This is a genomic window from Pseudomonas sp. NPDC087639 (assembly GCF_044743385.1).
GTDB lineage: Bacteria > Pseudomonadota > Gammaproteobacteria > Pseudomonadales > Pseudomonadaceae > Aquipseudomonas.
Genome location: NZ_JBIUWI010000012.1, coordinates 48429 through 100949 on the forward strand (window position 1 = coordinate 48429; position 52521 = coordinate 100949).

The window sequence follows — 52521 nt, forward strand, 5'->3', positions numbered from 1 at the left end:
CTGCTGAGTGAATTTTCCTTATCGTGTGAAGGATTGGTAAAGGTCTGTACCCGTGGCGAGGGGATTTATCCCCGATGGGCTGCGAAGCAGCCCCACAACCTCAGGTTTCATATATTCAGGCACACCGCATTCTCTGGATTTGGGCCTGCTGCGCAGGCCATCGGGGATAAATCCCCTCGCCACACAGGGACCCCGGACAGATCCGCGGGGTAGAGCCATTGCCAGAGCAATACCACCAAACCCCAGGGCATGACGATGCACCAATGCTGTGCAATACTCGGCGCCTTTTTCTGTGGCGAGTATTCCTACGTAAACCAGCTAATGCCTCTCCGAAAACCCCACTTTTACCGAGAGTTGTCGCTGAATGTTGTGGTTTATAGAGTGAAAACGCCTGCAGAAGGCTTTTTATACTGCACGCCCCGCTGATCTTGAAGGTTTGTCCTGCAAGACGCGTCTGCCCACGAAGCAGGCGCGGTTTCCTGCCAGCCAAGGCCTATCGGCCGACGCTTCGATACTCGGTGGTCATATCCAATAACAAGACGAGGTTGTATCCCTATGCCAGTTGGCAATCACCTGCCTCACGGCGAAACCGCTCAGGGCGGTCCGCTCAAACGCGAACTCGGCGAACGGCATATTCGCCTGATGGCACTCGGTGCCTGTATCGGCGTCGGTCTGTTTTTAGGTTCGGCCAAGGCCATCGAAATGGCTGGCCCGGCGATCATGCTCTCCTACATTCTTGGCGGGCTGGCGATCCTGGTGATCATGCGCGCCCTCGGCGAGATGGCTGTGCATAACCCGGTGGCCGGTTCGTTCAGTCGCTACGCACAAGACTACCTCGGCCCATTGGCGGGCTTTCTCACCGGCTGGAACTATTGGTTCCTGTGGCTGGTGACCTGCGTGGCGGAAATCACCGCCGTGGCCGTGTACATGGGCGTCTGGTTCCCCGACGTACCGCGCTGGATCTGGGCGCTAGCGGCGCTGGTCAGCATGGGCTCGATCAACCTGATCGCAGTGAAAGCCTTCGGTGAGTTCGAGTTCTGGTTCGCCCTGATCAAGATCGTCACCATCATTGCCATGGTGATTGGTGGCGTCGGCATTATCGCTTTCGGTTTCGGCAACGATGGCGTGGCACTGGGGATTTCCAACCTGTGGGCCCACGGCGGGTTCATGCCCAACGGCATTCAGGGCGTGTTGATGTCCCTGCAAATGGTCATGTTCGCCTACCTCGGCGTCGAAATGATCGGCCTGACCGCCGGTGAGGCGAAGAACCCGCAGAAGACCATCCCCAACGCGATCGGCTCGGTGTTCTGGCGGATTCTGCTGTTTTACGTCGGCGCCTTGTTCGTGATTCTGTCGATCTACCCGTGGAATGAAATCGGCACCCAGGGCAGTCCGTTTGTGATGACCTTCGAACGTCTGGGCATCAAGACGGCCGCCGGCATCATCAACTTCGTGGTGATCACCGCTGCATTGTCGTCCTGCAACGGCGGCATTTTCAGCACCGGGCGCATGCTCTACAGCCTGGCGCAAAATGGTCAGGCCCCGGCCGGTTTCGCCAAGACGTCGAACAACGGTGTGCCGCGTCGTGCGCTGCTGCTGTCGATTTTTGCGCTGCTGCTGGGTGTGCTGCTCAACTATCTGGTGCCGGAAAAAGTCTTCGTCTGGGTAACCTCGATCGCCACCTTCGGCGCGATCTGGACCTGGGTGATGATCCTGCTGGCGCAACTGAAATTCCGCAAAGGCCTGAGTGCCAGCGAACGTGCCGGCCTCAAATACAAGATGTGGCTGTACCCGGTCAGTTCGTACTTTGCCCTGGCGTTCCTGGTGCTGGTGGTCGGCCTGATGGCGTACTTCCCGGACACGCGCATTGCCCTGTACGTGGGCCCTGTGTTCCTGGTGCTGCTGACCGTGTTGTTCTACGTGTTCAAGCTGCAACCGACCAACGCGGCGCAAGGCGCGGTGCGTTCGGTTTCGTAGTTTGCAGAGGCTGAAACAGCAAAGCCCCGGTCGAGAGATCGGGGCTTTTTTGTGGGTGATACCCGGTCGCGGGGCGGGTAAAGCAGGCATGACCGTTGGTCGGAATCACCCGCCTACCTGTAATTTCTGACAGTAGACCGGCCCATCCCCTTGGCCTAGCTTGAAAGCCCGGCAAGTGGCAACGGCAAGGAACGGGCATGAAAGGATTTTCCGCAACGAGCGTGATCGGCGTGGCCGATGCACTTATCCACTGGCAAATATTCTTCGTGCTCCGCACTGCGGTTGGCCTTGATCAGGCGGCCAGCAATTTTGCGGCGTTCTGTGTGGCCGCGGCATTCTCGTTTTACGTGAATGCGCTTTATACGTTCGAGCGAGAAACGTCGGTGTTCGTCTACCTGATGTTTATCGGCCTGATGGGGGCCGTGAGTTTCGGCGTGGGCGTGATTGCTGATGCCCGTAATCTTCCCGGGCTAGTGACCGTGGCTTCGTTTTCGTTGCTGAATATCTTGTTCGGGTACTGCTTTTTCCGTTTTGTATTGTTTCGTGAGCGTCAGACATGAACGTATCACTGACGGATTACCCCCTGACGTCCGAGTCTTGCGTGACTTCACTGCCCTTCGTAGTCGATCTGGACGGAACCCTCCTCAAGTCCGATTTGCTGTTCGAATGCGCAATGGCCTTTATCCGCAGTAAGCCGTCCCAATGTCTGAAACCTTTGGCCTGGCTCAGTCATGGCAAGGCGTATTTGAAAGAGCAATTGGCGCAATCGACGGAAATCGATGTCGCCACGCTGCCCTACGATCCCGACGTACTCTGGATGATTGAGGGGCAACGCAAAAGCGGCCGGAAAATAGTCTTGGCCACGGCCAGCCATTATTCATTGGCAGTACGCATTGCTGAACACCTGAAGGTGTTCGATGAGGTGTTGGGGACCACCCTTGAGCGCAACCTGTCGGGAATGCACAAACGTGATGTGCTGGTCACGCTGTACGGTGAAGGAGGGTTCGACTACGTCGGTAATTCGTTAGACGATCTGCCGATATGGCGCTCGGCCAGGCAAGCCTATGTGGTCAATCCGTTAGCGGGTGTCGAGCATGCCACTCGGCACTTGGGCAACGTTGTCCAGGTGATTCGCTCTGACACGACCAGCTTCAGAAGTTGGTACAAAGCCTTGCGCATTCATCAATGGGTGAAGAACGCGCTCATTTTTGTCCCTCTGCTCGCCGCCCATCAACTGGCCAACCCGCTGCCGCTGTGGCACGGCGTGCTGGCTTTCGTATTTTTCGGGTTGTGTGCATCGGGTGTGTACATCCTGAATGACCTGCTCGACCTTGCCGATGATCGCAAGCATCCGACCAAGCGCCATCGACCGTTCGCCAGTGGATCTTTGTCGATCAAGTCCGGATTGATGGTTTTTCCTTTGCTGTTGCTGGTGTCCTTTACTGGCGCCTGGTTTTGCCTGCCTCGGGCATTCGTCGCGGTGCTCGCCTGTTACTACGCACTGACGCTGGTTTATTCACTGGTGTTGAAGCGACTGATGGCGCTCGACGTGATTGCCCTGGCCCTGCTTTACACCCTGCGCGTCATTGCCGGTGGCGCCGCTTTTGAGCTCGAATTGACGGGCTGGATGCTGGCCTTCTCCATGTTCATGTTTTTGAGTCTGGCGCTGGTCAAGCGTTATGCCGAACTGTTAGTGGCGCTGCACAGCGGGATCACCGGGAAAACCGGTGGCCGCGATTACTTTCCCGCCGATCTGGCGATGCTCTCTTCATTGGGTGCAGCGTCCGGTTATCTCGCCGTCATGGTGCTGGCGCTTTACATCCATGACAGCGCGACCACTGCGCTCTATGCACATCCTCGATGGATCTGGCTGGCATGCCCCGTATTGTTGCTCTGGATCACCCGGATCTGGCTACTCACCCATCGCGGCCGAATGAATGACGACCCGGTGGTGTTCGCATTGCGCGATCGTTTGAGTCTGGCGATGGGCGCGGTGTTTACGCTGATTTTCTGGGTGGCGGCATGAAGCCGGCACTGACCTCTTGGGGAGCCTACCCCGATGCACCGCAAACCGGCCATCCCTGCCACTGGCAAACTGACGTGGAGCTGCAGTGGCAGCAGTTGATCGAGGCCCACGGCAGCACGTTGCCGTTCGGAAATGGCCGCAGCTATGGCGACAGCTGTCTGGCCGTCAGTGATCATGTGTTGCAGTTACGTCCCTTGAGTCGCTTCATCGAGGCTGACTGGGAGAACGGTGAGATCTGCGCCGAGGCCGGGGTGACCCTGGGCGAGATTCTGCAACTGGCCATCCCGCACGGCTGGTTTTTGCAAGTTACGCCCGGGACGCGGCATGTGACGCTGGGCGGAGCGGTGGCCAATGATGTGCACGGCAAAAACCATCACCGGTGCGGGACGTTTGCTCATTCGGTGGTGAGTTTCGGTCTGCACCGGTCCCAGCAATCGCCCATGGTCTGTTCGCCAACGGAGAATCCCCAATGGTACGCCGCCACAATCGGTGGACTGGGCCTGACCGGCGTCATCACTTGGGTGAACCTTCGCTTGCGCAAGGTCCAGACCAGCCTGATCGACACCACGCGGGTGCGCTTTGACGGGCTGGATGACTTTTTTGCCCTGTCGGCCGAAATGGATGCCCGGCACGAATACAGCGTTGCATGGATCGACTGTCTGGCCAGTGGCAGTGCGCAAGGGCGCGGTGTCTTTACCGCCGGGGATCATTGCGAAACGGGTGCGCTTCAGGCCGCAGTGCCGCGTTCGCTGCACATGCCGATCCGGCCTCCGGTGTCGCTGATCAATCCGCTCACTTTGAAACTGTTCAACCGTCAATACTGGAACCGGCAACCGACAACCCGACAATTTCGGACGGTCGCCTACAGCCCGTTTTTCTATCCATTGGATCGAATCGAGCACTGGAACCATATATACGGACGCAAAGGCTTCCAGCAGTTTCAGTGTGTTTTGCCGAGCGCGGTGGCGCAGGCGGCATTGGCCGAACTGCTCAAGTCCATCGCCCGCAGCGGTGCCGGCTCCTTTCTCGCGGTGCTCAAACGTTGTGGCGATATGGCTTCCCCCGGGCTGCTGTCCTTTCCAATGCCGGGCATCTCACTGGCACTGGATTTCCCGCAGAACAGTGCCCTGACAAAAAAACTTCTGCCGCGTCTCGACGCCATCGTCCGCGAAGCGCATGGCCGTTTGTACCCGGCCAAGGACGCACATATGAGCGGCAGCGATTTTCGCCAGGCCTATCCCGCCTGGGAGCAAGTGGAAGCAATGCGCGACCCGGCCCTGATTTCCCGTTTCTGGCAGCGAGTCATCCGATGAAAAAAATACTCATTGTGGGCGCTACATCGGCCATCGCCAGTGCGTGCGCACGACTTTGGGCGGCTGAATGCAGCGAGTTTTTTCTCGTCGCCAGGGATGGGCAAAAGCTGCAGCAAACCTGCGCTGACCTGCAAGCCCGAGGTGCTAGAGCGGTAACTCCCTATGAGATGGATGTCAGCGATACTGCCGGGCACGCCGTCATGTTCGAGCGCTGTATGGCAGCGTTGCAGACGGTGGATATCTGTCTGATTGCCTATGGCTCCTTGCCGAATCAACGCGAGTGCGAACAAAGCGTTGAGGTAGCCTTAAGGGAGTTCGCCAACAACGGCAGTTCGGTGATAGCCCTGTTGACGCTGTTGGCTAACCGCATGGCCGCTCAGCATCGCGGCACCCTGGCGGTGATTTCCTCGGTGGCCGGGGATCGCGGACGTCCTTCCAACTATCTGTACGGCGCAGCCAAAGCCGCAGTTACCGCATTTTGCGAAGGCTTGCGCGCGCGCTTGTTCAAATCGGGTGTGCATGTGATCACCATCAAACCCGGTTTCGTCGATACACCGATGACCCGTGGGCTGGCGCTACCGGCGTTGCTGGTGGCGCAACCGGATAGCGTCGCGCAACGCATCGTCGCGGGTATCGAGCGCAAGGCGGCGGTACTTTATGTGCCCGGATTCTGGGCGTGGATCATGGGGTTGATTCGGGCCATACCGCAGCCGATTTTCAAGAGGCTGAATCTATGAGCCAGGCGCTGATGCTCTCCGGGTGGCGCTATCGGGTTCTGATCGGTTCGGTGGTCTGTTCCGCCCTTGCATATCTGGCCGTTTCCCTGTGGGGCGGGTGGCCGGCCGTGAGCGCGGCCCTCAGTCGGGTGGGCTGGGGGGAGGGAGGGCAAATCGTCGGGCTGGTGCTACTCGGCTACGGTCTGCGTTTTTTGCGCTGGCAGGTCTACCTCAATGCCTTGCGCCATCCGCTGCCCTGGTGGCCAAGTCTGAAAATCTATCTGGCGGGATTCGCCCTGACCACCACCCCCGGCAAGGCAGGCGAGGCGTTGCGCGGAGTTTTGCTCAAGCGTTGGGATGTGCCGTATCCACACAGTTTTGCCGCACTGTTCAGTGAACGCCTGTCGGACTTGATGGCAATGGTGGCATTGGCCCTGTTCGGATTGAGCGCGCATCCCGAATGGTTTTCGATGATCTTTGCCTGTCTGGTGCTGTTGGTGTGCGGCGTATTGCTGGTATCCCGACCAGCACTTGTCGGTGCTCTTGATCGACGGGTCGATCAAAGGAACGGTTGGTTTCCCCGTTTGTTGCGTCATGTCGTTCAAGTGTTGCACCAGTCCCATAGTTGCCACACCCCACGCCGCCAGATTGGCGCGACGCTTTTGAGTGTTCTGGCCTGGGGGCTGGAAGCGCTGGCGTTTTACTGGATTCTCAATGCCATGGGTGCGGATGTGCCTCTGACGTCCGCGATGTTCATTTATGCCGTTGCCATGTTGGCCGGTGCCTTGAGTTTCATGCCTGGCGGGTTGGGCAGTGCCGAAGCGGTGATGGTGGCGTTGCTGGTATCGGGCGGCGTGGCATTGCCTGATGCGATTGCGGCGACGGTTTTGTTGCGGTTGGTGACGTTGTGGCTGGCGGTGGGGTTGGGGGCTGTGATGCTTGCCTATAGCAAGCAATGACGGTTCCACACGCGGACATTAACTATGGATAGTCGGAGCGGCCATGTTTTCAAAACGAAGTAAACAGCTATTTAACAAATACACCCTGTTGTTGCTCATTGTTGCGCTTGGCACCGTGTTGCGTAGCTATGATTTGTTTGGGAAAAGCTTGTGGTTTGACGAAGTGTTCAGCGTCAACGTAAGTGATCCGAATCACAGCCTGAGTGAAGTTTTTCATGTGACGGTCGAAGATGTTCATCCTCCCTTCTACCAGATTCTGCTTTGGCTTGTTTTTCATGTTTTCGATTACGGAGAACGTGTGGGGCGGGTACTTTCGGTTGTTTTTGGCGTGGCACTGCTTCCAGCAATATATTGCCTGGGACAAAAACTTTTCAATGAGCGCGTTGGCACAATTGCAGCGCTGTTGAGTGCGGTTAACTTTATTTTTATTGCGGCGGCTAGAGATACAAGATCCTATAGCCTATTGGTTTTTTTGGCAGTGATGTCATTTTTGTTTTTTCTCAGGCTGATCGAAAAAAAGAATGCTCCGGCAGTAGTGGTTTATGCGGTTTTTGCATCGATGCTAGTAAATACTCATTATTTTGGCTTCTTTATGGTAATGACTCAGTTTGTTCTATTGTTTTATTTTTCGATGCGGGCGGGTGTCGATAAACGCCTGCTTATTTCAGGTGGTGCTGCCGGGTTAATCATTTTGTTCTCGTTAATTCCCTTGTTTTCTTATGTGTTGATCAATCTCAGGAGGACTGACACATGGATACAAAAACCGAACGAAGATTTTCTAATAGAAATTTTTGTTCTGCTGTTCGGGGATCTGTCAGTGGTATTGCTCTGTGGGATGTTTATGGTGTTTGCACTAGCCAAACTTTTTGTGCAGGCAGACAAGAGTGATTCGTTAAAGGTGTTGATGCTCTGGTGGTTTTTAGGTTTTACAATGGCGTGGCTTCGGTCATTGTTTTATACGCCAATATTGTCACCCAGAAACATGATTGTCTTTATGCCGGTCATTATAGTGCTTGTGTCCTTTGGCTTTAATCTCGTGCGTGAGAATTTTGTTCGGTGGCTGTTGCTGGGGTTTGTTTGTGTGATGTCAGTGTCTTCTTATCTGGCGAGTCCTGAGTATAGTAAGCTGCGAATTGAGCATGATCTCCGGTCGCCAGTGAAGAAGATAATCGAGGATGCTAGAAATATCCCTGTATATGGTGATTCGGTTTATTCTGATTATTTAAAGATTCTGGGTTCGCCTGTTCGTGCTGCTCCCTATGAAAAATTGTTGGCTGAAATAAAAGAACATAGTACGCCACACTGTTTTTACATACTGGATATCGATCGGCTTCGCGATTATTCCGATCAGTTGGATGTGATGGTCGTAGAAAAGGTGGAATATCAGAAAACTTCGATTGCATTGCTCAAATCAAACGGGACGCAGGGGTGTGAGCCAGGCGCATTGACTTACAAATAAGTCAATGCGCCTGTTTACTTGTTTCTCAAAATTTGAAAGCAGGGAACTGGCGCCAAATCTGCCATCAGTGGCGCCAGTGTGCTTTCAAGCAGCCACCACTTCCTGCGGCTCAAAACTATCCGCCCGCGCCATCTGCCACATCCGCGAATAGAACTCTCCGTTCACTTCCCCGGTGAGCAATTCCCCCGGCTTCAAAAACACATGCAACTGCGAGAACAGCTTGATCTCGGTCGCCGACATGCGTCGTACCAGATGCTTGGCCGACAGTTGCGATGGATGGTCCAGCCCGGCCGCCGCGAGCATTTCAGCCAGGGCCTTCAACGTGTTGCGGTGGAAGTTGAATACCCGCTGCGCTTTGTCCGGCACGACCAGTGCGCGTTGGCGCAACGCATCCTGAGTGGCGACGCCGGTCGGGCATTTATTGGTGTGGCAGCTTTGCGACTGGATGCAGCCGATGGCGAACATGAAGCCGCGCGCGGAGTTGGCCCAGTCTGCGCCGATGGCCAGCACGCTGGCGATGTCAAAGGCGCTGACGATCTTGCCGCTGGCGCCGAGTTTGATCTTGTCGCGCAGGTTCAGGCCGACCAGGGTGTTGTGGACGAACAGCAGGCCTTCGCGCATCGGCACGCCGATGTGGTCGGTGAATTCCACCGGCGCGGCGCCGGTGCCGCCTTCCTTGCCATCGACCACGATGAAGTCCGGCAGGATACCGGTTTCCAGCATGGCTTTGGCGATGCCCATGAACTCCCACGGATGGCCGAGGCAGAACTTGAAGCCCACCGGTTTGCCGCCGGACAGTTCACGCAATTGCTGGATGAAATGCATCATCTCCAGCGGCGTGGAAAACGCGCTGTGGCGGGATGGCGAGACGCAGTCTTCGCCCATCATGATGCCGCGGGTTTCGGCGATTTCCTTGGTCACTTTGTGCTTGGGCAGAATCCCGCCATGGCCCGGTTTGGCACCTTGGCTCATCTTGATTTCGATCATGCGGACTTGCGGATTCTGCGCCTGAACGGCGAAGCGTTCCGGGTCGAAACGGCCGTCGCTGGTGCGGCAGCCGAAGTAGCCGCTGCCCAGCTCCCAGGTCAGGTCGCCGCCGTGTTCGCGGTGATACGGGCTGATGCTGCCTTCGCCGGTGTCGTGGGCAAAGTTGCCGAGTTTCGCACCCTGGTTCAACGCGCGAATGGCGTTGGCGCTGAGCGAACCGAAGCTCATCGCCGAAATATTGAACACCGAGGCCGAGTACGGCTGAGTGCACTGCGGGCCGCCGACGGTGACGCGGAAACTGCTCGGGTCGCTCAACGGCGCCGGGCGCATCGAGTGGCCGATGAATTCGAAGCCGGACTGATAGACATCGATCAGCGTGCCGAACGGCTTGTCGGCGCTTTCATTCTTCGCCCGCGAATACACCAGCGAACGCTGGGCGCGGGAGAAGGGCAGGGCGTCGCTGTCGGACTCCAGCAGGTACTGGCGGATCTCCGGGCGGATGCCTTCGACCAGATAACGGATGTTGCCGAGGATCGGGTAATTGCGCCGCACCGCGTGCGGACTTTGCAGCAGGTCGAATATACCGATCAGGCTCAATACGCCGGTCACAGCGGTGATTGGCCACAGCCAGTCGTGTTCGAGAAAAGGCAGGCTGGCGAGGGTGAAAATCACGCAGACGGCAAAGAAGGCGTAGCGGCTCAGGAGTGACAGGCTCATACGGTTTCCTTGGGTTCGGACTCGGGTTTTAAAGATCGTAGCCTGCGGCAGTCCTACAGTTAGATGCATGGCTTGCCCCTTTAGGAGCTGCCGAAGGCTGCGATCTTTTCAGGCGTTTTGTGCCTGGAGAAATATCGAAAACAACTCGGACTGGGACTTGATCCCGAGCTTGCTGTACATGTGTTTCTTATGGACTTTCACGGTTTCTACAGAGATTTCCAGCTTACGAGCGATTTCTTTGCTCGAGCAACCGCTGAGCATCAAGCGGCCGACATCCAGTTCCCGGGCGGTCAGTTGCGCGCCCTTGAGTTGTTGCACCGAAGCTTCCAGTTGCACCCGCCAATCCGCCGGAGCAGGTGAGGCCGCGAGGGACACGGTTTCATTGATTTCGTAAGGCAGACGCTGGCGCAACAAGCCTAATACCCACGGCTGAATCAGCGACAACAGCGCGATCTGTTCAACTGTAAAACGCTGTTTGCTGCCCAGCGACAGGCACAACGTGCGTTCACCCTGGAGCTGACAATTGAACTGGATTTCGTCGGCCACCACATTCAGACGAAAGTATCGCTGGTAATACTCGGTCAGCTCGAAATGCTCCGGTGCCACTTCCGAGAGGCGATACAACCCGGTGCGCGATTGCTCGCGGCAGGCGATGTAGAACGGGTCGAGCAGGTACAGACCGCGCAGATAATCCTGGAACAACTGATCAGGGCTACCGTCTTCACCAGGGCATTCGGCAAAGACTTGCGGGTGCTGATCGGCGCTGAACAGCAACGCCACCCAGCTATCGAACGGCACGTACTGATCGAGAAGACGCACCAGTTGTGCCCAGAAATTCGGCTTGTCCAGCGCATCGATCAATTGCCCGACGGCGCGGTGCCAGGTGATGTCGTCAAACGAAAGTGTCATCGATCTACCCCTATCGGGTTACCCCGGCCGCGTGATTCCCTGGCCGGTTGCTTGCTGCGCATACTGGCCCACAGACAGGCACCGGGCAATCTTTCAGCGCCCGGCACACAAAACAAGGATCACAGATGAAAGTCGAACTCGCCCAACTGGCGGGCCGTGACAATGGCACTGCCTACAACCTCCAGCGCGCCCTGGCGGCAATTGCGGCTTGTGCAGCCGACACGCAACTGATCGTGTTTCCGGAAACCCACCTGATGGGTTTCCCGACCGCCGACACCGTCGCACAAACATCTGAACCGGTGGATGGCCCGACCGTCAGCGCGGTGCTGGCCGCCGCCCGCGAACGCAACATCGCTGTGGTGATCGGCATGGCCGAGAACGACAACGGGCGCTTCTACAACACCACGCTGCTGATCACCCCTGATGGCATCGCCCTGAAATATCGCAAGACGCATCTGTGGGCGTCGGATCGCGGTGTGTTCGAGGCCGGTGACCGTTATGCGACCTGCGTGTGGAACGGTGTGCGGGTGGGGCTGCTGATCTGCTACGACATCGAATTCCCGGAAACGGCCCGGGCTCTTGCACAGCTCGGCGCTGACCTGCTGATTGTCACCAACGGCAACATGGACCCGTACGGCCCGACTCACCGCACCGCGATCATGGCACGCGCGCAGGAGAATCAGGCGTTCGCGTTGATGGTCAATCGGGTGGAAGCAGGGGATGACGGTTTGATGTTTGCCGGCGGCAGCGCGCTGGTGGATCCGCTTGGGACTTTGCTGTTTGAGGCGGGGCGTGAAGAAGGACAGTTCACGGTTGAGCTGGATTTCAGCCAGTTGCAGATTGCGCGCAGGGATTACCGCTATCTGGATGATCAGCGGTTGAAATTGCCGGGGGAGGTGGTGGTGCGGTCTTCGGGTGTTCGGGAGTTGTTGATTCCTGCCGGTTAACCGCTGCTCTCACCCTAACCCTCTCCCGGTGGGAGAGGGGACTGACCGAGTCGCTTTTTCGAAGTACACCGACCTGAGATATCCAGCCGAACTCGGGGCTTGAAAGCGACAAAAATCTGCCCCCTTTCCCCCTCGCCCCCCCTGGGGGAGAGGGCTGGGGTGAGGGGGAAAGATCTCAAGTCGTACAAATATTTCAGTCACACCAAAACAACAAAACAAACCCGCAACATTCGCCGAACTCGGCTCTGCCATAAATCCAATAATATTTCGGAGTAAGTCGCCCATGGCTCGTTTGCAACGCACCCTTTCGCTAGGGTCGGTGGTGCTGTTCGGCATCGCCTACATGACGCCGATCATCGTCCTCGGCACCTTCGGCATCCTCGCGCAATCCACCGCTGGCATGGTGCCCGCCGCGTATCTGGCGGCGCTGGTCGCCATGTTCTTCACCGCCATGAGCTACGGTCGCATGGCCGCCGCGTTCCCGGTCGCCGGCTCTGCTTATAGCTACGTGCGCAAGGCCATCAGCCCGAAACTCGGCTTTATCGCCGGTTGGGCGGTGCTGCTCGATTATCTGTTTCTGCCAATGGCAATCTGGCTGATCGGCGCCGCTTATCTGACCTCGGCATTCCCGTCGATCCCGCAATGGATCTGGGTACTGGCGTTCATCGGCATCACCAGCGCGATCAACATCGTCGGCCTGAAACTGGCCAACGGCATTAACGCCTTGCTGATGCTGGTGCAGTTTCTGGTGCTGATCGCCTTCGTCGCCCTGTGCGTGCACTACATCGGTGGCGACGCGAGTACGCCGCTTTGGTCGATCAAACCGTTCTTCAACGGCGACATGCAGATGCCACTGATCATGAGCGGCGCGGCCATCGCCTGTTATTCGTTTCTGGGCTTCGACGCGGTCAGCACCCTCACGGAAGAAACCCGCGATCCGCGCCGCACCATTCCTCGCGCGATCATGTTGATCACCCTGATCGGCGGGCTGATCTTCGTCGGTGTGTCTTACTTTGTGCAGATCGCCCACCCGTCGTTCCAGTTCGACAGCGTCGACTCGGCGGCTTATGAAATCGCGCGCAATATCGGCGGCGACCTGTTCGTCTCGATCTTCCTCATCGGCCTGATTGTCGGCCAGTTCGCCTCGGGGCTTTCGGCGCAGGCCAGTGGTTCGCGACTGCTGTTTGCCATGGGTCGCGACGGGGTGTTGCCGAAATCCTTCTTCGGCACGCTGCACGCGCGCTTTGGCACGCCGGTCAACAGCATCCTGCTCTGCGCAGTGGTGGCTTTGCTGGCGCTGAAACTCGACGTGACGACGTCCACCTCGTTCATCAACTTCGGCGCGTTTCTCGCGTTCAGTCTGGTGAATCTGTCGGTGATTTTTCACTACTGGATCGGCGGCGAAAAAAAGGGCCTGCGTGAGCTGGTGCTGTTTCTGGTTTTCCCGCTCATTGGTCTGGTCGCGGACTTGTGGTTGATGGTCAGCCTCGATCATCTGGCGGTCTGGCTCGGCCTGAGCTGGCTGGCGATTGGCGTGGTGTATCTGGCGGTGCTGACCGGTGGTTTCCGTCGCCAGCCACCGGAAATGGATTTCCAGGAAGCCAGCTGAGGCGCCTTCAGGCAGCGGGTCGGCTCTGGCGCATCGGCAGTTCGACACGAAATGTGGTGCCCACATCCAGCTCGCTGCGCACCGATATGTTTCCGCCGTGTTTTTTCACGATGCCGTAAGACAGGGATAAGCCAAGCCCGGTCCCTTCACCGACGGGTTTGGTGGTGAAGAAGGGGTCGAAGATTTTTTGCAGGGTGTCCGGCGCGATGCCCGATCCGGTGTCGGCGACTTCAACCCAGGCGGTGTCTTGCGCTTGCCCGGTGCGCAAAGTGATGGTGCCACGCTCCGGCCCCATGGCCTGGGTGGCGTTGACTATCAGGTTCATGATCACCTGATTGATTTGTGAGGGCAGACACTCGATATCCGGCAATGCCTGATACTCCTTGATCACGTCGGCCTTGTATTTGAGTTCGCTGGCGACGATGTTCAGGGTCGATTCGATGCCTTGCTGCAGATTGGCCCACTGCCACTGCTGATTGGAATCGACCCGGGAGAAATCCTTCAGATCCTTGACGATCTGCCCGACGCGACCGATGCCCTCCTTGGATTCGCGGATCAGCACGGGAATGTCTTCAAGCATAAAATCCAGTTCGACCTCTGTGCGCAATTGCGCCAGCCGTGTCACAGCTTCGCTGTCCGCGGCGTTATCGAGCGTCTGGCAGGCATCAAGCACAGTCAGCAATTGTTTGAAGTAGCCGTCCAGCGTGCCGAGGTTGGAGGAAATGAAGCCAATCGGGTTATTGATTTCATGGGCCACGCCCGCTGCCAATTGCCCGAGTGAGGCGAGTTTTTCCGACTGCACCAACTGACTTTCCAATTGCTTGCGCTCGTCGATCTCTCGCTGCAGTTCTTCGCTGGCCTGCTTGAACTGCGCGGTGCGCTGATCCACCAGATGTTCCAGTTGGTGCATTTGCAGTGAGGCTCGTTCAGTCATCTGCCATTTGGTCAGCAGGGTGTTAGCCATCTGCTGCACTTCGATGTTGTCGAACGGCTTCTTCAGGATCAGCAGCCGATCATGGGCGTGCAGACGTTCCAGCAGTTCGTCCCAGGAATAATCCGAATACGCGGTACAGACCACCACTTGCAACTGCGGATCCTGTTGCCACAGGTGCTCGATGGTTTTCGCGCCGTCCCAGCCATCGGGCATGCGCATATCGACGAAAGCCAGCGCGTAGGGACGTTGTTCCTGCATGGCCTGAACCAGTTTGCCCAGACCTTCTTCACCGCCGTAGGCAGAGTCCAGCTCGAACAAGGGGCGCAGGGGGCGGGCCTCGGTGCCGAACAGCGCGGTCTCCATTTCGTCCAGCTCCACCGAGTGTGGCGCCGCCGGAGCGAGAATCTTGCGAAAGTCCTCATGAATCGACGGCATGTCGTCGATCAGCAGAATGCGACGGTTCGAAAGCTCGCTCATGCGTTCTCCGTGACGCTGACCAGAGGAATTTGCAGGGTGAATAACGCACCCTTGCCCGGTCCGTCGCTGTGCGCGGTGAGGTGGCCGTTCATCTCGATGGCCGCCAGGGCACAGCTGTGCAGGCCGAAACCGTGGCCCTCCTTGCGAGTGGTGAAGCCATGGGCAAAGATCCGCGTCATGTTCTCCGGCGCGATGCCCTCGCCATCGTCCCTGACGCTGATTTCGAGGAAGTCTTCCTCCACGACTTTTACCCCCAGTGTCATGTTGCGTGGGCGGTTGCTGAGGTCGGACATCGCGTATTTGGCATTGCTGATGAGGTTGATCAGGATCAGCAGCAAACGGTGTTTGTCGGCCATCACCTGGGGCACGTCGGCGTATTCCTTGACCACCGTAACGTGATGTCGGGTCAGTGCCCCGGCGTTCATGCGCAGGGCATCCTCGAGCAGTTCGTTGATAAACAGCGGCTCGGTCATGCTGTTGGCCCCAGCGTAGGACTGCTGGGTGGCGACGATGTCCTTGATGTGGTCGACGCTTTTGTTCATCTGGTTCAATTCGTCGACCATTTCCTGCTGTTCCAGGGCGATCGCGCCGACCAGTTGATTGAGGTAACCGGGCAGCAATTTGCCCTTGGCATCCTCGTTGAGAAAATGGCCAAGATCGTGCGGATGCTCGTTGATCAATTGCATCGCCTTGCCCAATCCCTGCGTCTTGCTGGCACGCAGCTTTCGCGCGATCAGGTCGGAAGAAATGTTCACGCTGTTGAGCACATTGCCAACGTTGTGCAGCACATTGGTCGCGATTTCCGCCATGCCGGCCTGACGCGCAGCGTCGAGCAGTTCGCGCTGGGCATTCTTGAGTTCGCGGGTGCGTTCCTCGACCCGTTGCTCCAGTGCATCGTTAGCGGTTTGCAGAGCCGTGTTGACTCGGTTGATCTCGGCGAAGCTGCGGATGAGGCGAACGGTCAGCCAGATCAATGACAGCATCAGCAGCACGGCGAACAGCAACAGGTAAAAGTGGTATTGCCTCTCGATGACGTCGACCCGCTGCTGATCCCGGTCAAGCATGGTGGTGATGGTGTCCAGACGCTCGGCCACGGGAACGGCTTCGATGCTTTCCAGCAACTGATTGACCAGCGGCTGCTCGCGCGCAATCAGCTTGATGTGATTGCTCATGATCCTGATCGGCGCCTGAAAATCCTCGGGCAGGCGTTGTGCATTCACCGCCAGTTTGTTCAGCCCGACCTCAATGTCGGCGGCCTTTTCAGCGGAGGTGACCTGGGAGAACTCCAGAGCACTGAGCAGCAGGTCGTAGGTGTCGGTGATGATGTTCTGCAACTGAAGTTTGTCGAAATCAGACAGGTTGGCCAGTTGCGCGTGGATATCGTCTTCGGCCGTCGGCAGGAACGCCAGAGAGTTGCGCAACAAGGCGTTGTGCGATTTGAACTGTTCCACCAGCCGGATTTTTTCCTGCGTCGCTTGCCGGTAGCCCTCGTGGGCGACGCTCCATTGCGCCGAGTCATTGCGACCATGGCCGGATTCCAGAGAATCGAAGCGCTGCCACAGTCGAGTCATTTCGTTCATGGGCGAGACCAGTGGGTCGTAGTTGTACGAGATCGCCACCCTGGCTTTGAGCACCTCATTTTCCCACAGGGCGTTCTGCTGTTTGATCTGCCGGATCAAATCCCGAGACTCGGTGTAGGTCATGGTCTGTTCGGTTCTGGACTTGAGGTAAAGAAACAACAGCGTCGAGGCCAGCACGACAACCACCAGTGTGAGCAACAGCAGGCTGCCGCGACGTGAGATGGTGTTCATGGCTTGCCCTCCCATTGGCCGGTCAGGGTCTTGAGAAACAGGATGATCAGTGTTTTGTCCTCTTCGCTGGGCATGCGCCCCAACTGGTACTGGAACATCGCGTCCACGGCCCGTTCGAGGGTGGGCGCCGAGCCGTCGTGAAAGTACGGCGCAGTGAGCGCGACATTGCGCAGACTCGGCACTTTGAACACGGCACGATCGGCTTCGTCGCCGGTGACATTGAAGCGCCCCTGATCGGCTCCGGTCGGGTTGCCGCGATCGGCGATGTAGTCGCCGAACACGCCAAATTTCTGGAACATGTTGCCGCCGATGTTCACCCCTTGATGGCAGGCAATGCAGCCGTATTCCTTGAAGCGCTGGTAGCCGTACTTTTCCTCCAGGGTCAGGATGTCGGTGTTGCCCAACAGGTATTGATCGAAGCGGGAGTCGGGCGTCAGCAAGGTGCGTTCGAAGGTGGCCAGCGCTTGCTGGATATTGGCCTTGGTCACGCCGTTCGGGTAACTGGCGGCGAAGTCCCGCTGATAATCGGCGTCTTTGGCGATGCGCTCGACCACAGTGTTCCAGTCGCTACCCATCTCATGCGGGCTGGTGATGACAACGTTGGTCTGCTCCTCCAGCGTCTCGGTGCGGCCGTCCCAGAACTGGCGGAAGTTCAGGGCGGCGTTGAACACTGTCGGCGTGTTGAAGGCCACCGGTTTGCCGTCGAAACCCAGTGAAAAGGCACGGCTGTCGGCACCGTTCTTGTCCAGTTGGTGGCAACTGGCGCACGACAGCGTGTTGTTGATCGACAGTCGTGGCTCGTGGAATAACCGGCGACCGAGTTCAACCCGCCGGGCATCCTGTTGCACCACCGGCGGCAAGGGTTTGAGCGGCTCGTTCAGCGGTTCCGCATGAGGGCTGGCACAGAGTCCGCAGAGGGCCAATACGATGGCGTGGCGCAAAAAGCTCATGGGTAAACGTCTTCCAGACTTGAGGCCGGTGTCGGGCTGTTCATCACACCGTCCATGGCGCGGGGCCTGCGCCGGCGAGCAAATGTGCAAACGCATCGGGCGGCAGGGCTTTGCTGAAGTAGTAGCCCTGGCCTTCTTCGCAATGTTGGGTCTTGAGAAAAGCCAGTTGCTCGGCGGTTTCGATGCCCTCGGCGATGACGTTCAACCGCAAGCTCTTGCCCAGGCTGATAATGGCGCTAACGAGGGCGGCGTCGTTGCTGTCGTTGCTCAGGCCGCGAATGAACGACTGATCGATCTTCAGTACATCAATGGGAAACCGGCGCAGGTAGCTCAGGCTTGAATAACCGGTGCCGAAGTCATCGATGGCCAGTCGTGTCCCCAGCGACTTCAGGCGATTGAGCACGGTCATCGTCGCCTCGACGTTCTGCATCAGGACGCCTTCGGTGATTTCCAGCTCCAGCCAATCGGCGGCCAGACCGCTTTGCTCGAGTATCCGCTCGACGTTTTCGACGAAGTCACGCTGGCGAAAGTCGATGGGCGAAATGTTCACCGACATGCGGATGGTCGGCAGTCCCGCGACTTGCCACGCCCGGGTCTGGCGACAGGCCTCGCCCAGCACCCATTGGCTTAGCGGCACGATCAGCTTGCTGTCCTCGGCCACCGGAATGAAGTCCGAAGGATAGACCAGGCCGTGGCCCGGTTTCTGCCAGCGCACCAATGCCTCGGCACCCACCACTCTGGCACTGCGCAGATCGATTTTCGGTTGGTAGTGCAAGACGAATTCCTGCTGTTGCAAGGCCCGGCGAATGCCCGACTCGATGCTCTGCTGTTCGCGGGCGCGCTGGTTCATCGCATCGATGAAGAAACCGATGTTGTCGGGGCCGTTGTCCTTGAAGTTGCGCATCGCGGTTTCGGCCTTTTTGATCAACTCGATGGCCTCGAGGCCGTCATCGGGATAGACGCTGATGCCCAGGCAGGCGGTAACGCTGATGTCATGACCGGCAATCGTCTGCGGCAGGCGGATGGCGGCGAGCACTTTTTCGGCAATGCCACGGGTTTGCTGGGGATGGCTGATGTCGCTGAGAATCACCACGAACTCGTCGCCACCGTAACGAAAGACCGAGTCTGACTCACGGACGCACTGCAACAGTTGCTGGCCGACCCGTTTGAGCATCTCGTCGCCCGCCGGATGGCCCAGTGCATTGTTGATGCGCTTGAACCGATCCAGGCCGAGGAACATCACCACCAGTTGCTTGTCATGGCGCCGGCAGACGGCCATCGCATGGCTCAGGCGATCACCGAGCAGGGTGCTGTTGGGCAGACCTGTGAGGGTGTCGTATTGCAGCAGGTGCGAGACTTTCAGCAGTTCATGCACCCGCGCCTCGATGCTTTGCTCAAGGCCGAGCATCTTCAGCGCTGCGTCCTGGGCCAGTTGCCATTTCCACGTCAGGGCGCTGGCCATCTGGCGGATTTCCAGACTGTCGAACGGCTTTTTCAGGATCAGCAACTGGTCGCCGAACTCCAGGCGTTCAGCCATGGCTTCCCAGCTGTAGTCGCTATAGGCCGTGCACAAGGCAATTTGCAGGTTCGGATCGACGCGCCACAGTTGCTCGATGGTTTCCAGACCGTCCCAGCCGGGCGGCATGCGCATGTCTATGAAGGCGAGGGCGTACGGGTTGCCCTCGGCGAGCGCGCGTTGAACCAGCGCCAACCCTTCCTGACCCTGGTAGGCGGAGTCGAGCTGGAAGGTCAGATGCGTCGTCAGACGGGTGCCGAACAGCGTCTGTTCCAGCTGATTCAGATCTGCATCGTCCGGCGATTGTGGGGCGAGGATCTTGCGGAAGTCGTCGTGAATCGCCGGTGTGTCATCGATGATCAGGATGCGCCGATTGGTTTGTGCGAATGCTGCGCTCATTCTTCACCCTCCTGCGGGTCCGCCGCCTTGTATCCGTCTCTGAGCAGTTGGCCAGCCTCCTCGGCGCTGACCGCCTCGATGAAGTAGAGCCCCTGCGCACTGGGCAGGGGACTGACCGTGGACGGCGCGAAATGCTGTTCGGGCTTGGGCGGACCTTCGGCGATGATGCCAATGTCCAGATCCCGGGCGAAGTTGACGATGGCGCGCAGCGCATTGGCGCCGGCCGCATCCTGGGCTGCGCTGTCGATGAAGCGCTGGGCGAGTTTGAGGTGATTGACCCGGTAGGTTTTCAGGTAATCGAACGAGGAGTATTCGGTGCCGAAATCATCGATGGCAATGGTCACGCCCAGTTCACGCAGACGCGGCAATGCGTCGTTGTGAGTCCACTTGGTCTGGGCCAGTGTGGCCTCGGTGACATCGAAACGCAGGTCCCAGGGCGCGAGTTCCCATCGTGCGGTGGTGCGCAGAACGTCGTAGATCAGCTCGTGACCACTCTTGAGTTGGGCCAGAGAAAGCTTGATCGCAATCACCGGTGGTGCCACGCCTTCGTCGCGCCAGATCTGCATCTGGCGGCAGGCGCGATCCAGCACCCAGCGCCCCAGAGGAATGATCGCGCCGGTTCTTTCCGCTGCCGGTACGAAGGCGCTGGCCGGCAACAGGCCGAGGCGTGGGTGCTGCCAGAGGACTTGCGCCTCCATGCCCAGAATCCTGCCACTGTGCAGGTCCATCTCCGGTGCGTAATGCAGCCTCAACTCATCCCCTTCGAGGGCCGTCATCAATTCGCTGACAATGGTCATGCGTTCCGCCACTTCCCGGGAGATCTCCTCTGAGTGGAAGTGGTACTGGTTGCGGCCCATTTCCTTGGCGCGGTACAGCGCCATGTCGGCCTGCCCCAGCAGGCTGTCGGCGTCGAGGCTGACGGCGCTGTAACTGCTGATGCCGATGCTGACCGAGATGTGCAGGGCATTGCCGGCCAGGTTGTAGGGGGCCAGCAGTGTGTCGCGGATATGGGTGGCCATGGCGGCCGATTGGGTCGGGTCGCTGACGTCCAGTTGCAGAATCGCGAACTCGTCGCCGCCCAGACGCGCCACGATGTCGTTTTCGCGCACGCTGGATCTGATGCGCCGGGCGACTTCCTGCAACAGCAGATCGCCGATCGGATGCCCCAAGGTGTCATTGATGCGCTTGAAGTGATCCAGATCCAGGTAAAACACCGCGAACGGCATGGCGCCACGGCGCGCGGCGGCGAACGCCTGGTGCAGGCGCTCGATCAGCGTGGCGCGGTTGGTAAGCCCCGTCAGGCCGTCGGAGCGGGCCAGCAACGCCAGTTTGTCCTCGACCAGACGGCGCTCGGTAATGTCCAGAATGATGCCCTCGACTTCAAGCAGCCGGCCGTCATGATCGCGTACCGGTATGTAGCGGTTTTCTACCCACCGCCAGGTGCCCTGGCCGGTGCGCAGACGAAACTCGATGGTTGCGCCCGACGCGTGCCGATCCAGTACCCGGGCCATGGCCGCATCGACGTTGGCCTGATCATCAGGATGAATCAGTGCCTGCGCCCAGTTCGGTGAGCCCACCAGATCCGCCGCGACATGGCCGTAGCGAGTGATGTTGTGGGAGATATACATCAAGGCAAACGACGGGTCGCCGCGCAGTCGATACAGGATGGTCGGGCTGTTCTGCACGATCATATTGGCGTCGGACAGTTCCCGGGTGCGCGCCTGAACCGCCTGTTCCAGCAGGTTCATTTTCAGCGCGGCGTCTTCAGTCATTTGCCATTTGACCGTCAGGGCGCTGGCCATCTGGCGGATCTCGATCGCATCGAAGGGCTTTTTCAGAATCAGCAGGCGGTCGTTCAGCGCCAGGCGCCGGTCGATGTCTTCCCAGGAATAGTCGGAATAGGCCGTGCAGAGGGCGACCTGCAACTTGGGGTCGACTTGCCACAGCCGTTCGATGGTCTCAAGCCCGTCCCAGCCCGGCGGCATACGCATGTCGATAAAGGCCATGGCATAGGGGCGATTGTCGGCCAGCGCGGCTTTGAGCTTGTCCAGCGCTTCACGGCCCTGAAACGCCGAGTCCAGTTCGAAATGCGGGGTCCGTACCGCAGACGGGGTGCCAAACAGCAGGCTTTCGGTCTCACCCAGGCCGTCGTCCGCCGGGGTGGCGGGGCAGAGAATCTTGGCGAAGTCGCCATGGATCGCCGGGCTGTCATCGACGATCAGCACACGTCGATTGACGAGCGCGGGGGGCAGGTTCATGCCGCACCGACCATGGGGTCATATGGTGTTGTCATCGGGAGCATCCGTTTCCCTCGGCACAGGCCTGTTCGAAGACCGACGGAGTCGTTCAACCTATTGAGCATAGTTGGCGTCCCGTTACTTCGCATGCGCATTCGCGCCGAAGATTTGCGTGAAGGCTGCCAAAAATCATCTAGCCTTTGACTCAGGCGCGGGCCAGCGAGGCGGTCGGCCCGTTGCGTCGTTTGCCCCTGTAATGCTTGAGGTCACGCCATGGAAGAGCAAACCGCCCCGCCGCAGCCGCACCGTCCCAAAGTGTTGCTGGTCGATGACGAGGAATCGATCCTCAACAGCTTGCGCCGCCTGTTGCGGGGCCAGCCCTATGATGTCCTGCTGGCGACCAGCGGTGCCCAGGCACTGGAAATGTTGGCGCAGCAGCCGGTGGACCTGGTGATGAGCGATGCCCGCATGCCCACTATGGACGGCGCCTCGTTGCTGGCCCAAGTCCGCGAACGCCATCCGGCGACCGTGCGCATCATGCTTACCGGCTATGCCGACCCGTCCGCCATCATCAAGGCGATCAATGACGGGCAGATTCACCGTTACATCAGCAAACCGTGGAATGACGAAGAGTTGCTGCTGATCCTGCGTCAATCCCTTGAGCATCAACACTCCGAGCAGGAACGCCAGCGCCTGGAGCGCTTGACCCGGGTGCAGAACGATCAGCTCAAGCTGCTCAACAGCACCCTGGAAAAACATGTCGCCTCGCGCACCGCCGAACTGCAACAGACCGCCGACATGCTCGATCTGGCGTACGAAGAGCTCAAACACAGTTATGTCACCGGCACTGAGGTGTTTTCGCTGCTGGCCAACCTGCGCTTGCCCCCGGCCAAACAGACCAACCGGCAGATCATCGAATTGGTGCGCAGTTACTGCACACAACATGGTCTGGATGAAGCCACCAGCCGCGACCTGACCATGGCCGCGGCGCTCTACAACATCGGCAAGCTGAGCTGGACCGACGGCATGATGACGACGCCATCGGATCTGCTGCGCCATAACGATCGCGAGCGTTATCGCGCTTATCCAAAGCAGAGCGAATCACTGCTGATGACCCTGGACCCGATGAAGGATGCCGCACGGCTGATCCTGCATCACCAGGAGCGTTGGGACGGCAGCGGCTTTCCCGACCGGCTCAAGGGTGAGGCGATTCCATTCGGTTCACGCTTGCTGAAACTGGCGGTGGACTTCGTCGAGTTGCAACGCGGTTTGATCCTCGAGCGGCAGATGAACAGCGATGAAGCGCTGCTGTACCTGCGTCAGTACGCCGGGCGACTGTACGATCCGGAACTAGTCGAAGACTTCATTCAGGTGTGTGCGGCCTTCCTCAGCGACGTCACCTTGGCCGACCCTACGGTCAAAGTGCTGAGCACGCGGGATCTGGCGGCAGGGATGATTCTGGCGCGCAATCTCAATGCCGATAACGGCATGTTGTTGCTCAATGCCGGCAAGGTTCTCAGCGGCCTGTTGGTGGAAAAGCTGATTGCCTTTGAGGCCATGGAAGGCGGCCAATACAAGATTTTCGTCAAGGTGCCCGAGGAGGTTCAGGCGGCGCTCAACGCCCAGAGTGGATGATCGGTGAGGTGACGCCATGGGCGGGGCGTGGGATCCTTGGGGTTTTTCCAGGCCGGTGGCTCACCCATGACCTCTGCATCCGTTGTCTCCCCGCGCATCATTCGCATCGCCGCTGCCCTGTTGCTCAATGCCGATGGCCAGACCCTGCTGGTGCGCAAACGCGGCACCACGGCGTTCATGCAACCGGGCGGCAAGATCGAACCGCACGAGTTGCCGCTGCATGCCCTGGCCCGTGAGCTGGAGGAAGAGCTGGGATTGCTGATCGACCCGGCGCAGTCGACGTTCCTCGGCCAGTTCTCCGCACCCGCCGCCAATGAGCCGGGCTATGTCGTTCAAGCCGACATTTTTCAACTGACCATCGATGCCGAGGTCTGCCCGGCAGCCGAAATCGAAGAGGTGATCTGGGTCGATCCGGCCACTGATCCTGCTATCGACCTGGCGCCATTGACACGCGACCTGATCCTGCCGTTTTATCGCCGTTCGCTCACCGCCATCGCCTGATCATCCCCGCAAAGGACGTTGCCATGATCCCGCTTCAAGACCTGCTGATCTTCGCCGCCGCCGCGTTGCTGATGGTGCTGACGCCGGGGCCGAACATGATCTACCTGATCTCGCGTTCGATCTGTCAGGGACGCAAGGCTGGCGTGACATCGTTGCTCGGCGTGGTGGCCGGGTTCTTTGTGCATCTGTTTGCCGCCGCCGCCGGTTTGACGGCGGTGTTTCTTGCGGTGCCAATGGCCTATGAAGTGTTGAAGTGGGCCGGTGCGCTGTACCTGCTGTGGCTGGCCTGGCAAGCGGTGAAACCCGGCGCGCGTTCGCCGTTCGAAGCTCAGCAGTTACCGGCGGACTCGTCACGCAAACTGATCACCATGGGCTTTCTCACCAGCGCCCTGAACCCGAAAATCGCCGTGTTCTACCTCTCGGTGTTTCCGCAATTCATCACCCCTGAACACGGCTCGGTGTTCACCCAGAGCATCATCCTCGGCCTGACCCAGATCAGCGTCAGTTTCTGCGTCAACTTGCTGATCGCGCTGTTCGCTGCCGGCATCGCTTCGTGGTTCGTGCGCAACCCGACGTGGCTGGCGATGCAGCGTTACTTCATGGGGATGGTGCTTGGCGGGCTGGCCGTGCGGTTGATGCTTGAACAACGGCGAGGCGCTTGAGATGTGGATCGAGCGGCTGGATGCCAGCCATGCCCTGGCCTATCGCGAACTGATGCTTGAAGCCTACGACCGCCATCCACAGGCGTTCACCTCCAGCGTGCGCGAACGCGCGGCGATGCCGTTGAGCTGGTGGGAAGCGCGGCTGACCAGCAAGCTTGATGTGGTGCTGGGTGCATTCGAAGCGGGGGTGTTGGCCGGCATTGTCGGGTTGGCGTTCGAACCGCGCGAGAAGGCCCGGCACAAGACAACCCTGTTCGGCATGTACGTCTCGGCGGATTATCGCCAACACGGTCTCGGTTTCGAACTGGTGCAAGCCGCGCTGACCGAGGCACAAAACCACCCCGGGCTGAAACTCATCCAGCTCACCGTCACCGCCGGCAACGATGCGGCCTTCAAGCTGTACCAGCGCTGCGGCTTTATCCAGTTCGGTCTGGAACCGCTGGCGGTGCGAGTCGGCGAAGACTACTTCGACAAGATCCACATGTGGCGTGAACTCTGACCCTCCCACCTAAGTGAACAGCATTACCCTAAGAGAGGGGCTTTTGTGGCGAGGGGATTTATCCCCGATGGGCTGCGAAGCAGCCCCAAACCCTACAAACGCGGTCTCTCTGAAACACCGTGTGCACAGGTTTCAGGACTGCTGCGCAGCCCATCGGGGATAAATCCCCTCACCACAATGAATCTTTTTATCCGGCAAATGTTCAGGCAGGGGGATCGAGGTTGTCCAGTGCCCGGTTTACCGTCAGTTCGCCGAGCATCACTACCTGCTGAATGCCGAGCAAAGTGTTGCGATGCGGCGTGTCGAGCAGTCCGGCGAAATCACTGAGCATCACGCTCGCCGAGGCAAGGGATTCACAGGCGTGGGCGAGGAGGGTTTCGTTATCGGTGTCGGGAGTGACGTGGAACAGGGTGCTGGGGAGGCGAGGCGGGTTGGGCGTTACCTTGAACATGGTGAATCTCCGTAAAGGCTAAGCCGCCACGACTCATCGCTAAACAAGTAAAGGTGGCGGCTGTACGCAGGTTAGCGATCCGGGTTACAGAAACCCCGGGTAGACCCTAAGGTCTCCCACGCACAGCCACCATTACGCAGGATGCTGACGAAGACCGTCTGGCATCGAGATGGGGGCACTGGTGCGGCCGGATCGCTAAACCCGATCGCTGAATGTTCAGCGACCGACAAACGATAGAGGTCAGGCACAAGGCGCACAAGCCGGCGGATTCTGGCGTAGCTGTAGGCCGTGACGCAAGGATGTGTAGCCTGAGTCCGTGTCTGGACATGTCGTTTAAACAGCAGCCGTTTAAGATCTTTTGATTTTGGAGTTTCAGCGCACCGCGCTAACGCCATCCAGCGTCGAAAACGATGTGTCCTTGGCCGTCAGCAGAAAATCGCGCATGTACGGCGCATCGAGCATGTCGGCGCGTATCCCGGCGTACAGCGTGGCGAACAGACCTTTCTCGCCCAGTCGCTTGCCCTTCACGTAACCCCGCGAGCTGTACTCATGCAGCGCCCAGTGCGGCATGCCGCAGACGCCACGGCCGCTGGCGACCAGTTGCATCATCATTACCGTCAGCTCCGAAGTGCGCACCAGCGCCGGTTCGATGTCGGCCGGTTCAAGGAAGCGGGTGAAGATGTCCAGTCGGTCGCGTTCCACCGGGTAAGTGATCAGGGTTTCTGTCAACAAGTCTTCGGGGACGATGTAGGGTTTGCTCGCCAGCGGGTGCTGATTGGCCACCGCGAGCATGGCTTCGTAGGTGAACAGCGGCACATAGGTGATGCCGGCGATTTCCAGCGGATCAGAGGTCACCACCAAATCCAGATCACCTCGGGCCAGGGCCGGCAGCGGGGCGAAGGAGAAGCCCGACGCGAGGTCGAGTTCGACTTCCGGCCACGCATCGCGGAACTGGTCGATGGTCGGCATCAGCCACTGAAAGCAGCTGTGGCATTCGATCGCCATGTGCAGGCGTCCGGCAGTGCCGCCGGCCAGTCGAGCGATGTCGCGCTCGGCGCCGCGCAGCAGCGGCAGGGTGGCGTCGGCCAGTTGCAACAGGCGCAGGCCGGCGCTGGTGAAGCGCACCGGTTTGGTCTTGCGCACGAACAACGGCATTCCCAGCCGTTCTTCAAGCTCCTTGAACTGGTGGGACAGCGCCGATTGGGTCAGGTGCAACCGGTCGGCGGCATCGACCAGGCTGTCGGCTTCGCGCAGTGCGTGCAGGGTTTTCAGGTGACGGATTTCAAGCACCGGCTGGCTCCATGAGGAAAACTTGTGATCAACACGAAAAGGTTGAGTTTGTCTCATGTTGGCTTGACTGTCGACAATGGCGCCATCTTTTACGCAATGGAGCACATTCGACATGGCCGTGGCCCACACCCTTGGTTTCCCGCGCATCGGCGCCGACCGCGAACTGAAAAAAGCCCTCGAAGCCTACTGGAAAGGCGATCTCGATCAGGCCGCGCTGAACCAGGTTGGCCGTGATCTGCGCGCCACTCACTGGCAGTTGCAGAAAGCTGCCGGTATCGACTTGTTGCCGGTCGGCGACTTCGCCTGGTACGACCAGGTGCTGACTCACTCGCTGACTTTCGGCGTGATCCCTGAGCGTTTTGACGGCGTACGCGACGAGCGTGGCCAGCCGACCCTCGACACGCTGTTCGCCATGGCTCGCGGCGCCACGGCTGGTTGCTGCGCTGATGACCACGGCAAGACTCAATATGCACAAGAGCTGACCAAGTGGTTCGACACCAACTACCACTACCTCGTCCCGGAATTCAGCGCTGATCAACAGTTCAAGCTGAGCTGGGAACAGTTGTTCGATGAAGTCGAAGAAGCCAAGGCGCTGGGCCATAACGTCAAACCGGTGATCATCGGCCCGCTGACTTACCTGTGGCTGGGCAAGGCGAAAGGCAACGACTTCGACAAGCTCGACTTGCTTGAGCGTCTGCTGCCGATCTACAACCAGATTCTCGTGCGCCTCGCCGAGCAAGGCGTGGAGTGGGTGCAGATCGACGAGCCGATCCTCACCCTCGACCTGCCGCAAGCGTGGAAAAGCGCCTTCGAACGCGCTTATCACATCCTCCAGTACTCGCCGCTGAAGAAACTCGTGGCGACGTACTTCAGTGGCCTTGAAGACAACCTCGGCTTGGCCGTAGGCCTGCCGGTGCAAGGTCTGCACATCGACGCGGTGCGGGCGCCGGAGCAACTCGGCCAGGTGCTGGATCGCCTGCCGACTTACAAGATTCTTTCGGTGGGGCTGGTCAACGGGCGCAACGTCTGGCGCTGCGAACTGGAGCAGGCGCTGGCACAACTGCAGCCGGCGCAGGAGCGTTTCGGCGACAACCTGTGGGTCAGCAGTTCCTGTTCGTTGCTGCACAGCCCGGTGGATGTCGAGCGTGAAGACAAGCTCGATCCGGAGCTCAAGAGTTGGTTGGCGTTTGCCGTGCAGAAGTGCAGCGAAATCTCCGTGTTGCGCGATGCCTTGAACGATCCACAGGCGCCCAAAGTGCAAAGCGCATTGGCCGAGAACCGAGCGATTCAGGCCAGCCGTGCGCAGTCGCCACGCGTCCACAATGCCGAGGTACAAGCGCGTATCAAAGCGATCAATGCCAACGACAGTCAGCGTCATTCGCCGTTTGCCAAACGCATCGCCCAACAACAGGCGCGCCTGCAATTGCCGACGTTCCCGACTACCACCATCGGTTCTTTTCCACAGACCGGCTCAATCCGTCTGGCGCGCCAGGCGTTCAAGCAGGGCAAGCTGTCGGCCAACGATTACCACGACGCCATGCGCAGCGAAATTCGCCACGCCGTGAAGATTCAGGAACGCCTGGGGCTGGATGTGCTGGTACACGGTGAGGCCGAGCGCAACGATATGGTCGAGTACTTCGCCGAGCAGCTCGACGGCTACCTGTTCACCCGTTTCGGCTGGGTGCAGAGCTATGGTTCGCGTTGTGTGAAACCGGCCGTGATTTATGGCGACCTCAGTCGCCCGAATGCCATGACCGTCGACTGGATCACCTACGCCCAAGGCCTGACCGACAAGGTCATCAAAGGCATGCTGACCGGCCCCGTGACCATGCTGATGTGGTCGTTCCCCCGTGAAGATGTGTCGCGCAAAGTCCAGGCGCAGCAATTGGCGCTGGCCCTGCGTGACGAAGTGGTGGATCTGGAAAACGCCGGGATCAAGATCGTCCAGATCGATGAAGCGGCATTCCGCGAAGGCCTGCCGCTGCGCCGCGCACAATGGCAGGCGTATCTGGATTGGGCCGTTGAGGCCTTCCGTCTGACGGCGTCGGGCGTGAAGGATGAAACCCAGATCCACACCCACATGTGCTACAGCGAATTCAACGACGTGATCAAGGCGATTGCCGACATGGACGCGGACGTGATCACCATCGAAACCTCGCGGTCGGACATGGAATTGATCGAAGCCTTCGAAGCGTTCGACTACCCCAACGACATTGGCCCGGGCGTCTACGACATCCACTCGCCACGGGTGCCGGATACCGCCGAGATGGTCAAGTTGATGAAGAAGGCGGTGCAGCGGATTCCCGCCGAACGGCTTTGGGTCAACCCCGATTGCGGCTTGAAGACGCGGGCCTGGCCGGAAACGGAAGCGGCACTGGTGAACATGGTGGCGGCGGCACGGCAATTGCGCAGTCTGTTGGCGTAACTGGCCGCAAAAAAGCCAGCCTTTGCGTGCGGCTGGCTTTTCAGATTGTTGATCAGCGCAGCTTTCTAGACCGGGTCGTTAGCCGCAATTGCTTCGAAGTGCTCGAGCACGGCTGACTTCTTGCCAATGCCGGCGTAGGGCAGGGTGGCATCGTCCGCGTGGGTCAGGAAGCGGTGGTCTGGCAGTTTCAAGTGGGCCTTCTCGAAATTGCCGAACGCCGCTGTCGGTTTGCGATAGTGAAAGTGGGCGTACCACAGCAGCTCCGCTGGCGACAGGGTCATGTCCCAGATTTCATATTCCTGCAGATAGTCGTTATGGCCGTGGCGCTTGCCGAGGTTTTTCAGCGCGCTGGTTTTACGGATTTCCACAGCGTTCTGCTCGATGAGGTCTTCAAGCATGCCGTCGGTGGGTTTTTGGCTGGTCAGTGATTGGCGGGTACGCAGGTTCCGGCCGATGAGGGTCAGTTCGCTGGCCTTGTCGCGCAGTTGTGGAATGATCGGGTTTTGCGCCGCCAGGGTCTCGATGCGGTCGGCGCGGCGATTGAGCTCGGCTGCCTCACTGACCATCATGTGTTCCAGGTCGACCGGGAGCATGTCCTGCTCGGCGTAGGATTCGACTCTGATCTGGTAGCCCGCCTGGGCATCCAGGCGCCGTTGCGCATCGGCCACCAACTTGGCGAGGCTCATCGGGGCGGGGGCGGACGGTTCTGTATTTCGCGGGTTGAGCAGGCGGTAACTGCCATCGCTGCCTTGCTCCCAGACTTCCTCATGGCCTGCGCGGCCGGTGGAAACGTATTGGTGTTTCTGGGTCGTCGGTTCCCAACGCTCGATGCCGTACATCAACTGATTATCGGCGGTTGTGAACACGCGCTGTGCGGCCTGCCCCCCCGTTGTCGGCGCGGGCGGTTCGATGATGCCTTTGCGGGCGCGTTCGGCGAGCCATTCGATCCCGCTCATCAATGCGGGGACTTCATTCAAGTGGAAGTGTTGCGGATAGGTGGCGGTCCAGATATTCATTTCACGGCGATAGCGGGTGTACAGCTCCAGGCAGTTGTGCAGAATCTGATTGCGTTGTGCCCGGGTCGCCTGGATGTTCGGCAGGTTGTACTGCGTGTACAAGGCCCTATCGACATTGCTGCGAAGCTCCCGAGCCTGTCCCATCAGGTAGAACCAGGAGACATCGTCGGTTCGGCCATAGCGCTTGACGGTTTCCAGGCGTTGACTGGTTTTCAGATAAAGCAGGTTGGCATCACTGTGCTTGGTGTTTATATCCTCGATCATCGCCGTTCTGGGTTCTTTGTGCGCGCGGATGCGGATGCGCTCATACCAGTAATTGGCATCGCCCTTGAGCTGCTCCATTTGCTCAAGCAGGCGTACGTAATCGACCCGCTGTGTGCGGATATCCTCAAGGAGGCTGATGCGTTGGGCCAGACTTTCGGGGGGCAGGTTATCCAGTGCCAGGGCCAGGTCATCAATTTTTTCAGTCACCCGTGCGGTGCTGTGGGAGAGATGGTAAGCGCGGCGCCAGTAACGGTCAGTCAACAGCGAGGCCTCCTTGCTCTGTATTTCAAGCAGCGCGCGTTTTTTGTTTCCCTTGGTCAAGGGCATCAAATCATCGAGGGTTTCGTAGTGCCGGGTTGCCAGTTGGATATCGCCGACACAGGCGGCCTCTGAGGCCGGCATCAAGGCCGGTCGATCCGCTTGCGATGCCGCGCCGTAACGGTTGATTGCGGCATCGCTCGCCACACCCCTGGCATCGAGCTGGTCGGCCAGGCTATCGGCGGCCTGGGTCAACTGACGATAACGGCGATACTTGCGATCCACCAGCCAGCGCGGCAGGCGCTGCCGAATCGCCTGTGGCCAGAAGGGATCGGCCGCATCAGCCAGGTGTCCGGCGATATTCCCGCCGCCCAGCGTCCCGCCTTCGACCGCCGTGCCATGCACACCGAACCACGTATCCCACTGGCCGGTTTCATCCAGGGCAATCGGTTGTTTATAGGTCTTGGTACTCGTGCCGTGTAAACGCCAGTTGTCGGCGTTGTTGCTGCGTTGAACTTCAAAGATCCGTCCCTGGCGCAGGATGAAGTCGCCGTCGGCATGCCGGTAGATGCCGCGATAGAGGCCTTCGGTGGCCGGTTCCAGCCCTGACAGCGAAATCGGCTTTTCATACTCGTAGCCGGCGAAACGCGCCGTCAGATGCCGAGCCTGACGTTGCGAGGGAACATGCAGCGCGCCGGCGCCTTGGGCCAGTCTGCGCAGTTGGCGAGTGCGGGTCAGTGAACGGGCCGCTCGGGAAAGGGCGGAAGTGGTCATTTCGCCCGGCAGCAGATCCATGGCCGCATCGATCAGCGACAACAACACCGATTCAAGTTCCGCCAGGCCATCACCCACATCACCGCGCAAAAATGCCGCGACCGCCTGATTGGCGCTGGTCCAGGCGTCGTAGACGGCAAACGCCACGCCGACAAAGGGCAGCAACCCCAAGGCCATTTTCAGGTAATTGAAAGCTCGCGGTCCCTTGAGGGCATAGCGTTCCATGTACAACGCATCATTGGCGCGCGATGTGCCGCGATGGGCTTCGATCAATCGGCCCATGTGGGCGTTGAGCAGGTGCGCGGCCAATGAGGTGGTCGAAGGCCAGGGCATACCGACGCCGATCATGGCGTCATGCTTTTTCACGATGGCCTGAGCGAGGCGGTTTTCATGGGCGCGCACATCCCCTTGCAAGGCCCGGCCTGCCAGATAGCTGATCCACGGGTCTTGCTCGCAGAGTTTGAATAGCGCCTTGCGGGCCTCCTCCAGACTGTCGTAACGACGCAGAACCTGGTCGTCGGGACTGTCTGGCAAATAGAGCAAGGTTGTCCCGCTGATTTGCTCCTGGATAAAGGTGACGCCTGACAGCGTGACGGGGCCTTGATTGGGGGTGTCCTTGCCACCGGCTCTGAGGAAGGCCGGCAGGAGCACAATGCGCAGGGCTCCAGTGTTCCAGGCATGGGTAGTGTCGGCTTCAATGGCAATGTTGAATATTTGCCATTCGTGATGGTTGATGCGTTGTTGTAAACGCGCGCATTCGCCTTGCATCTTGAGCATCAGCCGCCACGGTTCGATCAGGCATTCACGCCGATGCTCGCGCACGAAGGCGGATTCACCGAGCCCGCCCATGAAGGCGTCACGGATCGTTTGCTCGTAGGTTTTGGGCAAATCCAGTTCCGGCAGAATCTTGCGCAGGTACTCATGGGTGATGCCTGTGCGCAAGGCTGCTCGTGCGCTGTCATCGGCCGCGATGACTTCGACCGTCATGAACAGCAGGCGCAAGGACTCCGACTCCAGACGCATCGAGGGTGTGTTGTCGATGTTGGACTGCGCGAGGTCTTCGAGTGGCACCTTACTGCGTGAGGCGCTGGGCACCGCGACCAGCTTTTGCGGGGTGGTCATGGTTGAGCCGTCGCTCAATTGCTTTTGCAGTCTGGCGGAGTCCGGCAGGTCGATCTGTACCGAGAAAGGCCCCTGCACCGAGAAGTCCTCACGCAACCGTTGGTGCAAATGCTGACGGGTGAAGTCATCACGTGGCGGCAAGGCCCGCATCAGGAGTTGGTGGCTGCGGTGCATGGCGGCGATATAGGCCTGGATCTGCGTCTTCAGGTTGCTGCGTTCGCTGGCCGGCAAGTTCCGTTGCCAGTGCGGCAGATTGTCGGCCAACCTGCCGGAGCGGTTTTGTTCCAGCAGATGGGCAAAGGCCAGATTCCGTGCGGCGTGCACTGGCACCTGGAGGGCGGCCCTGAAACGTTCGCGCAGGGCCTGCATTGGCCCGCTGCGTTCGGGTGTCAACATGGACTTGCCGGGGTGCGCACGGAGCACGGCGGCCTGCTCTTCGTACTCGCTGGTCACCTGATCGAGGGCGTGATGCAGTGGATCGCCGCTGATTTTTTTCAGTTGCAGGGTCAGTAATGGATCCTTTTCGGCAAGGGCGAACATCTGGCTTTCCAGCGCCCGACGACTGGCAAAGCGTTGCAGTCCTCCACCAGTGCCGGGCCAGTACAGCAACAGGCTGTGGGTAGACGTCAGGTCGAGCAACGTACCGGCGCGGGTCATGACAAACGGGCCGTTGAGCGTCTCGGTCGTTGGGCTGTCAGCCGTTTCGCTCGTCGAAAGTATCAGGCTGGCGGCTACACAATCGCTGTCGGGATTGTCTGGCGGGTCGAGCAGGGCCTTGATCAGTTGGTGTTCTTCGCTGCTGATCTGTTCAAGCAACTTTTGCAAGTCGGTTTCGGCTAGCAAACCGGCCTTGTGTGCCTGATGCAGAGCGGTGAACTCACGATTGAGGGTAAGCAGGTCGAAAGGCTGCGAGCGGCCCAACAGCGCAGTCGCGGCGTTGTCGGCGGCTTGCTCGGCGGTTTCCAATGTTTGTTGCAAATCCTTGATCGGTTGCAGGGCGGCGTTGTCGCTCGACGTACCCAAGCGGGCTTCCAGGGCATCACGCTGGCGCTTGAGAGCGGCCTGACGCAGGGCCAGAGGAATGTCGGCATAGAGACTGCCGAACAGCGACGGTTCATCGTCCTCGACACTGACGGATTCAAACACGGGGGGAGAACCGAACACGGCAGCGGTCTGCCGTTGACGGTCTGTCTGGTCAGAGAAGTCGAGGGCTTTGCTGCCATGTTCGGCAAACCCGGGCTTGCCGAGGCTACCGTTGCGCAGGGCGTCGATCCGGGCCTGGCGAAAGTGCGTCAGCAGGTCGCTCATGCCAGTGGTCAATGGCAACTCTCTGTGGGTGTATTCAAACCTCAGACCGGTTTGTGGCTAACCACTGGGAATCAGCGACTGAGCGCCCAGCCAGGCCTCGAGTTCGCTGCGCTGGTCAAAGCCTTTTAATGCTTCGGGGCGCAACGGCAGGTACAACCAATGCAGGGGTTGCTGCCGGGCGCCAAAGCCGAGGATCCAGGCCGTGGGGCACTTCACTTTGCTGCCATTGCTTAACACCAGCGAAATCTGCTCGCAGGTGACTGTCGCATCGTGAGTGGTCGCGTCCATCAACGCTAACAGCGAGAGACGCTGTTCGGGCGTCACGCGATGCTGGGCGACGGCGGTCAGTACGGTCGCTTCGAAATGCTGGCGATACTGTTGATCGGCGCGTTCGCGACGGGATACCGGAGCGCCGGGCGCGCGCGCATCCCAGTACTGATCCCAGTCCCGGTCCAGTGCCTTCTCCAGATCCAGGGTCTTGAGCCGTTCAAGCAATTGCCGCGGCGTGAGGGCGAACAGCGCATGGGTGGCGGGCAAACCCGTCACGCGGCATTGCCGGTCAAGTGTGTTCGCAGGCAGCGGATGCTGAAAGCCAAAGGCACAGGCCTGCACGATCGGTATGAAATGTTCGGGGCTTTGCGGGGTGGCCGCAAAGCGAAAACCGATATCGGGCTCGCCCAGATCCAGTTCCTGCTCAAGCAATCGAGTCAGCGTTTTACGCGTGGTCGGCACACCGGCGAACAGTTCACGCAGCGCCTGGCTGCTGTAGCGCCAGCGGTTCGAAGCACTCAGCGCCACTGCGGCGTCGGGGTTTTTGGGTAAATGGGCAACGGACGGTGTCTGCGCCGGACCGGGATTTGAGAGCGCGGAAATAAAACTGTCGGGCATGGCAACTATGGCTCGCGTAACGAAACGGCGGATCCGCTTCCTGTAGCCGTCATTCAAAGCAAATCGTCGATCTCCATGGCGGTACATAGTTATCGCGCAATGACCACTCGGCACTCTTCATCAAACTGTCATCGAACTGTGGCAGCGCGCTTGTACAAACTTCATCAGACTCGCGCTCTACTGGGGTTCTGCGTTTCGGTGTTTTTCATGCACAAGGTTTTTTTATCAATCGCGGCCGTTTTGGCCGCGCTTTTGTTCGGCTCATCGTCGTTTGCCGCCGCGCGTTGCGATGTGAACGTGCCGACCGAGCGGGCCGATCTGGCGCAGGTGAGCATCGCCTACCAAAGCATCGGACGCGCATCGGATCCGGCACTGTTGCTGGTGATGGGGCTGGGCGGGCAGTTGATCCACTGGCCGGATGAAGTGGTGGTGGCGCTGTGTCAGCAGGGCTTTCGGGTCATTCGCTATGACAACCGCGATGTCGGCTTGTCGACCTGGCGTCAGGCCCCGCTGGAGGCCAACCTGACGTTTGAAGTGTTGCGCTACAAACTCGGTCTGCCGGTGTCGGCACCGTACAGCCTGACCGACATGGCCGACGACGCGCTGGGCTTGATGGACGCGCTGCATGTCGAGCAATTCCATGTGCTGGGCGCGAGCATGGGCGGCATGATCGCCCAGCACATGGCGGCCATGGCGCCGCAACGGGTCGAGAGCCTGACGCTGATCATGACCACCTCCGGGGCCGAAGGGTTGCCGGCGCCGAGTGCGGCGCTGGTGCAACTGTTGTCACGGCGTGGCGCGCCGAACCGTGAAGTGGCGCTGGAGCAACAGGCTGACTTGCTAGCGGCGCTGGGCAGTCCAGCGGTTACCGATGATCGCCAAGCGTTGCTGCAACAAGCGGCGGCGTCCTACGACCGGGCGTTCAATCCTGAAGGCGTGAAGCGGCAGATCATGGCAATTCTGGCCGAGCGGAGCCGGGTGGCGCTGCTCAACCAGTTGCGCGTGCCGACACTTGTAGTGCACGGCACGGCCGATCCGTTGCTGCCGGTGATGCATGGCGTGCATTTGGCGGCGCACATTCGCGGCAGTCAGTTGAAGCTGATTCCGGGGTTGGCGCATCGTTTTCAAGAGGCATTCAAAGCGCCGTTGCTGGCGGCGGTGTTGCCGTATTTGCAGGCGCATCGTGAAGACACTTCGCATTGGGCGCAGATTGAACCGGTGGTGGGTGCCAAACTCTTGTAACAACAATGAAAAGCCAAGATCCCCTCTCCCTGAGGGAGAGGGGACTGGGAGAGGGCTGGGGTGAGGGTTGCTCTTGATCTCAATCTCAGCTGTGCAGGCGAACCCACACACTCACCAACACCGTCGCCGCCATCAACCACGCCACCGCCGCCACGGCGAGCGAAGCCTCCAGCCGCATCCGGTCGAGCATCACATACAACGTCGCCAGATAAACAAAGTACGGAATGATCGACCACATACCAAACACGATGGTGGTCTTCAGGTCATCAATCGAACGCCCCTTGCCGACGATGTAATGCGCGATCAAGGCAAAGGTCGGAAACAGCGGCACCAGGCCTGCGATGTAATAGTTCTTGGTCTTGGCCAGTGCCGCGAGAATCACGACCACGGCGGCGCCGAGTGCGGCTTTCAGTAGTAGATCCATCAGTGGCTCAGCCCGTATTTTTTCACTTTGTCGAACAGCGTGGTCTTGGCCATGCCCAGTTCCAGGCTCGCCTGTGTCAGGTTGCCGCCGCTGCGTTGCAGGGCATCGCTGAGCAAATTGCGTTCGAAGGCTTCCACCGCCTCGGCAAACGCCAGGCCCTGGCCAGCGCTGCCGGCGCCGGATTTCTTGAAGGCCGGCAGACCCAGGGCGAAACGCTCGGCGACGTTGCGCAGTTCACGCACGTTGCCCGGCCAGTCGTGGCTCATCAGGTTCGACAGGGTCTGGTTGTCCAGCTCCGGTAGCGCGCGGTCGAAGCGCAGGGCTGATTGCTGAGTGAAGTGTTCGAACAGTTGCAGGATGTCTTCGCGGCGTTCGCGCAGCGGTGGCAACTCCAGAGTCACCACGTTAAGTCGGTAGTACAAATCGCTGCGAAACTCGCCAGCCTTGCTCGATTCGTCGAGGTCGGATTTCGTCGCCGCAATCACCCGGCAATCCACCGCCACACTCTGGTTCGAACCGAGGCGTTCAAGGGTGCGTTCCTGCAATACGCGCAGCAGTTTGATCTGCAACGGCAGCGGCATGCTTTCCACTTCATCGAGGAACAGCGTGCCGCCGTCGGCGTGTTCGATCTTGCCGATCCGGCGTTTGCCGGCGCCGGTAAAAGCGTTGGCTTCATGGCCGAAGATTTCGCTTTCGAACAGATTCTCCGGCAGGCCGCCGCAGTTCAGCGCGACGAACTGCTTGCTGTGACGGCGGCTGAAATCGTGCAGGCAGCGGGCGACCAGCTCTTTGCCGGTGCCGGTTTCGCCTTCGATCAGCACGTTGGCCGAGGTGTCGGCGACGTTGGCGATCAGCTCGCGCAGGTTCTGCATGGCCGGCGAGCGACCGATGATGCGTCCTTCAAGAGAATCACGCTCGGCCAGTTGCCGGCGCAGCGATGAAACCTCGCGGGCGAGGCTGCGTTGCTCCAGCGCACGCCGCGCGACATCCACCAGACGCTCGGGGGAGAACGGTTTCTCCATGAAGTCGTAGGCGCCTTTTTGCATCGCGCCGACCGCCATGGAGATGTCGCCGTGGCCAGTGATCAGCACCACCGGCAAACTGCGGTCGCGTTGCTTGAGCCGGGTCAGCAGTTCCAGGCCATCGATGCCCGGCAAGCGAATGTCGCTGATGACGATCCCGGCAAAGTTGTCGCCGACACGTTCCAGCGCTTCTTCGGCACTGCCGACGCCGACGCAGGGAATGTCTTCCAGCGTCAGCGCTTGCTGGCAGCCGAGCAACACATGGGGGTCGTCTTCGACGATCAGCACACTAAGGTCGTGGTTCATATTGGCTCGGCAGGAGTAGGGCTTACCAACGGTAAACTGAGGACGAAGGTGGTGCCACCGCTGGCCGGGTGTTCGACACCCAGATGCCCGCCCGTGGCGGCGGCGAGGCTGGCGGAAAGGGTCAGGCCCAGGCCCAGGCCTTGCTCACCCGGTTTGGTGGTGAAGAACGGTTCGAACAGATGCTTGCGTGCTTCAATGTCGATGCCGTGGCCGTTGTCGCGCACCCGCAGGCGATATTTGCCGTTGAACTCTTCACCTTCCAGCCACAGTTCCGGCAGCGGTTGCGCCTGCATGGCATCGAGCGCGTTGCCGATCAGGTTGACCAGAATCTGTTCGAGGCGAGTCTGGTCGATATGCAATTGCACATCCATGAATTGCCGGTGCAGTTGCAGCGCCGAACTCTCCAGGCGTGCGCCGAGCAATTGCAGCGCGGCATCGACGGCTTTGCCGAGGCTGGCCTGGCCGTGGTTGTCACCGCGCCGGGCAAACGAACGCAGGCTGGCGGTGATCCGGCCCATGCGGTCGATCAGGTCGTTGATGGTCTTGAGATTGGTGCTGGCAACATCCAGCTGACCGCGCTCCAGAAAGCGCACGGTATTACCCGACAGCGTGCGCATGGCTGCCAGTGGCTGGTTCAATTCGTGGGCGATGCTGGTGGACATCTGGCCGATGGCGGCGAGTTTGCCAGCCTGGACCAGTTCATCCTGGGCGCGGCGCAACGTCTCTTCGGCCTGACGCCGCTCGCGGATCTGGCTCTTCAGTCGATCGTTGCTGGCGCGCAGGTCGGCGGTGCGTTCGGTAATCCGACGCTCCAGTTGATTGTTGGCTTCCTGCAAGGCTTCGCGGGCGGCGAGGCGGGTGGCGATGACCTTGCGTCGCTCGTTCCAGGCGATCAGCAGGAAGGCCACCAGAGCAAACGCCACGGCCACCAGGATGCCCTGATTGATTGCTTCGCGCCGCAAATCCTGCAATGACGTGAGCAGGGTGAAATTCCACGGTGTGTCGCTCAAGGGACGGGTCTGCGCCAGATAGCTGATGTCGTCTTCATCGGAATCGACTTCGCTGTTGGCCGGGAAGGTGAGTTTCTCCACACCTTCGGACAATGTCTCCCTTGCCAGCGGTTGCAGTTCATTAAGCGGGAACCAGTAGTACTGCAGACTGCGGGCGAGTTTTTCCTTGGTCTCGTCGCTCAGCGGAACCACCGACTTCAAACGCCGCGCCGGATCGCTGGAGAGAATGATGATGCCGTTTTCGTCACTGACAAACGCTTCGAGGCGCGCCCGTTGCCAGCGTTCTTCCATGGCTTCCAGACGCACCTTGACCACGGCGACGCCGACGATCTTGCCGTGTTCTTCAAGGCCGTGGGCCAGGTAGTAACCGGGTTCGCCGTTGGTGCTGCCGATCCCGTAGAAGCGGCCGGGTTCGCCCCGTATGGCTTTCTGAAAGTAGGCGCGGAAGGACAGGTCTTCACCCAGGTAACTGTCTACATCGCGCCAGTTGCTGGTGGCCATGACGCGGCCGGTGGTGTCCATCACGTAGATGGCCCGACTGCGGCTGCGCCGGTTCAGGCCTTCAAGGTAAGCATTGACCGTTTGCCGGTGTTCCGGGGTCGGGTCGGCCAGCAATTGCGGGACACTGGTTTCCAGTTCCAGCAGGCTGGGCAGGTAGGTGTATTTGCTGATCTCGCTCTCGACCGCACGGGCGTGCAGTTCCAGTTGGCGCTGGCCGTTCTCGCCGAGGCTGCGAATACCAAAATGCTCACTGGTCCAGAAGCCGATAAAGCCCAATCCGATCATCAGGGCGATGACCAGCGGCGGCAGGAACAGATGACGAATCAGACGGGGTTTCACGGCAAGTGATGGCGGCGCTGCGCGATAGAGAGTGGGGTCGCATTTCATCACAGTTGCCTTGGGTCAACCACAACACTTGTTTGTGAATCACCGCTGGTTTGGAGGTGAACTCTGTGGCGAGGGGATTTATCCCCGATCGGCTGCGCAGCAGTCGTCAAACCTATGCACGCTGTTTGACTTTGAAGTGCTGGGGCCGCTTCGCAGCCCAATCGGGGATAAATCCCCTCACCACAGGGGATCTCATTGTCAGGCAGCCCGCTCCCCATAGTCGGGGAGCGGGTTGTTGCTTTTAGTGCTGCAGGATTTTCTCAAGGAAATGCTGCGCGCGTTCGGAGCGGGCGTTGATGTCGCCGAAGAACTCCTCTTTCGGGCAGTCTTCGATGATCTTGCCGGCGTCCATGAAGATCACCCGATCAGCCACTTTGCGAGCGAAGCCCATTTCGTGGGTCACGCACATCATGGTCATCCCTTCGTGGGCCAGTTGCACCATCACGTCGAGCACTTCGTTGACCATTTCCGGGTCGAGCGCCGAGGTCGGTTCGTCGAACAGCATGACGATCGGGTCCATCGCCAGCGCACGGGCAATCGCCACACGCTGTTGCTGACCGCCGGACAATTGCCCCGGGTGCTTGTGGGCGTGGGCCGACAAGCCGACGCGCTCAAGCAGTTGCAGACCTTTTTTGGTCGCCTCTTCCTTGCTGCGGCCCAACACCTTGATCTGCGCGATGGTCAGGTTTTCGGTGATGGTCAGGTGCGGGAACAGTTCGAAATGCTGGAACACCATGCCCACGCGCGAACGCAATTTCGGCAGGTTGGTCTTCGGGTCGGCAATCGAAGTGCCGTCCACGACGATGTCGCCTTTCTGGAACGGCTCCAGCGCGTTGACGCATTTGATCAGGGTCGATTTGCCGGAACCCGACGGGCCGCAGACCACGATCACTTCGCCTTTTTTGACCTCGGTGCTGCAATCAGTCAGCACCTGGAAGTCCCCATACCACTTGTTGATGTTTTTGATAGAGATCATACGGCGAACCTTTTTTGCAGACGCTTGACCAGCAGCGAGGCGGCAAAGCTGATGATGAAGTACACGACACCGGCGAAAATCAGGAACTCATTGGAACGACCAATGATGTCGCCGCTGGCGCGGGAGGCGTTGAGGAAGTCCACCAGGCCCACGGTGTAAACCAGCGAGGTGTCCTGGAACAAAATGATGCTCTGCTGCAGCAGCAGCGGGGTCATCTTGCGAAAGGCTTGCGGCAGGATGATCAGACGCATCATCTGCCCGTAGCTCATGCCCAGCGCTTGCGCTGCGCCCATCTGGCCTTTGGGAATCGACTGCACACCGGCCCGGACGATTTCGCAGAAGTACGCGGCTTCAAACATCATGAACGCCACGATGCACGAGGTGAACGCACCAATCGGGGTGTCTTCGCCGGTGATCCAGCGCAGCACGAACGGCACCGCCAGGTAGAACCAGGTGATCACCAGCAGCAGCGGAATCGAACGGAAATAGTTGACGTACGCACCGGCAACGTTCGACAGCAGTTTGTTATGCGACAGACGACACAGCGCGAGGATTGTGCCGAGAATGATCCCGCCGACCACGCCCATGGCCATCAGCTTGAGGGTCATCACCATGCCGTTCCACAAACCGGGAATGGCCGGGACGATGCCACTGAAATCGAATTCCATTATTTACCCCCCACGGAGATCAGGCCGGGCACGGCCACTTTCTTCTCGACCACGCGCATCAACAGCATGAGGCTCATGTTCAGGGTGAAATAGATCAGGGTCGCCAAGGTGAACGCTTCGAACAGGTTGGCCGAGAACTCAGCGGTCTGTTTGGTCTGCGCGAGCAGCTCCATCAAACCGATCAGCGAGGCCACGGAGGAGTTCTTGAACACGTTCAAAAATTCCGAGGTAAGCGGCGGAATGATGATCCGGTAGGCTTGGGGCAGCAGCACGTTCCAGTAGATCTGCGGCAGCTTGAAACCCATGGCGCGGGCGGCAGATTCCTGGCCGCGAGGCAGCGCCTGAATACCGGTGCGCACTTGTTCGCAAACACGCGCGGCGGTGAACAGGCCCAGGCACACGACAACGCTCAGGTAGGCCGAGGTGGTCGGGTTGAGGTCCTGCTTGTACCACTCCTGCAAGTCCGCCGGCAGCAGGTCGGGCACCAGGAAGTACCAGATGAACAGCTGAACCAGCAGCGGCACGTTACGGAAGAGTTCGACGTAGCAGGTCGCGATGCCCGACACGATGCGGTTCGGCACGGTGCGCATGACACCCAGTATCGAGCCCAGCAGCAGGGCGATGATCCAGGCCACGATGGCGATGGCGATGGTCCAGCCCAATCCGGAAATGAACCAGTCGAGGTAAGTCTCGCTGCCCACGCCGGTGGACTTGAAGAACACGCTCCAGTCCCAGTTGTAATTCATTAGGGTCTCCCCTCGATTCGATCGATGTACAAGTGCCCGCTTGGGGAACTCCGTTCCCTCCCTGATCGTGAAGATCAGGCACACGCGATCGGCTCGATAGCCACCGGTTCGAGTGTTTCCAAAAAATGCCAGCAGGGAGTGACAAACTCCTGAAAGGGCCGCGCCCCTTCAGGAGATAAGGTTAGTCAGAAATCAGGATTTCTTGTCGTCAGCCGCTTTGTCGGTCGGATTGGCGATCAGGGCCTTGAGCTCATCGCTCATCGGGAAGTTCAGATTCAGGCCTTTTGGCGGGATCGGCGCCATGAACCACTTCTCGTAGATCTTGTTGATCGCGCCCGATGCGTAGGTCGCCTTGATAGCGTCATCCACAGCCTTTTTGAACGGCTCGTCGCCTTTGCGCATCATGCAGCCGTAGATTTCGTACGACTGTGGAGTGCCGGTCACGGCCCAGTCGGTGGCTTTCTTGGCCTTGGCGGCTTCGCCGGCCAGCAGGGCGTCGTCCATCATGAACGCGACGGCACGACCCGATTCCAGCATCTGGAAGGATTCGCCGTGGTCTTTGGCGGAGATGACGTTCATGCCCATCTGCTTGTCGGCGTTCATCGCCTTGAGGATGCGCTCGGACGTGGTGCCGGCGGTGGTCACGACGTTCTTGCCTTTCAGATCGTCGAAATCCTTGTACTTGGAGTCGGCCTTGGACAGCAGACGGGTACCGATTTCGAAGATGCCGACGGAGAAGTCAACTTGCTGCTGACGCTCGACGTTGTTGGTGGTGGAGCCGCACTCGACGTCCACGGTGCCGTTCTGCACCAGCGGGATACGGGTTTGCGAAGTCACCAGGTTGTATTTGACTTGCAGATTTGGCAGGTCGAGGTCTTTCTTGATCGCTTCGACGATGGCCAGCTGGATGTCGTGGGAGTAGCCGACCGGCTTGCCGGAAGCATCCGCGATGTAGGAAAACGGGATGGAGGCGTCGCGGTGGCCCAGGGTGATCACACCGGACTCTTTGATCTTCTTCAGGGTGCCGGTGAGTTCGGCGGCGAAAACTGGCGTGCTGATCAGAGCGGCAGCAATGGCTGCGCCCAGGATATGGGGAACGATGCGCATCAAATTTTCCTCGACATTGTTTTTTTTATGGAGCCAGTTTGTCGGCCCTTTTGTGCTTCGAATGCCTGACGGCTCCTGAAGTGTTGGCACAACAGGCATTCGTCGAGAGAGTGTAGAGCATGAGTCGTGCCAGACCACCAGCCTGTCATTAACTATATGATTTATAACGTTATTAAAGTTTTGTGATGGTTTTTTAAGATCAAACTGATCCGGTTAACCGAATCGACCGTCAGGTCGCGTTCGGAAAACCGAATGGGGAGAGGGCCGGGAGGGGGCTGGTTCTGGCTGTCCAACAAAAAAGCCCCTGAATCTCGCAATTCAGGGGCTTTCGTTCAAGCACTGATCAGATCAGGCCGCTTCAATCTTGCGATTCTGCTCGACCTTGCCCAGGTAAGCCGCCAGCTTCTCCTGCTCGGCCGGCGTGGTGAACAACCCCAGCTTGCTGCGGCGCCACAGAATGTCGTGCGCCGTAGTCGCCCATTCTTCGCTGCACAGGTAATCGACTTCACGGGTGTAAAGCCCGCCACCAATGTGTTCACCCATATCGGCGAGGGTCTCGACACCTTCGAGCATGCGCCAGGTGCGGCTGCCGTAGGTGGTGGACCAGCGGCGAGCGATTTCAGTCGGCACGAAGTCGAACTTGTCGCGGATCAGCGCGCTCAGCGCCTGCGGCGTGGACATGTCTTCGCCGCCGGGCAGGGTGGCGGTGGCCGTCCAGCTCGGGCGCATCTGGGTGAAGAACGGCATCAGTTGCGCCATTGCCGATTCGGCGAGTTTGCGATAGGTGGTCAGCTTGCCGCCGAACACCGACAGCAACGGCGCTTCTTCGGTACCGCCAGACAGTGCCAGGGTGTAATCGCGAGTCACGGCCGACGGGTTGTCGGATTCGTCGTTGCACAGCGGACGTACACCGGAATAGCTGTGCTGGATGTCGTCGCGGCTGATCTGCTTCTTGAAGTGGGCGTTGACTACTTTCAGCAAGTAATCGGTTTCGCCCTCGGTGATCGCCACTTTGGCTGGATCGCCGGTGTACTCACGGTCGGTAGTGCCGATCAGGGTGAAGTGGTTCAGGTATGGAATGGTGAAGACGATGCGCTGGTCTTCGTTTTGCAGAATGTGCGCGTTTTCACCTTCGTACAGTTTCGGCACGATGATGTGGCTGCCCTGAATCAGACGGATGCCATACGGCGATTCCATCTTCAGGTCATCACGAATGAACTTGGCCACCCACGGACCGGCGGCGTTCACCAGCGCTTTGGCGGTAATCGAAAACAGGCTGCCGTCGGCGCGTTCCAGGTTCAGGTGCCACAGGCCCTTGGCGCGGCGGGCGCTGACGCAACGGGTCTGGGTGTGGACGTGGGCGCCTTTTTCACGGGCTGCCATGGCGTTCAATACAACGAGGCGGGCATCATCGACCCAGCAGTCGGAATATTCGAAGCCGTTCTTGATTTCGCTTTTCAACGCGCTGTCGGCGCCGAACTTCAGGCTTTTCGAACCTGGCAGCTTTTCGCGTTTGCCGAGGTTGTCATACAGGAACAGACCGGCACGGATCATCCACGCCGGACGCAGGTGCGGACGGTGCGGCAACACAAAGCGCATCGGCTTGACGATGTGCGGCGCCTTGGTCAGCAGCACTTCGCGCTCGGCCAGTGCTTCGCGCACCAGACGGAATTCGTAATGTTCGAGGTAGCGCAGGCCACCGTGGATCAGCTTGCTGCTGGCTGACGAGGTGTGGCTGGCCAGGTCGTCCTTTTCGCAAAGGAACACCGAGAGACCGCGACCGGCGGCATCCGCTGCGATCCCCACCCCATTGATCCCGCCGCCGATGACGGCGAGGTCGTAGATCTCGGAGATAGGGGGCGTACGCAAGGTAGATGTGGACATCGGCTGGCCTCGGGCTCTTTTGATTTTCTGTATTGGAAATCGAACATTAATGTTCATTTGCGAAAATGGTAGCCCATAAACACGCGCACAGCCAGTCGACTTCGATTGAAAAAACTCATCGAAGGGCGCTTAAAAGAAAATTTACGAACATTATTGAGGCGGGGATGCTCTTTGTGGCGAGGGGATTTATCCCCGATGGACTGCGAAGCAGTCCCAAAACCATCAAACGAGGTTCCACTTTGAAATGCTGAGGGGGCCGCTTCGCAGCCCCTCGGGGATAAATCCCCTCGCCACATGGGAATGCTGAGGGGGTTAAACGACTTCTAAACGAATCTTGTGCTGACTCAACAACTGCGCCAACGCCGGCACCGGCTGCTGATCAGTGACCAGACAATCAATCAGGCTGATCGGTCCAAGGCGAATCATCGCGTTACGTCCGAACTTGCTCGAGTCCGCCGCCAGAATCACCTGCCGTGCATTGGCAATGATCGCCTGGGAGACCCGCACTTCCTGATAATCGAAGTCGAGCAGGCTGCCGTCCTCGTCGATACCACTGATGCCAACCAAGGCGAAATCAACCTTGAACTGGTTGATGAAATCCACACTCGCCTGACCCACAACACCGCCATCGCGGCGCACGTTGCCGCCGGTCAGCAGCACATCGAAATCATCCTTGGCACTGAGCATCGATGCCACGTGCAGGTTGTTGGTGATGATCTTCAGATGGTTGTGATTGAGCAGGGCGCGGGCAATCGATTCGGTGGTGGTGCCGATATTGATGAACAGCGAGGCGTGATCGGGGATCTGCGCGGCGATGGCTTCACCGATGCGTTGCTTTTCATCGCGCATCTGATCGGCGCGCATCGCATAGGCAGTGTTTTCGACGCTGGAATCATAGGCCGCACCGCCATGGTAGCGACGCAGCAGATTGGCTTCCGCGAGCTGATTGATGTCGCGGCGGATGGTTTGCGGGGTAACAACGAACAGCGTGGCCATTTCCTCGATGCTCACATAGCCGCGTTCGCGGACCAGCTCGAGGATTTGCTGCTGACGGGGAGGCAGATTCATGGGGCTTCCTTTGGGCTGCCGTGCAAAATTTGCCCATGATGCCGCAGGAATCCGCTCCCGACCAGTTTCCAGCCTTAGTCAGTCCTCAGACTGGCTTATTCAGCGTCTTCACGCGCCCAGTCACGGGTACGGCTGACGGCTTTTTTCCAGCCTTTATACAGCTTCTCTTTCTCGACTTCGTCCAGGCTCGGTTCGAACTCGCGCTCGATCACCGCTTTGCCGCGCAGTTCTTCTAGGCTGCCCCAGAAACCGCAAGCCAGGCCGGCCAGGTAAGCCGCGCCCAGTGCAGTGGTTTCACGCATTTGCGGGCGCTCGACCTGAGTGCCGAGGATGTCGGCCTGGAACTGCATGAGGAAGTTGTTCGCCACTGCGCCGCCGTCCACGCGCAGGGCCTTCAGGCGTTCGCCGGAGTCCTGTTGCATGGCGTCGAGGACGTCGCGGGTCTGATAGGCGATCGATTCCAGCGCGGCGCGGATGATGTGATCCACGCGCACGCCGCGAGTCAGGCCGAACAGCGCGCCACGGGCATACGGGTCCCAGTACGGAGCGCCCAGACCCGTGAAGGCCGGCACCAGGTACACGCCGTTGCTGTCCTTGACCTTGCTGGCGAAGTATTCAGTGTCGTGGGCGTCGTTGATGATCTTCAGTTCATCACGCAGCCACTGCACGGTTGAACCGCCGTTGAACACTGCACCTTCCAGCGCGTAAGCCACTTCGCCGCGCGGGCCGCAAGCGATGGTGGTGAGCATGCCGTGCTTGGATTTCACCGCTTTGTCGCCGGTGTTCATCAGCAGGAAGCAACCAGTGCCGTAGGTGTTTTTTGCCTGGCCCGGCTCGACGCACATCTGGCCGAACAGTGCCGCTTGCTGGTCACCAGCGATACCGCCGATGGCGATGCCGCTCTTGGTGCGACCGTAAATTTCCGAAGACGCTTTCACTTCCGGGAGCATTTCGCGCGGGATGTCGAGGATCTCCAGCATCTTCGAATCCCACTCAAGCGAGTGGATGTTGAAGAGCATGGTGCGCGAGGCGTTGGTGTAGTCGGTGACGTGGACTTTGCCGCCGGTGAATTTCCAGATCAGCCAGCTATCGATGGTGCCGAACAGCAGTTCGCCGTTGCGCGCACGCTCGCGGCTGCCTTCGACGTTGTCGAGGATCCACTTCAGTTTGGTGCCGGAGAAGTACGGGTCGGTGACCAGACCCGTGGTGTCACGGATGTAGTCTTCGTGGCCGTCACGCTTGAGCTGTTGGCAGATCTCGGTGCTGCGGCGGCACTGCCAGACGATGGCGTTATAGACCGGGCGACCGGTGGTCTTGTCCCAGACCACGGTGGTTTCACGCTGGTTGGTGATGCCGATGGCGGCCACTTGATCGTGATGCAGACCGGCCTGGGCCAGCGCTTCAACCATCACCGCGCTCTGGGTGGCGAAGATTTCCATCGGGTCGTGTTCAACCCAACCGGCTTGCGGGTAATGCTGGGCGAATTCGCGCTGCGCGGTGCAGACCACGTTCGCGTCGCGGTCGAAAATGATCGCGCGGGAGCTGGTCGTACCCTGATCGAGGGCAATGATGTAGTTCTTATTCTGAATGTCGGTCATGTCGATTGCCTTGGACGAAATAAGGGAGAGTGGGCCGGGGCGCAGGCTCTATAGGGCAGGAGCCTGCGCCGACTGTTTCAAGAAGTTCTTGGTTTGCCTTCAATGGCCGGTTCTGCATCCTTTGTAGCAGGTGTGGCGCCGGTCAGGTGGCGGGCGATGAGCCCGCGATACCCGGCAGCGCCGAGGCAGGCACCGACAATCGGTGCAAAAATCGGAATCAGGAAGTACGGGATTTCACGGGCGCCGGTGAAGGAAATTTCACCCCAGCCAGCGAAGAAAGTCATCAGTTTTGGACCGAAGTCACGTGCCGGGTTCATCGCAAAACCGGTCAGTGGACCCATCGAGCTGCCGATCACCGCGATCAACAGGCCGATCAGCAGCGGCGCCATCGGACCTTTTGGCAGACCGTTGTTGTCATCGGTCAGGGCCATGATCACGCCCATCAGGATGGCGGTGATGATCATCTCGACCAGGAATGCCTGAGCGGTAGACAGCACAGGGTTCGGGAAAGTGGAGAACACCGACGCCAACTCAAGGCTGGCAGCCGAGCCACGAACCATTTGGTGAGTTTGTTCGTAATCGAAGAAAAGATTGCTGTACAGCGTGTAGACCAGCAGCGCACCACAGAAGGCGCCGGCAATCTGCGAGACGATATAGAACGGCAGTTTGCGCTTTTCGAAGTCAGCAAAGATTGTCAGCGCGATGCTCACAGCAGGATTGAGGTGCGCACCGGAAACCCCGGCGGTGAGGTAGATCGCCATGCTCACGCCGACGCCCCAGATGATGCTGATTTCCCACAGGCCGAAGCTGGCGCCCGCGACTTTGAGCGCGGCGACACAACCGGTACCGAAAAAGATCAGGAGTGCAGTCCCCAGAAACTCGGCCATGCATTGGCCCGAGAGCGATGGTTGCTGTAAAGCAGTTGTCATTGAAAACCTCGATTTTTGTTGTTGTCTGGCGCATTGCCAACAGGGCAATGCGCGATTTTCCCCGGGGCAGAATCCCCATCCTGTTCCCGGTTTACTGCTGGGTGCTGCGATGTCGACAATTCTTACATTATTCAGATTCGAAAAAATATAGACAAGAAACAAACCTGTCAAAGGTCGAAAGTGAACCGTCGGTCACAATTAAACTATTCGTTGTGTGAATGATCGTTCGTGAACGATGTGCTCAAAAGTCTGCAAGCCACGGGAAACGTGGCTTGGAATAGAGCCTTTTGTGGTGCGATGGCCTAAAATCCGCCACAGGTTTTTTCTGCCACTGCCGAGCCTGGAGCTGCCATGACCCCTGCGTTGGACTTGTTGAAAAAAGTTCGTGCCGAACATCGCGTGCACAGTTACGAACATGATCCGAAGGCCGCGTCCTATGGGCTGGAGGCCGCAGAAAAACTGGCGCTTGAGCCTGCTCAGGTGTTCAAGACGCTGCTGGCGGCGAGTGAAAAAGGTGAATTGTTAGTGGCTGTCGTGCCGGTCGTCGGAACGCTCGACCTCAAAGGTCTGGCGCATGCCGCCGGCGTGAAGAAAGTCGAGATGGCTGATCCGGCAGCCGCGCAGCGTTCCACCGGTTACCTGTTGGGAGGCATAAGCCCGTTGGGTCAGAAGAAGCGCCTGCGCACTTTTATCGATAGTTCAGCCCAGGGTTTTGCGACTATTTATGTCAGCGCCGGTCGGCGCGGGCTAGAGGTTGAGCTGGCGCCAATGGTCTTGGCGGAACATACCCAGGCGAAATTCGCCGAGATTGGTCGAGCCTGAGATCGGCCTGCGCTGTATGAAGAAAATTGGCCGGTTCTGTCACTGGCGCTGATCCGACCCGCGCTGCATGCTCTGCCGACGAACTTAGGGAGAAGGTTATGCAGCTCGAGTTTTATCAGGTCGACGCATTCAGTGATCGGCCGTTCAGTGGCAATCCGGCGATGGTCTATCGACTCGACGCATGGCTGGCGGATGAGTTGATGCAGAAGATCGCCGCCGAGCACAACCTGGCGGAAACCGCATTTCTGGTGCGTGAAGGTCAGGCCTGGCACATCCGCTGGTTCACCCCGACTACAGAAGTGCCGTTGTGTGGGCACGCGACGCTGGCCAGTGCCTATGTCCTGTTCGAGATCTACAAGGAAACTGCCGAACGTCTGGACTTCGTTTGCAAGTCCGGACCGCTGAGTGTCAGTCGCGAAGGTGGCCGCTTGTGGTTGGACTTCCCGTCGATTGTGCCGTCGGAAATCGGTGTGACGCTGGATGTCGAGCGGGCGCTGGGCGTCGAAGCAGTGGATGTGCTCGGGTCAAATGAGTTGTTTGTAGTGCTGGAATCGGAGCAGGCTGTGCTCGATTGCAAGCCGGATATGGTCGCACTGGCCAAACTGCCATGGCTGGGCGCTATCGTCACAGCTCGCGGCAATCATCATGATTTTGTCTCGCGCTACTTCGCACCGGCTATCGGCATCAATGAAGATCCAGTGACCGGTTCGACTCATTGCAGTTTGATTCCGTATTGGTCGAAGCGTCTGGGTAAATCCAGTCTGACCGCGTGCCAACGTTCGGCGCGGGGCGGGGAGTTGTTCTGTCGTCTGGAGGGTGAGCGGGTGAAGATCGGTGGCAATGCGACGCTCGTTGCGAGCGGTAAGTTGTTGCTCGCTTAAAAGCTAAAAGATCGCAGCCTTCGGCAGCTCCTACAGGGATCAATGTAGGAGCTGCCGAAGGCTGCGATCTTTTGATCTTAATAAGCGGTGCTGAATCGGCGCACGCCGTTTTCCACTGCTGGTATTTGCGCTGCTGTGCTGCCACTCGCCTGGAACAACACCAGATGTTCAGCGGCAACACGAATTCCGACCTCTGCGCCAACCTGATGATCAGCATGACTCGGGAAGATCGACTCCAGCTGCGCACCCGTCGGCAGTTGCAGGCGATAAAGCGTCGAAGCCCCGAGGAAAGTCTTGCCCACTATCCGCGCCTTCAAAGCGCTGTCCGGCGCATAAACGATGTCGTCAGGACGCAACAGCACATCCACCGCACCACCAATCGGCCATGTATAAGCACGATTACCGCGCAGTTCACCCAGTTCGGTCTGCACCGATTCCGGAGTGTTCAGTTGGCCTCGAATGAAGTAACCCTGACCGATGAAACTGGCCACAAACGGCGTCGCCGGTTCGTGATAGAGGTTGTAGGGCGTGTCCCACTGTTCCAGTCGACCTTCCTTGAAGACGCCAACGTGATCACTCACGGCGAAGGCTTCTTCCTGGTCGTGGGTCACCAGAATCGCACTGGTGCCACGCGCCTTGAGGATGTCGCGCACTTCGTGGCTGAGCTTGCGGCGCAACTCGCCGTCGAGGTTGGAGAACGGCTCGTCGAGCAGCAGCAGTTGCGGTTCCGGTGCCAAGGCGCGGGCGAGGGCAACGCGCTGTTGCTGGCCGCCGGACAGCTCGTGCGGGAAACGCTTGCCAAGGTTCTTCAGGTTGACCAGTTCCAGCAGCTCTTCGGTCACGCGATCCTTGTGCGGGTGCTTGCGGATGCCGAAGGCGATGTTGTCCGCGACGCTCAGGTGCGGGAACAGCGCGTAGTCCTGGAACACCATGCCGATCCGGCGTTTCTCCGGCGCGAGGGTGAAACCGGCGCTGGAAATGGTCTCGCCACCCAACGTGATTTCACCTTCGTGCACCGGTTCGAAACCGGCAATGGCACGCAGGGTGGTGGTCTTGCCGCAACCGGACGAGCCGAGCAGGCAGCCGATGTCACCGGCATTGAGGTGCAGATTGAGGTTCTGCACCACGCGTTGGTCTTGATAGCCGCAAGCGAGGTTGCGCAGGTTCAGCAGTAATTCATGGCTCATGCGTGGTGATATGCCGGTTCGACGAGGAACTCGAGCAGGGCCTTCTGTGCGTGGAGACGGTTTTCTGCCTGATCCCAAGCGACGGAGCGCGGGTCATCAAGCAGGTCGAGGCTGATTTCTTCGCCACGGTGCGCGGGCAGGCAGTGCATGAACAGCACGTCCTCGGCAGCGAGATCGAGCAGGGCGCGGTTGACCTGGAACGGTGCGAACAGCTTGAGGCGCTTGGCAGTTTCCTCTTCCTGGCCCATGGAGGTCCAGACGTCGGTGCTGACCAGATGCGCGCCGCGCACGGCGTCCTGCGGATCGCGGACAATGGTCACGCGATCGCCGGCCTTGGCGACGAATTCAGGGTTCGGCTCGTAGCCTTCGGGGCAGGCTATACGCAACTGGAAGTCGAACTGGATCGCCGCTTCTATATAGCTGTTGCACATGTTGTTGCCGTCGCCGATCCAGGCCACGGTTTTGCCCTGAATCGAGCCGCGATGTTCCAGGAACGTTTGCATGTCGGCCAGCAACTGGCACGGGTGCAGGTCGTCGGACAGGCCATTGATCACCGGCACGCGCGAGTTGGCGGCGAATTCGGTCAGGGTGCGGTGGGCAAAGGTACGGATCATCACCGCGTCGAGCATGCTCGACATGACGATGGCGCAGTCGCCGATCGGCTCGCCACGGCCCAGTGGGGTGTCGCGCGGCGAAAGGAAGTTCGCCTGGCCGCCGAGCTGGATCA

At 59.2% G+C, this 52521-nt stretch carries 41 protein-coding genes; 17 read left to right on the plus strand and 24 right to left on the minus strand.

The features are described from left to right. Window positions 1-555 precede the first annotated feature (555 nt). From ACIOVB_RS07815 to ACIOVB_RS07845, 7 genes are all read left to right on the plus strand, one after another. Window positions 556-1977, plus strand: coding sequence for an amino acid permease (locus ACIOVB_RS07815; protein ID WP_401266415.1), 1422 nt, complete (start codon window positions 556-558; stop codon window positions 1975-1977). A 197-nt stretch (window positions 1978-2174) separates the two neighbouring features. Continuing rightward, entirely contained in the window at window positions 2175-2537 is a 363-nt protein-coding gene (locus ACIOVB_RS07820) for a GtrA family protein (protein ID WP_187680211.1), read from the plus strand. Continuing rightward, window positions 2534-4003, plus strand: a complete 1470-nt coding sequence (locus ACIOVB_RS07825) for a UbiA family prenyltransferase (protein WP_401266418.1) — start codon at window positions 2534-2536, stop codon at window positions 4001-4003. The genes ACIOVB_RS07820 and ACIOVB_RS07825 overlap by 4 nt, the downstream gene beginning before the upstream one ends. Next, window positions 4000-5316, plus strand: a complete 1317-nt coding sequence (locus ACIOVB_RS07830) for an FAD-dependent oxidoreductase (RefSeq protein WP_401266421.1) — start codon at window positions 4000-4002, stop codon at window positions 5314-5316. The genes ACIOVB_RS07825 and ACIOVB_RS07830 overlap by 4 nt, the downstream gene beginning before the upstream one ends. Then, window positions 5313-6053 (plus strand): SDR family oxidoreductase, encoded by a 741-nt coding sequence (locus tag ACIOVB_RS07835; RefSeq protein WP_401266424.1) that lies wholly within the window; start codon window positions 5313-5315, stop codon window positions 6051-6053. Before ACIOVB_RS07830 ends, ACIOVB_RS07835 begins: the two co-directional genes overlap by 4 nt. Beyond that, window positions 6050-6991: a YbhN family protein gene (locus tag ACIOVB_RS07840; RefSeq protein WP_401266427.1), complete on the plus strand. Its 942-nt coding sequence runs from the start codon at window positions 6050-6052 to the stop codon at window positions 6989-6991. The genes ACIOVB_RS07835 and ACIOVB_RS07840 overlap by 4 nt, the downstream gene beginning before the upstream one ends. Before the next feature lie 43 nt (window positions 6992-7034). Continuing rightward, window positions 7035-8450, plus strand: a complete 1416-nt coding sequence (locus ACIOVB_RS07845; protein ID WP_401266429.1) for a glycosyltransferase family 39 protein — start codon at window positions 7035-7037, stop codon at window positions 8448-8450. A gap of 84 nt (window positions 8451-8534) precedes the next feature. On the opposite strand, the gene ACIOVB_RS07850 is transcribed toward ACIOVB_RS07845, so the two are convergent. Together ACIOVB_RS07850 and ACIOVB_RS07855 are read right to left on the minus strand one after the other, a co-directional pair. Continuing rightward, window positions 8535-10154, minus strand: coding sequence for an FMN-binding glutamate synthase family protein (locus ACIOVB_RS07850; RefSeq protein ID WP_401266432.1), 1620 nt, complete (start codon window positions 10152-10154; stop codon window positions 8535-8537). A 108-nt stretch (window positions 10155-10262) separates the two neighbouring features. Further along, window positions 10263-11063 (minus strand): LuxR C-terminal-related transcriptional regulator, encoded by an 801-nt coding sequence (locus ACIOVB_RS07855; RefSeq protein WP_187680203.1) that lies wholly within the window; start codon window positions 11061-11063, stop codon window positions 10263-10265. Between the two features lie 125 nt (window positions 11064-11188). Between ACIOVB_RS07855 and ACIOVB_RS07860 the strand changes: the two genes are divergently transcribed. Then, on the plus strand, window positions 11189-12010 hold the full coding sequence (locus ACIOVB_RS07860) for a carbon-nitrogen hydrolase family protein (protein WP_401266435.1): 822 nt from the start codon (window positions 11189-11191) through the stop codon (window positions 12008-12010). 283 nt (window positions 12011-12293) lie between these two features. Then, on the plus strand, window positions 12294-13619 hold the full coding sequence (locus ACIOVB_RS07865; RefSeq protein ID WP_401266438.1) for an APC family permease: 1326 nt from the start codon (window positions 12294-12296) through the stop codon (window positions 13617-13619). A 7-nt stretch (window positions 13620-13626) separates the two neighbouring features. Here ACIOVB_RS07865 and ACIOVB_RS07870 read toward each other — a convergent pair whose 3' ends face one another. From ACIOVB_RS07870 to ACIOVB_RS07890, 5 genes are read right to left on the minus strand one after another with little or no spacing between them, the layout of a single operon-like run. Further along, entirely contained in the window at window positions 13627-15030 is a 1404-nt protein-coding gene (locus ACIOVB_RS07870; protein ID WP_401266441.1) for an ATP-binding protein, read from the minus strand. Further along, window positions 15027-16841, minus strand: coding sequence for a DAHL domain-containing protein (locus tag ACIOVB_RS07875; protein WP_401266444.1), 1815 nt, complete (start codon window positions 16839-16841; stop codon window positions 15027-15029). Before ACIOVB_RS07875 ends, ACIOVB_RS07870 begins: the two co-directional genes overlap by 4 nt. Continuing rightward, complete coding sequence (locus tag ACIOVB_RS07880) at window positions 16838-17791, minus strand: cytochrome-c peroxidase (protein WP_187680199.1); 954 nt, start codon at window positions 17789-17791, stop codon at window positions 16838-16840. Before ACIOVB_RS07880 ends, ACIOVB_RS07875 begins: the two co-directional genes overlap by 4 nt. A gap of 43 nt (window positions 17792-17834) precedes the next feature. Continuing rightward, a complete protein-coding gene (locus ACIOVB_RS07885; protein ID WP_187680198.1) occupies window positions 17835-19706 on the minus strand; it encodes a bifunctional diguanylate cyclase/phosphodiesterase in 1872 nt (623 codons plus the stop codon). Next, window positions 19703-21964, minus strand: coding sequence for an EAL domain-containing protein (locus ACIOVB_RS07890; RefSeq protein ID WP_401266447.1), 2262 nt, complete (start codon window positions 21962-21964; stop codon window positions 19703-19705). Before ACIOVB_RS07890 ends, ACIOVB_RS07885 begins: the two co-directional genes overlap by 4 nt. A 252-nt stretch (window positions 21965-22216) precedes the next feature. Between ACIOVB_RS07890 and ACIOVB_RS07895 the strand changes: the two genes are divergently transcribed. From ACIOVB_RS07895 to ACIOVB_RS07910, 4 genes are all read left to right on the plus strand, one after another. After that, the gene (locus ACIOVB_RS07895; RefSeq protein WP_401266449.1) at window positions 22217-23578 is read left to right on the plus strand and encodes an HD domain-containing phosphohydrolase; all 1362 of its coding nucleotides are present in this window, start codon (window positions 22217-22219) and stop codon (window positions 23576-23578) included. A gap of 66 nt (window positions 23579-23644) precedes the next feature. Then, window positions 23645-24079 carry an NUDIX domain-containing protein gene (locus tag ACIOVB_RS07900; protein WP_401266452.1) on the plus strand — a complete coding sequence of 145 codons (435 nt, stop codon included), beginning with the start codon at window positions 23645-23647 and terminating at the stop codon, window positions 24077-24079. 23 nt (window positions 24080-24102) lie between these two features. Next, complete coding sequence (locus ACIOVB_RS07905) at window positions 24103-24741, plus strand: LysE family translocator (RefSeq protein ID WP_401266455.1); 639 nt, start codon at window positions 24103-24105, stop codon at window positions 24739-24741. Between the two features lies 1 nt (window position 24742). Further along, a complete protein-coding gene (locus ACIOVB_RS07910) occupies window positions 24743-25240 on the plus strand; it encodes a GNAT family N-acetyltransferase (protein ID WP_401266493.1) in 498 nt (165 codons plus the stop codon). Window positions 25241-25442: 202 nt separating this feature from the next. Here ACIOVB_RS07910 and ACIOVB_RS07915 read toward each other — a convergent pair whose 3' ends face one another. Continuing rightward, window positions 25443-25691, minus strand: coding sequence for a DUF6124 family protein (locus ACIOVB_RS07915; protein ID WP_401266457.1), 249 nt, complete (start codon window positions 25689-25691; stop codon window positions 25443-25445). A gap of 372 nt (window positions 25692-26063) precedes the next feature. Further along, window positions 26064-26981 carry a transcriptional regulator MetR gene (gene metR, locus ACIOVB_RS07920; protein ID WP_187680192.1) on the minus strand — a complete coding sequence of 306 codons (918 nt, stop codon included), beginning with the start codon at window positions 26979-26981 and terminating at the stop codon, window positions 26064-26066. A gap of 112 nt (window positions 26982-27093) precedes the next feature. Between metR and metE the strand changes: the two genes are divergently transcribed. Beyond that, a complete protein-coding gene (gene metE / locus ACIOVB_RS07925) occupies window positions 27094-29406 on the plus strand; it encodes a 5-methyltetrahydropteroyltriglutamate--homocysteine S-methyltransferase (RefSeq protein WP_401266461.1) in 2313 nt (770 codons plus the stop codon). 65 nt (window positions 29407-29471) lie between these two features. Here the strand turns inward: metE and ACIOVB_RS07930 are convergent, their stop codons facing one another. Both ACIOVB_RS07930 and ACIOVB_RS07935 read right to left on the minus strand, forming a co-directional pair. Then, window positions 29472-34148 (minus strand): dermonecrotic toxin domain-containing protein, encoded by a 4677-nt coding sequence (locus tag ACIOVB_RS07930; protein ID WP_401266464.1) that lies wholly within the window; start codon window positions 34146-34148, stop codon window positions 29472-29474. A gap of 57 nt (window positions 34149-34205) precedes the next feature. Then, the gene (locus ACIOVB_RS07935; protein ID WP_401266467.1) at window positions 34206-35036 is read right to left on the minus strand and encodes a dermonecrotic toxin domain-containing protein; all 831 of its coding nucleotides are present in this window, start codon (window positions 35034-35036) and stop codon (window positions 34206-34208) included. A gap of 207 nt (window positions 35037-35243) precedes the next feature. Here ACIOVB_RS07935 and ACIOVB_RS07940 point away from each other — a divergent pair, with 207 nt between their 5' ends. Beyond that, the gene (locus tag ACIOVB_RS07940; protein WP_401266470.1) at window positions 35244-36278 is read left to right on the plus strand and encodes an alpha/beta fold hydrolase; all 1035 of its coding nucleotides are present in this window, start codon (window positions 35244-35246) and stop codon (window positions 36276-36278) included. Between the two features lie 85 nt (window positions 36279-36363). Here ACIOVB_RS07940 and ACIOVB_RS07945 read toward each other — a convergent pair whose 3' ends face one another. The 11 genes from ACIOVB_RS07945 to ACIOVB_RS07995 form a co-directional block, all read right to left on the minus strand. Then, window positions 36364-36702 carry a GlpM family protein gene (locus ACIOVB_RS07945; protein WP_401266472.1) on the minus strand — a complete coding sequence of 113 codons (339 nt, stop codon included), beginning with the start codon at window positions 36700-36702 and terminating at the stop codon, window positions 36364-36366. Beyond that, complete coding sequence (locus tag ACIOVB_RS07950) at window positions 36702-38030, minus strand: sigma-54 dependent transcriptional regulator (RefSeq protein ID WP_187680187.1); 1329 nt, start codon at window positions 38028-38030, stop codon at window positions 36702-36704. Before ACIOVB_RS07950 ends, ACIOVB_RS07945 begins: the two co-directional genes overlap by 1 nt. Continuing rightward, the gene (locus ACIOVB_RS07955) at window positions 38027-39928 is read right to left on the minus strand and encodes an ATP-binding protein (protein ID WP_401266476.1); all 1902 of its coding nucleotides are present in this window, start codon (window positions 39926-39928) and stop codon (window positions 38027-38029) included. The genes ACIOVB_RS07950 and ACIOVB_RS07955 overlap by 4 nt, the downstream gene beginning before the upstream one ends. Window positions 39929-40169: 241 nt before the next feature. Continuing rightward, complete coding sequence (locus ACIOVB_RS07960; RefSeq protein ID WP_007927141.1) at window positions 40170-40904, minus strand: amino acid ABC transporter ATP-binding protein; 735 nt, start codon at window positions 40902-40904, stop codon at window positions 40170-40172. After that, entirely contained in the window at window positions 40901-41572 is a 672-nt protein-coding gene (locus ACIOVB_RS07965; RefSeq protein ID WP_095190467.1) for an amino acid ABC transporter permease, read from the minus strand. Before ACIOVB_RS07965 ends, ACIOVB_RS07960 begins: the two co-directional genes overlap by 4 nt. Beyond that, the gene (locus tag ACIOVB_RS07970; RefSeq protein ID WP_042560752.1) at window positions 41572-42318 is read right to left on the minus strand and encodes an amino acid ABC transporter permease; all 747 of its coding nucleotides are present in this window, start codon (window positions 42316-42318) and stop codon (window positions 41572-41574) included. The genes ACIOVB_RS07965 and ACIOVB_RS07970 overlap by 1 nt, the downstream gene beginning before the upstream one ends. Window positions 42319-42510: 192 nt before the next feature. Beyond that, the gene (locus ACIOVB_RS07975) at window positions 42511-43425 is read right to left on the minus strand and encodes a glutamate/aspartate ABC transporter substrate-binding protein (RefSeq protein WP_305439570.1); all 915 of its coding nucleotides are present in this window, start codon (window positions 43423-43425) and stop codon (window positions 42511-42513) included. Window positions 43426-43773: 348 nt separating this feature from the next. Beyond that, window positions 43774-45309 carry a glycerol-3-phosphate dehydrogenase gene (gene glpD / locus ACIOVB_RS07980; RefSeq protein WP_401266479.1) on the minus strand — a complete coding sequence of 512 codons (1536 nt, stop codon included), beginning with the start codon at window positions 45307-45309 and terminating at the stop codon, window positions 43774-43776. 312 nt (window positions 45310-45621) lie between these two features. Continuing rightward, window positions 45622-46377, minus strand: a complete 756-nt coding sequence (locus ACIOVB_RS07985; RefSeq protein ID WP_007916700.1) for a DeoR/GlpR family transcriptional regulator — start codon at window positions 46375-46377, stop codon at window positions 45622-45624. Window positions 46378-46472: 95 nt separating this feature from the next. After that, on the minus strand, window positions 46473-47975 hold the full coding sequence (gene glpK / locus ACIOVB_RS07990; RefSeq protein WP_187678182.1) for a glycerol kinase GlpK: 1503 nt from the start codon (window positions 47973-47975) through the stop codon (window positions 46473-46475). Window positions 47976-48052: 77 nt separating this feature from the next. After that, window positions 48053-48904: an MIP/aquaporin family protein gene (locus ACIOVB_RS07995; RefSeq protein ID WP_187678181.1), complete on the minus strand. Its 852-nt coding sequence runs from the start codon at window positions 48902-48904 to the stop codon at window positions 48053-48055. 351 nt (window positions 48905-49255) lie between these two features. On the opposite strand from ACIOVB_RS07995, the gene ybaK reads away from it, so the two are divergent. Beyond that, on the plus strand, window positions 49256-49726 hold the full coding sequence (gene ybaK, locus ACIOVB_RS08000) for a Cys-tRNA(Pro) deacylase (RefSeq protein WP_401266482.1): 471 nt from the start codon (window positions 49256-49258) through the stop codon (window positions 49724-49726). Window positions 49727-49824: 98 nt separating this feature from the next. Continuing rightward, entirely contained in the window at window positions 49825-50607 is a 783-nt protein-coding gene (locus ACIOVB_RS08005) for a PhzF family phenazine biosynthesis protein (protein ID WP_401266485.1), read from the plus strand. Window positions 50608-50684: 77 nt separating this feature from the next. On the opposite strand, the gene ACIOVB_RS08010 is transcribed toward ACIOVB_RS08005, so the two are convergent. After that, window positions 50685-51794 (minus strand): ABC transporter ATP-binding protein, encoded by a 1110-nt coding sequence (locus ACIOVB_RS08010; protein ID WP_401266488.1) that lies wholly within the window; start codon window positions 51792-51794, stop codon window positions 50685-50687. After that, a partial coding sequence (gene argF, locus ACIOVB_RS08015) for an ornithine carbamoyltransferase (RefSeq protein ID WP_401266491.1) occupies window positions 51791-52521 on the minus strand: 731 nt, incomplete at its 5' end. The genes ACIOVB_RS08010 and argF, both read right to left, overlap by 4 nt.

What these genes read in the sequence shown, in the direction of transcription:
- ACIOVB_RS07815 (WP_401266415.1), top strand. Translation starts at nt 556, where the DNA reads ATGCCAGTTGGCAATCACCTGCCTCACGGCGAAACCGCTCAGGGCGGT.
- ACIOVB_RS07820 (WP_187680211.1), top strand. Translation starts at nt 2,175, where the DNA reads ATGAAAGGATTTTCCGCAACGAGCGTGATCGGCGTGGCCGATGCACTT.
- ACIOVB_RS07825 (WP_401266418.1), top strand. Translation starts at nt 2,534, where the DNA reads ATGAACGTATCACTGACGGATTACCCCCTGACGTCCGAGTCTTGCGTG.
- ACIOVB_RS07830 (WP_401266421.1), top strand. Translation starts at nt 4,000, where the DNA reads ATGAAGCCGGCACTGACCTCTTGGGGAGCCTACCCCGATGCACCGCAA.
- ACIOVB_RS07835 (WP_401266424.1), top strand. Translation starts at nt 5,313, where the DNA reads ATGAAAAAAATACTCATTGTGGGCGCTACATCGGCCATCGCCAGTGCG.
- ACIOVB_RS07840 (WP_401266427.1), top strand. Translation starts at nt 6,050, where the DNA reads ATGAGCCAGGCGCTGATGCTCTCCGGGTGGCGCTATCGGGTTCTGATC.
- ACIOVB_RS07845 (WP_401266429.1), top strand. Translation starts at nt 7,035, where the DNA reads ATGTTTTCAAAACGAAGTAAACAGCTATTTAACAAATACACCCTGTTG.
- ACIOVB_RS07850 (WP_401266432.1), bottom strand. Translation starts at nt 10,154, where the DNA reads ATGAGCCTGTCACTCCTGAGCCGCTACGCCTTCTTTGCCGTCTGCGTG.
- ACIOVB_RS07855 (WP_187680203.1), bottom strand. Translation starts at nt 11,063, where the DNA reads ATGACACTTTCGTTTGACGACATCACCTGGCACCGCGCCGTCGGGCAA.
- ACIOVB_RS07860 (WP_401266435.1), top strand. Translation starts at nt 11,189, where the DNA reads ATGAAAGTCGAACTCGCCCAACTGGCGGGCCGTGACAATGGCACTGCC.
- ACIOVB_RS07865 (WP_401266438.1), top strand. Translation starts at nt 12,294, where the DNA reads ATGGCTCGTTTGCAACGCACCCTTTCGCTAGGGTCGGTGGTGCTGTTC.
- ACIOVB_RS07870 (WP_401266441.1), bottom strand. Translation starts at nt 15,030, where the DNA reads ATGAGCGAGCTTTCGAACCGTCGCATTCTGCTGATCGACGACATGCCG.
- ACIOVB_RS07875 (WP_401266444.1), bottom strand. Translation starts at nt 16,841, where the DNA reads ATGAACACCATCTCACGTCGCGGCAGCCTGCTGTTGCTCACACTGGTG.
- ACIOVB_RS07880 (WP_187680199.1), bottom strand. Translation starts at nt 17,791, where the DNA reads ATGAGCTTTTTGCGCCACGCCATCGTATTGGCCCTCTGCGGACTCTGT.
- ACIOVB_RS07885 (WP_187680198.1), bottom strand. Translation starts at nt 19,706, where the DNA reads ATGAGCGCAGCATTCGCACAAACCAATCGGCGCATCCTGATCATCGAT.
- ACIOVB_RS07890 (WP_401266447.1), bottom strand. Translation starts at nt 21,964, where the DNA reads ATGAACCTGCCCCCCGCGCTCGTCAATCGACGTGTGCTGATCGTCGAT.
- ACIOVB_RS07895 (WP_401266449.1), top strand. Translation starts at nt 22,217, where the DNA reads ATGGAAGAGCAAACCGCCCCGCCGCAGCCGCACCGTCCCAAAGTGTTG.
- ACIOVB_RS07900 (WP_401266452.1), top strand. Translation starts at nt 23,645, where the DNA reads ATGACCTCTGCATCCGTTGTCTCCCCGCGCATCATTCGCATCGCCGCT.
- ACIOVB_RS07905 (WP_401266455.1), top strand. Translation starts at nt 24,103, where the DNA reads ATGATCCCGCTTCAAGACCTGCTGATCTTCGCCGCCGCCGCGTTGCTG.
- ACIOVB_RS07910 (WP_401266493.1), top strand. Translation starts at nt 24,743, where the DNA reads ATGTGGATCGAGCGGCTGGATGCCAGCCATGCCCTGGCCTATCGCGAA.
- ACIOVB_RS07915 (WP_401266457.1), bottom strand. Translation starts at nt 25,691, where the DNA reads ATGTTCAAGGTAACGCCCAACCCGCCTCGCCTCCCCAGCACCCTGTTC.
- metE (WP_401266461.1), top strand. Translation starts at nt 27,094, where the DNA reads ATGGCCGTGGCCCACACCCTTGGTTTCCCGCGCATCGGCGCCGACCGC.
- ACIOVB_RS07930 (WP_401266464.1), bottom strand. Translation starts at nt 34,148, where the DNA reads ATGAGCGACCTGCTGACGCACTTTCGCCAGGCCCGGATCGACGCCCTG.
- ACIOVB_RS07935 (WP_401266467.1), bottom strand. Translation starts at nt 35,036, where the DNA reads ATGCCCGACAGTTTTATTTCCGCGCTCTCAAATCCCGGTCCGGCGCAG.
- ACIOVB_RS07940 (WP_401266470.1), top strand. Translation starts at nt 35,244, where the DNA reads ATGCACAAGGTTTTTTTATCAATCGCGGCCGTTTTGGCCGCGCTTTTG.
- ACIOVB_RS07945 (WP_401266472.1), bottom strand. Translation starts at nt 36,702, where the DNA reads ATGGATCTACTACTGAAAGCCGCACTCGGCGCCGCCGTGGTCGTGATT.
- ACIOVB_RS07950 (WP_187680187.1), bottom strand. Translation starts at nt 38,030, where the DNA reads ATGAACCACGACCTTAGTGTGCTGATCGTCGAAGACGACCCCCATGTG.
- ACIOVB_RS07955 (WP_401266476.1), bottom strand. Translation starts at nt 39,928, where the DNA reads ATGAAATGCGACCCCACTCTCTATCGCGCAGCGCCGCCATCACTTGCC.
- ACIOVB_RS07960 (WP_007927141.1), bottom strand. Translation starts at nt 40,904, where the DNA reads ATGATCTCTATCAAAAACATCAACAAGTGGTATGGGGACTTCCAGGTG.
- ACIOVB_RS07965 (WP_095190467.1), bottom strand. Translation starts at nt 41,572, where the DNA reads ATGGAATTCGATTTCAGTGGCATCGTCCCGGCCATTCCCGGTTTGTGG.
- ACIOVB_RS07970 (WP_042560752.1), bottom strand. Translation starts at nt 42,318, where the DNA reads ATGAATTACAACTGGGACTGGAGCGTGTTCTTCAAGTCCACCGGCGTG.
- ACIOVB_RS07975 (WP_305439570.1), bottom strand. Translation starts at nt 43,425, where the DNA reads ATGCGCATCGTTCCCCATATCCTGGGCGCAGCCATTGCTGCCGCTCTG.
- glpD (WP_401266479.1), bottom strand. Translation starts at nt 45,309, where the DNA reads ATGTCCACATCTACCTTGCGTACGCCCCCTATCTCCGAGATCTACGAC.
- ACIOVB_RS07985 (WP_007916700.1), bottom strand. Translation starts at nt 46,377, where the DNA reads ATGAATCTGCCTCCCCGTCAGCAGCAAATCCTCGAGCTGGTCCGCGAA.
- glpK (WP_187678182.1), bottom strand. Translation starts at nt 47,975, where the DNA reads ATGACCGACATTCAGAATAAGAACTACATCATTGCCCTCGATCAGGGT.
- ACIOVB_RS07995 (WP_187678181.1), bottom strand. Translation starts at nt 48,904, where the DNA reads ATGACAACTGCTTTACAGCAACCATCGCTCTCGGGCCAATGCATGGCC.
- ybaK (WP_401266482.1), top strand. Translation starts at nt 49,256, where the DNA reads ATGACCCCTGCGTTGGACTTGTTGAAAAAAGTTCGTGCCGAACATCGC.
- ACIOVB_RS08005 (WP_401266485.1), top strand. Translation starts at nt 49,825, where the DNA reads ATGCAGCTCGAGTTTTATCAGGTCGACGCATTCAGTGATCGGCCGTTC.
- ACIOVB_RS08010 (WP_401266488.1), bottom strand. Translation starts at nt 51,794, where the DNA reads ATGAGCCATGAATTACTGCTGAACCTGCGCAACCTCGCTTGCGGCTAT.